Origin of the sequence: Sinorhizobium sp. BJ1, assembly GCF_002531555.1 — a bacterium.
Taxonomy (GTDB): domain Bacteria; phylum Pseudomonadota; class Alphaproteobacteria; order Rhizobiales; family Rhizobiaceae; genus Sinorhizobium; species Sinorhizobium fredii_B.
The window spans coordinates 168,362-224,438 of record NZ_NWTH01000009.1; the positions used below are offsets into that span (position 1 = coordinate 168,362).

The 56,077-nt window shown below is 61.4% G+C and carries 58 protein-coding genes and 1 pseudogene (2 of these 59 cut by a window edge); 33 read left to right on the top strand and 26 right to left on the bottom strand.

Annotated features, from left to right (window positions below; all coding sequences use genetic code 11):
* Positions 1-28 carry the beginning of a hypothetical protein gene (locus CO676_RS15335; RefSeq protein ID WP_097521688.1) on the bottom strand. It extends 302 nt beyond the left edge of the window, so only the first 28 of its 330 coding nucleotides appear in the window; it begins with the start codon at positions 26-28; its stop codon lies off the left edge, out of view.
* 131 nt (positions 29-159) lie between these two features.
* Here CO676_RS15335 and CO676_RS15340 point away from each other — a divergent pair, with 131 nt between their 5' ends.
* From CO676_RS15340 to CO676_RS15375, 7 genes are all read left to right on the top strand, one after another.
* The gene (locus CO676_RS15340) at positions 160-912 is read left to right on the top strand and encodes a hypothetical protein (protein WP_097521689.1); all 753 of its coding nucleotides are present in this window, start codon (positions 160-162) and stop codon (positions 910-912) included.
* A 1-nt stretch (position 913) separates the two neighbouring features.
* Positions 914-1,114 carry a hypothetical protein gene (locus CO676_RS15345; RefSeq protein ID WP_097521690.1) on the top strand — a complete coding sequence of 67 codons (201 nt, stop codon included), beginning with the start codon at positions 914-916 and terminating at the stop codon, positions 1,112-1,114.
* The gene (locus tag CO676_RS15350) at positions 1,114-1,395 is read left to right on the top strand and encodes a hypothetical protein (RefSeq protein ID WP_245424323.1); all 282 of its coding nucleotides are present in this window, start codon (positions 1,114-1,116) and stop codon (positions 1,393-1,395) included. Before CO676_RS15345 ends, CO676_RS15350 begins: the two co-directional genes overlap by 1 nt.
* Positions 1,286-1,537, top strand: a complete 252-nt coding sequence (locus tag CO676_RS36055; RefSeq protein ID WP_097521691.1) for a hypothetical protein — start codon at positions 1,286-1,288, stop codon at positions 1,535-1,537. The genes CO676_RS15350 and CO676_RS36055 overlap by 110 nt, the downstream gene beginning before the upstream one ends.
* Positions 1,538-1,575: 38 nt before the next feature.
* Positions 1,576-2,019: a hypothetical protein gene (locus CO676_RS15360; protein ID WP_097521692.1), complete on the top strand. Its 444-nt coding sequence runs from the start codon at positions 1,576-1,578 to the stop codon at positions 2,017-2,019.
* A gap of 117 nt (positions 2,020-2,136) precedes the next feature.
* Positions 2,137-2,337 (top strand): DUF3606 domain-containing protein, encoded by a 201-nt coding sequence (locus CO676_RS15365; protein WP_097521693.1) that lies wholly within the window; start codon positions 2,137-2,139, stop codon positions 2,335-2,337.
* A gap of 1,476 nt (positions 2,338-3,813) precedes the next feature.
* On the top strand, positions 3,814-4,119 hold the full coding sequence (locus CO676_RS15375) for a hypothetical protein (RefSeq protein ID WP_097521694.1): 306 nt from the start codon (positions 3,814-3,816) through the stop codon (positions 4,117-4,119).
* A gap of 184 nt (positions 4,120-4,303) precedes the next feature.
* On the opposite strand, the gene CO676_RS15380 is transcribed toward CO676_RS15375, so the two are convergent.
* Both CO676_RS15380 and CO676_RS15385 read right to left on the bottom strand, forming a co-directional pair.
* Positions 4,304-4,519, bottom strand: a complete 216-nt coding sequence (locus tag CO676_RS15380; protein WP_245424324.1) for a hypothetical protein — start codon at positions 4,517-4,519, stop codon at positions 4,304-4,306.
* A 278-nt stretch (positions 4,520-4,797) separates the two neighbouring features.
* On the bottom strand, positions 4,798-5,088 hold the full coding sequence (locus CO676_RS15385; RefSeq protein WP_097521695.1) for a hypothetical protein: 291 nt from the start codon (positions 5,086-5,088) through the stop codon (positions 4,798-4,800).
* 212 nt (positions 5,089-5,300) lie between these two features.
* Between CO676_RS15385 and CO676_RS15390 the strand changes: the two genes are divergently transcribed.
* From CO676_RS15390 to CO676_RS15400, 3 genes are all read left to right on the top strand, one after another.
* Positions 5,301-6,155, top strand: a complete 855-nt coding sequence (locus CO676_RS15390; protein WP_097521696.1) for a hypothetical protein — start codon at positions 5,301-5,303, stop codon at positions 6,153-6,155.
* Between the two features lie 172 nt (positions 6,156-6,327).
* The gene (locus tag CO676_RS15395) at positions 6,328-7,074 is read left to right on the top strand and encodes a DUF433 domain-containing protein (RefSeq protein WP_097521697.1); all 747 of its coding nucleotides are present in this window, start codon (positions 6,328-6,330) and stop codon (positions 7,072-7,074) included.
* Positions 7,071-7,517, top strand: a complete 447-nt coding sequence (locus CO676_RS15400) for a hypothetical protein (protein ID WP_097521698.1) — start codon at positions 7,071-7,073, stop codon at positions 7,515-7,517. The genes CO676_RS15395 and CO676_RS15400 overlap by 4 nt, the downstream gene beginning before the upstream one ends.
* Positions 7,518-7,851: 334 nt before the next feature.
* Here CO676_RS15400 and CO676_RS15405 read toward each other — a convergent pair whose 3' ends face one another.
* Both CO676_RS15405 and CO676_RS15410 read right to left on the bottom strand, forming a co-directional pair.
* Positions 7,852-9,039: an IS481 family transposase gene (locus tag CO676_RS15405; RefSeq protein WP_097521699.1), complete on the bottom strand. Its 1,188-nt coding sequence runs from the start codon at positions 9,037-9,039 to the stop codon at positions 7,852-7,854.
* Positions 9,040-9,362: 323 nt separating this feature from the next.
* A complete protein-coding gene (locus CO676_RS15410) occupies positions 9,363-10,028 on the bottom strand; it encodes a DUF924 family protein (protein WP_097521700.1) in 666 nt (221 codons plus the stop codon).
* A gap of 95 nt (positions 10,029-10,123) precedes the next feature.
* Here CO676_RS15410 and CO676_RS15415 point away from each other — a divergent pair, with 95 nt between their 5' ends.
* Complete coding sequence (locus CO676_RS15415; protein ID WP_014765813.1) at positions 10,124-11,026, top strand: LysR family transcriptional regulator; 903 nt, start codon at positions 10,124-10,126, stop codon at positions 11,024-11,026.
* 31 nt (positions 11,027-11,057) lie between these two features.
* Here the strand turns inward: CO676_RS15415 and CO676_RS36995 are convergent, their stop codons facing one another.
* Complete coding sequence (locus tag CO676_RS36995; protein WP_144340139.1) at positions 11,058-11,363, bottom strand: HAD-IA family hydrolase; 306 nt, start codon at positions 11,361-11,363, stop codon at positions 11,058-11,060.
* Between the two features lie 182 nt (positions 11,364-11,545).
* Here CO676_RS36995 and CO676_RS15425 point away from each other — a divergent pair, with 182 nt between their 5' ends.
* From CO676_RS15425 to CO676_RS15440, 5 genes and pseudogenes are all read left to right on the top strand, one after another.
* A complete protein-coding gene (locus CO676_RS15425) occupies positions 11,546-12,769 on the top strand; it encodes an extracellular solute-binding protein (RefSeq protein WP_097521701.1) in 1,224 nt (407 codons plus the stop codon).
* A 26-nt stretch (positions 12,770-12,795) separates the two neighbouring features.
* Entirely contained in the window at positions 12,796-13,884 is a 1,089-nt protein-coding gene (locus CO676_RS15430; protein WP_014765811.1) for a sugar ABC transporter permease, read from the top strand.
* Positions 13,885-13,997: 113 nt separating this feature from the next.
* Positions 13,998-15,281: a carbohydrate ABC transporter permease gene (locus tag CO676_RS15435; protein WP_245424326.1), complete on the top strand. Its 1,284-nt coding sequence runs from the start codon at positions 13,998-14,000 to the stop codon at positions 15,279-15,281.
* A gap of 136 nt (positions 15,282-15,417) precedes the next feature.
* Positions 15,418-15,520, top strand: a pseudogene (locus CO676_RS37000) (type II toxin-antitoxin system RelE/ParE family toxin); the annotation flags it as partial.
* A 223-nt stretch (positions 15,521-15,743) separates the two neighbouring features.
* Positions 15,744-16,424 (top strand): DUF2161 domain-containing phosphodiesterase, encoded by a 681-nt coding sequence (locus tag CO676_RS15440; protein WP_097521703.1) that lies wholly within the window; start codon positions 15,744-15,746, stop codon positions 16,422-16,424.
* Positions 16,425-16,669: 245 nt separating this feature from the next.
* Here the strand turns inward: CO676_RS15440 and CO676_RS15445 are convergent, their stop codons facing one another.
* From CO676_RS15445 to CO676_RS15510, 13 genes are all read right to left on the bottom strand, one after another.
* Complete coding sequence (locus CO676_RS15445; RefSeq protein ID WP_097521704.1) at positions 16,670-17,116, bottom strand: TIGR02588 family protein; 447 nt, start codon at positions 17,114-17,116, stop codon at positions 16,670-16,672.
* Complete coding sequence (locus CO676_RS15450; protein WP_014765807.1) at positions 17,113-17,949, bottom strand: TIGR02587 family membrane protein; 837 nt, start codon at positions 17,947-17,949, stop codon at positions 17,113-17,115. Before CO676_RS15450 ends, CO676_RS15445 begins: the two co-directional genes overlap by 4 nt.
* 528 nt (positions 17,950-18,477) lie before the next feature.
* A complete protein-coding gene (paoC, locus tag CO676_RS15460; RefSeq protein WP_097521705.1) occupies positions 18,478-20,679 on the bottom strand; it encodes an aldehyde oxidoreductase molybdenum-binding subunit PaoC in 2,202 nt (733 codons plus the stop codon).
* Positions 20,680-20,683: 4 nt separating this feature from the next.
* Positions 20,684-21,634 (bottom strand): xanthine dehydrogenase family protein subunit M, encoded by a 951-nt coding sequence (locus CO676_RS15465; protein WP_097521706.1) that lies wholly within the window; start codon positions 21,632-21,634, stop codon positions 20,684-20,686.
* Positions 21,631-22,278, bottom strand: a complete 648-nt coding sequence (gene paoA / locus CO676_RS15470) for an aldehyde dehydrogenase iron-sulfur subunit PaoA (RefSeq protein WP_097521707.1) — start codon at positions 22,276-22,278, stop codon at positions 21,631-21,633. The genes CO676_RS15465 and paoA overlap by 4 nt, the downstream gene beginning before the upstream one ends.
* 196 nt (positions 22,279-22,474) lie before the next feature.
* Positions 22,475-24,703 carry a molybdopterin cofactor-binding domain-containing protein gene (locus tag CO676_RS15475; protein ID WP_097521708.1) on the bottom strand — a complete coding sequence of 743 codons (2,229 nt, stop codon included), beginning with the start codon at positions 24,701-24,703 and terminating at the stop codon, positions 22,475-22,477.
* Positions 24,703-25,200 carry a (2Fe-2S)-binding protein gene (locus CO676_RS15480; protein ID WP_097521709.1) on the bottom strand — a complete coding sequence of 166 codons (498 nt, stop codon included), beginning with the start codon at positions 25,198-25,200 and terminating at the stop codon, positions 24,703-24,705. Before CO676_RS15480 ends, CO676_RS15475 begins: the two co-directional genes overlap by 1 nt.
* A 2-nt stretch (positions 25,201-25,202) precedes the next feature.
* Entirely contained in the window at positions 25,203-26,591 is a 1,389-nt protein-coding gene (locus tag CO676_RS15485) for a cytochrome c (protein ID WP_097521710.1), read from the bottom strand.
* A gap of 83 nt (positions 26,592-26,674) precedes the next feature.
* Positions 26,675-27,058 (bottom strand): hypothetical protein, encoded by a 384-nt coding sequence (locus CO676_RS15490; protein WP_097521711.1) that lies wholly within the window; start codon positions 27,056-27,058, stop codon positions 26,675-26,677.
* A 6-nt stretch (positions 27,059-27,064) separates the two neighbouring features.
* Positions 27,065-29,581, bottom strand: a complete 2,517-nt coding sequence (gene ctaD, locus CO676_RS15495; protein ID WP_097521712.1) for a cytochrome c oxidase subunit I — start codon at positions 29,579-29,581, stop codon at positions 27,065-27,067.
* 85 nt (positions 29,582-29,666) lie between these two features.
* Complete coding sequence (locus tag CO676_RS15500; protein ID WP_097521713.1) at positions 29,667-30,653, bottom strand: c-type cytochrome; 987 nt, start codon at positions 30,651-30,653, stop codon at positions 29,667-29,669.
* Positions 30,650-31,777: a c-type cytochrome gene (locus CO676_RS15505; protein ID WP_097521714.1), complete on the bottom strand. Its 1,128-nt coding sequence runs from the start codon at positions 31,775-31,777 to the stop codon at positions 30,650-30,652. The genes CO676_RS15500 and CO676_RS15505 overlap by 4 nt, the downstream gene beginning before the upstream one ends.
* Positions 31,768-32,355, bottom strand: a complete 588-nt coding sequence (locus CO676_RS15510; protein WP_097521715.1) for a cytochrome c oxidase assembly protein — start codon at positions 32,353-32,355, stop codon at positions 31,768-31,770. Before CO676_RS15510 ends, CO676_RS15505 begins: the two co-directional genes overlap by 10 nt.
* A 273-nt stretch (positions 32,356-32,628) precedes the next feature.
* On the opposite strand from CO676_RS15510, the gene CO676_RS15515 reads away from it, so the two are divergent.
* The 5 genes from CO676_RS15515 (at position 32,629) to CO676_RS15535 (ending at position 36,516) form a co-directional block, all read left to right on the top strand.
* Complete coding sequence (locus CO676_RS15515) at positions 32,629-33,084, top strand: DUF2231 domain-containing protein (protein ID WP_014765795.1); 456 nt, start codon at positions 32,629-32,631, stop codon at positions 33,082-33,084.
* Positions 33,077-34,630 carry a sorbosone dehydrogenase family protein gene (locus tag CO676_RS15520; protein ID WP_097521716.1) on the top strand — a complete coding sequence of 518 codons (1,554 nt, stop codon included), beginning with the start codon at positions 33,077-33,079 and terminating at the stop codon, positions 34,628-34,630. The genes CO676_RS15515 and CO676_RS15520 overlap by 8 nt, the downstream gene beginning before the upstream one ends.
* A gap of 97 nt (positions 34,631-34,727) precedes the next feature.
* On the top strand, positions 34,728-35,507 hold the full coding sequence (locus tag CO676_RS15525; RefSeq protein ID WP_097521717.1) for a ZIP family metal transporter: 780 nt from the start codon (positions 34,728-34,730) through the stop codon (positions 35,505-35,507).
* A 147-nt stretch (positions 35,508-35,654) separates the two neighbouring features.
* A complete protein-coding gene (locus CO676_RS15530) occupies positions 35,655-36,095 on the top strand; it encodes a DUF2267 domain-containing protein (protein ID WP_097521718.1) in 441 nt (146 codons plus the stop codon).
* A gap of 85 nt (positions 36,096-36,180) precedes the next feature.
* Complete coding sequence (locus CO676_RS15535; protein ID WP_097521719.1) at positions 36,181-36,516, top strand: hypothetical protein; 336 nt, start codon at positions 36,181-36,183, stop codon at positions 36,514-36,516.
* A gap of 78 nt (positions 36,517-36,594) precedes the next feature.
* Here the strand turns inward: CO676_RS15535 and CO676_RS36780 are convergent, their stop codons facing one another.
* Together CO676_RS36780 and CO676_RS15540 are read right to left on the bottom strand one after the other, a co-directional pair.
* On the bottom strand, positions 36,595-36,717 hold the full coding sequence (locus CO676_RS36780) for a hypothetical protein (RefSeq protein ID WP_280952037.1): 123 nt from the start codon (positions 36,715-36,717) through the stop codon (positions 36,595-36,597).
* 21 nt (positions 36,718-36,738) lie between these two features.
* Positions 36,739-37,167: a peptidylprolyl isomerase gene (locus CO676_RS15540; RefSeq protein WP_097521720.1), complete on the bottom strand. Its 429-nt coding sequence runs from the start codon at positions 37,165-37,167 to the stop codon at positions 36,739-36,741.
* A gap of 317 nt (positions 37,168-37,484) precedes the next feature.
* Between CO676_RS15540 and CO676_RS15545 the strand changes: the two genes are divergently transcribed.
* Positions 37,485-38,012, top strand: a complete 528-nt coding sequence (locus tag CO676_RS15545; RefSeq protein ID WP_097521721.1) for a cytochrome c — start codon at positions 37,485-37,487, stop codon at positions 38,010-38,012.
* 92 nt (positions 38,013-38,104) lie between these two features.
* Here CO676_RS15545 and CO676_RS15550 read toward each other — a convergent pair whose 3' ends face one another.
* A complete protein-coding gene (locus tag CO676_RS15550) occupies positions 38,105-38,542 on the bottom strand; it encodes a VOC family protein (RefSeq protein ID WP_097521722.1) in 438 nt (145 codons plus the stop codon).
* Between the two features lie 72 nt (positions 38,543-38,614).
* Entirely contained in the window at positions 38,615-40,006 is a 1,392-nt protein-coding gene (locus CO676_RS15555; protein WP_097521723.1) for a S8 family serine peptidase, read from the bottom strand.
* A gap of 141 nt (positions 40,007-40,147) precedes the next feature.
* Between CO676_RS15555 and CO676_RS15560 the strand changes: the two genes are divergently transcribed.
* Both CO676_RS15560 and CO676_RS15565 read left to right on the top strand, forming a co-directional pair.
* Positions 40,148-40,690 (top strand): RNA polymerase sigma factor, encoded by a 543-nt coding sequence (locus CO676_RS15560; protein WP_097521724.1) that lies wholly within the window; start codon positions 40,148-40,150, stop codon positions 40,688-40,690.
* Positions 40,687-41,469, top strand: coding sequence for an anti-sigma factor (locus CO676_RS15565; RefSeq protein WP_097521725.1), 783 nt, complete (start codon positions 40,687-40,689; stop codon positions 41,467-41,469). Before CO676_RS15560 ends, CO676_RS15565 begins: the two co-directional genes overlap by 4 nt.
* 543 nt (positions 41,470-42,012) lie before the next feature.
* Here CO676_RS15565 and CO676_RS15575 read toward each other — a convergent pair.
* A complete protein-coding gene (locus CO676_RS15575) occupies positions 42,013-42,726 on the bottom strand; it encodes a DUF6065 family protein (RefSeq protein WP_097521726.1) in 714 nt (237 codons plus the stop codon).
* 294 nt (positions 42,727-43,020) lie between these two features.
* Positions 43,021-43,959, bottom strand: a complete 939-nt coding sequence (locus CO676_RS15580) for a sugar-binding transcriptional regulator (protein WP_097521727.1) — start codon at positions 43,957-43,959, stop codon at positions 43,021-43,023.
* A 325-nt stretch (positions 43,960-44,284) separates the two neighbouring features.
* On the opposite strand from CO676_RS15580, the gene CO676_RS15585 reads away from it, so the two are divergent.
* The 7 genes from CO676_RS15585 to CO676_RS15615 all read left to right on the top strand — a co-directional run bounded on the left by CO676_RS15585 (position 44,285) and on the right by CO676_RS15615 (position 51,544).
* Entirely contained in the window at positions 44,285-45,913 is a 1,629-nt protein-coding gene (locus CO676_RS15585) for an ABC transporter substrate-binding protein (RefSeq protein ID WP_097521728.1), read from the top strand.
* Between the two features lie 98 nt (positions 45,914-46,011).
* Positions 46,012-47,025 (top strand): ABC transporter ATP-binding protein, encoded by a 1,014-nt coding sequence (locus CO676_RS15590; protein WP_097521729.1) that lies wholly within the window; start codon positions 46,012-46,014, stop codon positions 47,023-47,025.
* Positions 47,022-48,020, top strand: coding sequence for an ABC transporter ATP-binding protein (locus CO676_RS15595; protein WP_097521730.1), 999 nt, complete (start codon positions 47,022-47,024; stop codon positions 48,018-48,020). The genes CO676_RS15590 and CO676_RS15595 overlap by 4 nt, the downstream gene beginning before the upstream one ends.
* Positions 48,017-48,943, top strand: coding sequence for an ABC transporter permease (locus tag CO676_RS15600; protein ID WP_097521731.1), 927 nt, complete (start codon positions 48,017-48,019; stop codon positions 48,941-48,943). The genes CO676_RS15595 and CO676_RS15600 overlap by 4 nt, the downstream gene beginning before the upstream one ends.
* Before the next feature lie 11 nt (positions 48,944-48,954).
* Positions 48,955-49,836 (top strand): ABC transporter permease, encoded by an 882-nt coding sequence (locus tag CO676_RS15605; protein ID WP_097521732.1) that lies wholly within the window; start codon positions 48,955-48,957, stop codon positions 49,834-49,836.
* 12 nt (positions 49,837-49,848) lie between these two features.
* On the top strand, positions 49,849-50,592 hold the full coding sequence (locus tag CO676_RS15610; RefSeq protein ID WP_097521733.1) for a glycerophosphodiester phosphodiesterase family protein: 744 nt from the start codon (positions 49,849-49,851) through the stop codon (positions 50,590-50,592).
* Positions 50,593-50,629: 37 nt separating this feature from the next.
* Entirely contained in the window at positions 50,630-51,544 is a 915-nt protein-coding gene (locus tag CO676_RS15615; RefSeq protein WP_097521734.1) for a TIM barrel protein, read from the top strand.
* A gap of 278 nt (positions 51,545-51,822) precedes the next feature.
* On the opposite strand, the gene CO676_RS15620 is transcribed toward CO676_RS15615, so the two are convergent.
* Entirely contained in the window at positions 51,823-53,826 is a 2,004-nt protein-coding gene (locus CO676_RS15620; protein ID WP_014765773.1) for an APC family permease, read from the bottom strand.
* Positions 53,827-53,979: 153 nt separating this feature from the next.
* On the opposite strand from CO676_RS15620, the gene CO676_RS15625 reads away from it, so the two are divergent.
* Together CO676_RS15625 and CO676_RS15630 are read left to right on the top strand one after the other, a co-directional pair.
* Entirely contained in the window at positions 53,980-55,053 is a 1,074-nt protein-coding gene (locus CO676_RS15625; RefSeq protein WP_179875496.1) for a polysaccharide pyruvyl transferase family protein, read from the top strand.
* On the top strand, positions 55,040-56,077 hold the 5' portion of the coding sequence (locus tag CO676_RS15630; protein WP_080605689.1) for a Coenzyme F420 hydrogenase/dehydrogenase, beta subunit C-terminal domain. The gene runs 393 nt beyond the window's last position; 1,038 of the gene's 1,431 nt are visible here — the first part of the coding sequence; its start codon is at positions 55,040-55,042; its stop codon lies beyond the right edge, outside the window. The genes CO676_RS15625 and CO676_RS15630 overlap by 14 nt, the downstream gene beginning before the upstream one ends.

A 56,077-nucleotide genomic window follows, 5' to 3' on the forward strand; every position in this document is an offset into this window, starting at 1 on the left:
GCTCACTGCCGGACTCTTCGTTAATCATGGCCTCTCATTCCCGAAAATTTGCGTTGGTCGAGTTTTAGCCCAGCGACGTACCGGCGCAATGGGCTGATCATGAAAGTCTCAATCCTTCGCTCCTTCCGATCGAGGGTATCTATCCAGAAAGGAAATCAGATGGACAAATCCGTGCCTCCTGGCGCGGCGCTTTTGCTCGACTTCGTCCGTGAAACGGAAGTAGGCCGGAGCGACCGCGCATCCTATGACGTGATCTATGCCAACAAGCAGGGGAAGCTGAAACAGCCACTCACGACGATGACCTATGGCGATATCGTCGACGCGCAGAAGTCATGGTCGAAGAACTTCGGCTCGAGCGCGGCAGGGGGCTATCAGTTCATGCGGGCGACGTTGATCGGGATGGCGAAGGAAATCCACTCGCTTCGCGGCGATATGCTCTTCGCGCCCGATCTGCAAGACCGGCTCGGCTATCACCTGTTGAAGCGCCGCGGGTATCAAGAGTTCGTCACCGGCAACATGACGCTGGACGAATATGCCAAGAAGCTTGCGATGGAATGGGCGTCCTTTCCGGTCCTGTCTGACACCAAGGGCTCGCACCGGTTCGTCAAGCGCGGTCAGAGCTTCTATGCGGGCGACGGGCTCAACAAGGCGCTGGTGAAGCCTGAGAAGGTTGAGGCGGTGCTGAAGCATGTCCTTGAGGTCGCTCGCCGGCCGACTGATGTTCTCCTTAACGATGCGGCGCCGACCGAATCTGGAAAGCAGCTGGGCCTTGGCCCGGAACAAACGATCCGCCCGGAAGCCAAGTCTGCGTCTCGCGGCATTGTCGCACTGATCGGGGCCGCACTCGTCGCCTTGGGGGCCTTCCTCTCCTCCATTCCTTGCAATCTCTTCGGCGTCTTCTGTGGGGGCTGACATGACCGTCTGGATTCGCATCGCGCTCTACATGGTCGCCGGGTGGCTCTACGGCTCCGGTCTCATCGGAGAAGAGGTCAAGGTTCTCATAACGACCGATCCGGCATTGGTGGCGAGCATTGAGGCGGTAATTTCCGCTCTGATCGCATCTGTCCCGCTTGTTTGGTGGCGGCTGGCGAAAAGGCTTGGGTGGTCGACATGATGTCCCGACTCAACCTCGCGGCCGGCGCCATTGCTGGCGGCCTCGTCGTTTTCCTCATCATGCAGGCGGCCAACGCGCTGTGGATCATCCCCGCGGCGAAGGACGAGGGCCGGAAGCTCGAACGCGCCGAGCTCGATTCCGCAACCAATAAAGCAATTGGAGAACTGCGAGATGAAGCTGATCGCGCTCGCTTTAACCGCCGCCTGTGCATTGAGCGCGGCCGGCTGTACGTCAACGCAACAGGTCAGTGCGTCGAAAGACCGTCTCAACCAGGCGGCTAGGGCCGTCGTCGGCACTTCCTTAATCGGCGCTCGAGGCAAAACGCCGGCCGATCAAGACAAGATCGATGAAACAGTCGCAGGGCTGTGCGGTGCCCGCGCCTGGACGCAAAGCGAATGCGCCCGCCATGATACGGCGCAGTGAACCATTTCAGGAATCGCAGGGCATACGAGGGGCAAGGAATGGGGCTTGAGGATGAAGCGATGGAACTCCCGAAGCGCGCTCAAAAGCTTGAGTGGAATCTTAATTCGATCCTAAACCTCATCACCCTCATTGGGATGATCGGAGGCGGCGGCTGGATCTGGGCGAACACCACGCGCGATATTGAAGAGCTTCAAACCTGGCGGACAAGCGTCGAGCAAACCCAGAAGGACCGCCTTGCCGAAAGCCGAGAGCGCGACGGCCGAACCGATGAGCGGTTCCGCGGGCTCGAGGCGGAGGTTCGCAAGATCGACAACCTGACCTATCGGGTGACCATCACGGAGCAGTCGACGGCGACGATCACGTCGGCCATCAAGGATCTTCAGACGTTGCTCAATCAGCAGTCCGGCGACTTGAAGGTCGTTCGCGAGATATTGCAGCGGATCGAGGCCAGCCAGCGCGACGGCAATCAGCTTCGGCGCTGATGCCCTGCCGCCCATCCCTCTTGCGGGCTCTTTTTCTTGTCTCCGTTTTCACTCAAAATACCACCTTGCCGGGTGATTAATCGTGCCTACCTTCTTTTAGGATGCAAGGAGGGAAGAATGGCAGACGACCTCAAGAAGAAGGGCCGCGACAGCGAGTTTGTCTCAACGCAAGAGCACGAGATTGCCTACCTCATGAAGGCCACGCATAAGACCAGGGAAGAGGTGCTCAAGGCGATCCGCGAAGTCGGACCCGACCGCCAGATGGTCATGGAGTATCTTTCTAAAGGCCCACTTGTGACTCGCTCAAGCGGCAATTGAGGGATAAACTATCCATGCTTTCCTTCACAAAGTCGGTACTCAGCGCCCGCCGGACAAGCGGGCGTTTTCTTTCGTTGCCGGGTTGCGTTCCACGAGCGTTGCACGCGCGTTTCATGCTGCTGTCGAAGTCTTCCGGCTTGCCGTACAGGTTCGCCTGCACCCAATCGCTATACCGCTGCAGAACGCGTCCTAGCGCAGCCGAGTGCGAAATACAGGTGAGTGCTGAATTGTCGCAGTGAAAAGAGCCTACCACTCTGCACGTGGCGCTTGCATGCGCAAACTGGACGGGCGAAGTGTGTTTCGCCTGTGAATTCGAACGCTCGGGCTTGAAAGCCTCCCTGCCCAAAACGGTGGTGGAGGCTTTCTTTTTTGACCGCTATCCCAGTATTTTGCCGCGTTGACGCACTAATCTTGCCAGGAAACTTGGCGACCACTTCAGATCATTCCCGAAAAGGACGCCTAAAGACGGGCCTGACGCTGCCGGTCTTGTGCGTTGAGGAGACCGACGAGGTCATCGGCATCTATTAGGTCCAGCAGGCAGAGCTGTTTGCCGCCGACTTCAGCCGGTTGCCCGGTGAAGATGTCTATCACCGAACAAGTGCCGTTAGGGTCAAGCCGAAGGTCGTACCGCCGGTGCAACATCACGGCATTATAACGGATCTACTTCGGATTAGCAGCGCGTCGTAAAGGTATATGGAAATGAGGCAATGCTCGCTTGGAAGAGCGTCTCCAAACTTTCGCTAATATCCCCGTTGCCGCACATCCGCGGTCAACAGCAGAAGCGCGTCTCGGGGGAACCCGGCTCGCTGAAGAGCGCGAAAAAGCCCCGCACTAATGGCGGGGCAAGTCGTGCATCCAGTTTGGCTTCAGCCTGGATGCGGGGAAGCATCCAATTGAAGGCGGCGTCCGGAGGGGATCTCGGACGCCGCCCTTAAGGAGGAATTCGCCGCACCTCCTGAGTGACACGACGGCACATAACGCAACTCTTCCGAGTTTTGTTCCCGCGTTTTATACGCGCAATATGACGAACAACAAAAAAGGCCGGTTAAACCCGACCTTCCGTCTCTCGCCTTCCGCCGCTGCCAGTACATCCGTGGTCAGCAGCGGGAGGCATATGAGTGAACCCAATATAAGCACCGGCTGGATTTTAATCAAACCAGAAATCAAAGATGAGCGGCACCCGCGAGGGGAGGCTTTTGGGCACCGCTCACCTGGCAGCAATCCCATCGCCCGCATTCTTGGGGCGACCGATTCCAACTCAGATCACAGCGGGTTGGTTCCGCCCCTACAGCGGAAAATCCCTCTAGCGCTTCATTCCGGGGTGGATGTACCGGCCGCTATGCGGGACGGCGGAAAGAGGCTCCCTGCACGGGGATTTTGAGCGGGGACGGCCTACTCGGCGGCTCCCTTGGGCAAGGACATCTATCTCGCCTGATCTCAGGCCCAGACCATCAAACACAATCCGGAGACAGACAAATGCTTGATCGCCCGATCCAGGCAGCCGCCGAAGGCTTGCCTAAGATTAGCCTGAAAACCCGCCGCGCGATCGAAGCTCATATCGAGCGATTGATTGCACTTCTAGACGAGATCGACGGCGACTCCGACCTCGAGCCGGCGCTCGGCTGGACCTTCCATGGTCCGAGTGTGCTGTCCGAAGCCTCCCACAACGATGATGACCGGGAATGGGACGACGAGCGGGAATGGGATCCTGCCGAGATGGGCATCGCAGACATGGATGGCGTGATGGAGCAGTGGCTAGGCTTCCAAATGGGGAGGGGGTAGCGTCCAATGACTGCGATCAACTTCCCGACGGAAATCCGGTTTGCGCCGCTCTCGTATCTCTGTATCTGTTGATGGTGACGCCCATCTTCTCCGCCAGCACCGACTGAGATAGTCCGGCCAGCGCACGAATGCGGCGGAGGTTGGAGGCGCGACAAGGTCGACGTCGGTCGGAGGCGGAGCTGACCTATTCGGTCGGGCCGTTCGGCCTCGTTAAGGCAGCGTGAAGCAAGGCGGCGTCACGCACGCCGCTTTGGTAGAGCAGAATCAGCCTCGCTGCGACCACTTCGGCCTCTTCACTCTCCCGAGGCAGCCGTAATTCCCAAAGAACGTCTTCGAGAACAACCTGAAGGTCACTGAGTTCCTCGGAAGAGATCGGGTGAAAGCGATAGTTGAAGCCCACCACGTTAACTCCTCTATTGGAGGGCGAAGCGTAACCACGTTCCGGTCACCGGCACGCCCCTAGCAACCAGCCGATGACAGAGGCAGTATACTCCCATTCGGCAACACCATGGGCCGAAAAGCGCTCGCGGGCACGGGCAAGACCCGGCAGTATGGAGGAGCCTGTGGCAGACGATACGCAGAAGAAGGGCCGCGATAGCGAACATGTTTCGACGCAGCCGCCCACTGACGATTGCCGGCTAAGACAGACAGGCCACCTCGTGGATTTCTGCCTAGCCTCTATTCCTTCCCATCAAGAACAATCTTCAACGTCCTGATCACATCGGCGGCATCGACGAGAGCGTCTCTGATCTCTGCTACGGTAAGGCTATCAGCGCGGGCCGCCGCCACCTGAAGGTCAATCACAACATCCTTCGCGCGATTGCTGCCGGGCACGCCGGTTTGCTCGCGCATGTCACGTATTGTGGCAATCGATCGATTGAGCAGACGCTTGACTTCGAACGGCGTTAGCCTGTCCGCTTCGTTCGCGGCTCTGATCAGCTCTGCAATGAATAGGGTGGTAAGGCTCATAACCCGGCAACCCCTTAGAAGCTTGGCTCACGTCGAACACAAAAGTGCAGAATACGCTAGCTAATTCAGCTAGCTGCCGGCGAGCTGCATCGAAATAGGGCGCATGCCTGTGGAGCTTAGCTATCCGGAAACTTTAAAACCGCCGGTTTGGTGGACCGGTCGGAGCTGCCGCGCATACAACCTCGCTCGTCAGAATGAGGGAGAAGGCCACCATGCAAGATAACATCCGTCCAATCGCACCGGTTAGCGTTGCCGGCCTGATACCGCAGGCGCCAGCCACCGGCATTCCGATTTGCGAGGTCGTTGACCCAAATACCTTGTATGTTGACCCGGCCTACCAGAGGAGCGTAGGCGAACGAGGGATGCGGCAGATTCGGCGCATTATTGAAGGCTTCGACTGGGCTAAATTCAAACCGCCGATTTGCGCTTACTCGGAATGTGACGGCAAGACGATTCTCAAAGTGCTTGATGGGCAGCATACAGCGATTGCTGCCGCATCCAATCCGCACATACGTTTGATTCCCGTCATGATCGTTGAAGCGGACGACACGATAGCGCAAGCGAAAGCGTTCATAGGACAGAACACTGATCGCCTCGGAATTACGACGCTGCAGCTCCACCAGGCCGCTCTGGCCGCCGCTGATGAAGACGCGCAGACGCTCGAGCTGGTTTGTTCGCGGGCCGGCATAAAGGTGCTCAAAACGACGAACGCTTACACGGGCACGGGATCGCGCCAGACTATCGCCGTCAAGCAGATCGAGGCCTTGATCAGCCGGCAAGGCGCAAAGAATGCTCGTGAAATTCTTGAGGTTCTGGCCAATGCCGAACGTGGCCCGCTGACAGCTCCACAGATCAAAGCTGTCGAGCTCCTCATGACTGATCCTGAGTATGCCGAAAAGTTTAACGCGGAGGACCTGACCGAGGCCATTGTCGATCTACTCCACACCGCGGAAGACGAAGCGAAGCTCCTCGGGGTGACGCACAAAATCACCTTCTGGAAGGCGCTCGCCATCACCTGGTTCAGGAAGTGCAAGAAGCGGCGACAAGTCCCTGTCAAGGCGGCATAGAAGCACTTCCGGCCGCCCGGCGAAGCGCGCACATGCGCCTGGCCAAAGAGGCAGACCAGCAGGTGCTATCGGCCACATGACGATCTGCCAAAACGGTGTTTTTTTTGCCCGGAAGCGCAGGTCCATACTCAGGCAAGCTTGATCCCGAATATAGGCACGTGACATTCGGTAGATGCTGCACTACCTTGCCGATAAAGTTCCCCAGAGAAAAAGCATGAGTATTGTCCAGCTTTCCGAGGCCAAAGCACTGACAGGCGGATTCTACACCGTCAGCGAGGTTGCGCGGCTCCTAAAGATCGACAGCGAACCGCGCATACGTGGTTGGCTTCGCGGCTATGGCAATAATGCAGGCCCTGTGATCGAGCGGCAATATCCGCGTAGGGGTGCTTTTGATGAGGTTGGCTTTTACGACCTCATGGAGATTCGATTTATCGAGTACTTCAGGCGCCAAAAGATAAGTCTTCAAAGCATCCGCAAAGCTGCTGAAGTGGCACGCAAGGAGCTTGGACATCGTCACCCGTTTGCGCTTTCTGACGTGAAATTCGTTACCGATCGGAAACGGATATTTCACCTCACCGCGGAGCAGACGAACGATGCCAAACTTCGCGATCTGGTGACCGGTCAGTACGCTATGTACGATGTCATAGAGCGCTATTTGGCCAAGGGTATAGAGTTTAATCCCGGAAGCGGGTTGGCAGAATATTGGCGGCCAGACGCGGCCAAGTTCCCCAACGTTGTGCTTGACCCAACCAAGGCTCACGGGCAACCAGTCCTAGACGACTACGAGGTGCCAACGTCTGTTCTATTTGGCCTGTGGCGGGCGGAGGACCAAGACTATGATGCCGTCGCCGACTGGTATGAAATACCGAGGGAGAAGGTAGAGCAGGCTGTCGAGTACGAGATCGACCTGGCCGCATGAATATCATTGGCGACGAACATGTCTCACCAAAGATAGTACGGGCGGTCCGTGAGATTGCCTTGCGAAGAACGTGGACTTTGGAACATGTCATCGGCAGCGCCTATCGCAGCCGACCAGATGAGGACTGGATTGCCGCATTCGCTCACGCGGGCGGTCACGTTTTCCTCTCGGCAGATCGGGACATGTTGCGCCGCCCGACCCTATTGGCAAAAATATCTCAGCTCGATTTGATAGGCATTTATCTCCCGGCTCAGTGGGCCGAAGCGAGGAAACAATATCAAGCTGCGCATATCCTTTATTGGTGGCCAGAGATAGAACGGGTGATTGAGACTTGCCAAAAAGGAACAGCCTGGATCGTCCCCAAGGGCCTCGGGTCTGGTGAATTGCGGTTGCACGTCGAGAGGCGAGGCAATAACGCTTGGCAACAAAAAAGGCAGGGTTAAACCCGACCTTTCCGTAATCACCTGCCGCCGCTCCCAGTACATCCGTGGTCAATGACGAGATGGCGATTTTTTAGGGCGGATCGTTTCGAACGCATGGCACCAGGCCGGCTGCTAAGGCTTACACGTCGCTGCCGAATTGCCTGACTGTATCGTGTTGGCGGCGCTTATCTCGTGACGCTTCATTAAGTACCGGTGAATCGCGCTCTTCAGTGCGATTTGCCACGTTCCGAGGTCGATCAACTCGGGGACGTCGAGTCGGTGATAGAGACCAGAACGGACCTCCGCTACCATTCAGTTCTTTGTGCATACCGGAGACATAGGTAACAGATCGTACCTAAGACATATGTGACAATCTCGTGCCGAACGGATTGTCGATGGTTTGCAAGGTTCTCTGCTCCAGATCGATATATCCGAGATCATAGTGCATGAAGCTGACGGGCCAAATGCCGTCGTCGACTTCCTTGATTCCGAGTTTCTGTCCTGCCAGTACGGTCGAGATGTTGATCTTCTTGCGATAGATGCAGATACGGCCGCAATTGGTGACGAGCACGTCTCTGTCGTGGAAAGGGTAGCTGATTTCCGGCAAGCCCTGGCAGGGTCTTGAGGACGAGACATAGAGACGAGCCGGCACCTTCATTTCCAGCGCCTCGTGCGGCCGCTCGGTATTGAATTCACTGATAAAAGCGTCGAAGCGTGCCTGTTGCTGGAGGATGTTTCTGCCAGGTGGTCGGGTCGCCTCTTTCTTGAGCGTCAGGTGCATGCGCTCATGCCGGCCGTTCTGTTGGGGACGGCCCGGCCTGATGCGCTCAAGCGTGATGCCGAGCCGCAGCCACCAAACGGAGAGCTTGGAGAGATTGTAGAGCCCGTTGGGACTGGCGAATGGCAAGCCATTGTCGCTTCTGATCGCGGCAGGCAGGCCACATTCGGCAAACAGCCGCCGGAAGGCGTCAAAGACGGCCGGTTGGCGGGTCGACTCGAAGGCTTCGCAGCACAGAAGATAACGTGACGCCTGGTCGGTGACCGTCAGCGGGTAACGGTATCGGCCATTGCCAAGCTTGAACTCGCCCTTGACGTCGGCACACCACAGGTCGTTCGGCATGAGCGCCTGCGACAGGGGTGTTCCCTCGGCGCGAAAGCGTTGTCTTTTGCGGGCATGAGCGACCAGTCCATGCCGGTCGAGAACGGCATGCACCGTGCTCTTGGACGGCACGCGCACATCGCCGGCCAGGCGCTTCACCAGCAGCTCCCTGATCTTCCTGGCGCCCCAATGCGGCTTCTCCTTCTTGAGGCGCACGAACATCGCCTCGAGCGGCTCGGGCAACTGATTGGCATGGCGCACCGGCCGCCGAGACCGATCCGTCAGCGCTTCCAGGCCGTCTTCCTTATAGCGGTTGAAGATCTTGTAGCCGGTCTTGCGCGAGATGCCGAACTCCCGGCACACATCGCTCATGCGTTCGCCCTCCGGCAGCCGGGCGACAAATCGCAGACGTTCCTCCATTACCGAAGTCTCTTTCCACGGCATCAACACCTCCGCCCAAAAAGCGAAAAGTGTTACCCATGTCTCCGGTACAAAACGTCACCTATCTCTCAGGTCGGGCACGCAGCCGCCAACTGGCTGGCACACGAACTTGCCGAACTGGGAGTGGCCTTCGTCGAGATCGGCGACGGCGTGGCGCCGCGGCAGGCCCCCTATGCGTTTTACGAGGGGAGAGTTGCAGGCATGAATCTGTAACGGTGTCGTTCAAACGCTTCAAGCGAATGTTGACCGCCAGTGAGCGGGAGCTGGCGGCGGCTACAGGGTTCGGCCGCGGATGGTGCAATGAATGGCGGAGATGCCCGTGAAACTCAGCCCGCAAACCCGCCCTCGTCCAGAAACCGCTGCTCCTCCTCCGATAATGCCCGCCCGAGAATCCGGTTCCGGTGCGGGAAGCGGCCGAAGCGGCGGATGATGTCACGATGGCCCTTGGCGTGCGAAAGGCTCGGCTCGCCGAGGCGACGGGCAAGCGCGACCGATCGCTCCTGGTCGGCGAGGTTTTCCGAATGGGCGAAGGGAAGATAGAAAAAGAGCCGCAGGTCGGCCGGTCCTTTGAGATCGTAAGCCGCGTCGACGGCGGCGCGCGCGACGCCGAGCGCCAGAGCGTCGGTGGCGTACATGCGCGGCGTGCCGCGAAAGGCGTTGCGCGGGAATTGATCGAGGAGAAGGAGGAGCGCCAGCGTCTTCTCCGGCGAAGCGGTCCAGTGCAAGAGTTCGCCGCACGCCGCCGCCTCGTGGGACCCGAGGAAGCCCTCGCGAAAGACCCGATCGAATTTGGGCTCCTTGGCAAACCAGCGCGCAGGCCCTGCCTTGCGCCAGAAGCCAATGATGGCCGCCGCCTCGTGCTCACCGGCAAGCGCCTCGCGCAGCCGCGTGTTGAAGGCCGGATCGGCAGGCGCCGGCGCGTGGCCTTGCCTCTCTGCAGGCTGCAAGCTGCGCAGCGCCAGGGCTTCGATGTAGCCGATGAAGTCGCTCATTTGATCCTCCGTTCGGTTGGGAGACCGCACGGCCTCGCCACCCGGAAGACCTACGCCTTTGCTCATGCTGAATGAAGTGATATGATTTCACTATTATGCTGAATGAAATCGATCTATCCCGCACCGATCTCAACCTGCTGGTGCTCTTTGAAACGGTGATTGACGAGGGGAACGTCGGCCGCGCTGCGGAAAGGATGAACCTCTCAGCGTCCGCCGTCAGCCACGGTCTGGGCCGCCTTCGGAGGCTGCTCAATGATCCGCTGTTCCTGAAGACGCCGAAGGGCGTGGTGCCGACCGAGCGCGCCAGGGAGCTGGCGGCGCCGATCGGCGAAATTCTCGCGCGGGTGCGAAGCGTGATCTCCACCGCCGAGCCCTTCGATCCGGCGCGCACCCGCCGTCGCTTCACCATCGGCACTGCCGATGGCTTCTCGGTCTTCCTGCCGCCGCTGCTTGACGAGATCGCCCGCACTGCGCCGGGTATCGATCTCGTCGTCCGGCACATGCAGATGGAGACGGCACTTTCCGATCTCGACGGGCGGCTGATCGATGTGGCGATCGCGCCCTTCTACGAGCTGCCGGCGCGCTTCGCGGCGCAAGCGCTTTACGACGAGGAGTTCGTGGTCGCCGCGCGGAGCCGCCATCCCTTCCTGAAAGAACCGACGATCGAGAACTACTGCCGCATGCAGCACCTGCTCGTCGCGCCTAGGGGCGACCCCGCGGGCATCGTCGACGAGCTGCTCGAAAGCCATGGTCTTTCCCGCCGTGTGAGCTTGGCTGTACCGAATTTCATGCTGGCGCTCGATCTCCTCACCAAGACGCAGCTCATCTGTGTCTTGCCGAAACGCTTCGTCGAGATGCACGCGGAGCGCTTCGCAGTTGCCACCGCAAAGCTGCCGTTGATACTTGGCGCGCCCGCCGTCCAGGCGGTTGTGCCGAAGGCGGCGCTGATGGACACAGGCCTCGTCTGGCTTCTCCATGCGCTTGGGCGGACCGACTAGATGCAGAGCAAAATTCCCAGATCGCCAATTTTTACCGGAGCCTACAGCAGTCCTCGACGAACACGCAGCGATCAGGAGCCAGTCCTGGGTTGCTCGCGGCATGGAGCACCAGATCAGGCGCCGGTTTACCGCGCGGGACGTCGTCGGCCCTGAAGGCCAGAGCGACAAGACGCCCCATCGACCGGAACGGCATCCTGAGCGTGACGCATGCGGCAGGGCCGCAGTTCGCTGGAAATTGACACGAGGAAAGCGGGCAATCGTTTAGCCGAAGATGAGATAAGAGGGCCAACTCGTAGATACGGCCCAGAAAGGAAGAACCCCAGCAGCGCCAGCGCATGCCCGCTGATCGAAGCTTCGTTCAAGGTGTGTGCAGAGCCAACGGGCTGCTGCTTCGGCGAGTAACGGAGTGCCGCTCGACGTTTTCACTTACGAAGCTATCTACCTCCTGATCAGCGGGACGCCTTTTGTCCCGTACTTGCCGCTCTCCTACGTGGCCATCTGATCGGAGGGAGGACCGATATGCTGTTCTGTCCTACGAGAGCCCTTGCCGCGGCGACCATGCTCCTTGGGTCGCCGGCGTTCGCCGACGATACCGTGCGGATGTCTGGTTGGGGCGGGTCCGAGGTGGCCATTGTCAATGGGTTATTGACCAACGTACTTGCCGACGATCTCGCGAAGGAGGGCATCACGGTCAAGTACGAGCCCGTTGATGGCGACTTTTCGCAATTCATTATCAACGGCCTGTCGGCGGGCACCGCTCCAGACCTTTTTTACGTCGATATCTTCTGGGCGCGCTCCATATTCGGAGCCGATCAAGCAGCACCGGTAACGCAGGACGTTTCCGGTTTTGCAGCCAATCTCCTCGAGGCCTTCACCTATGATGGGAAGCTCTACGCAGTCCCGAAGGACTTCAACACGCTGGCGGTACATTTCAACAAGGATATCTTCGATGATGCGGGGGTGGCCTATCCGAGCGACGACGATACGTGGACGACGCTGCAGGAGAAACTCGTGGCAGTGCACAAGGCTCTTCCGGAGGTCGATGGCCTCTGCATCGTTCCGGAATATGCCCGGTTCGGCGCCTTTGCACTGGCGACAGGCTGGTCCCCTTTCGATAGTCAGGGAAGGACCGTGCTCGATGAGCGGTTTCGTCGGGCTTTCGATTTCTATACCGGCCTCGTGGAATCCGGGGCCGCCGTCATGGCCGCCGACGCGGGTAAAAGCTGGAGTGGCGGTTGCCTAGCGTCCGAGCGGGCTGCCATAGCGCTCGAGGGCGCCTGGATCATCAGCGCCCTGCGCGATAGTGCTCCAAACATGAATCTTGGCACTGTCCGGATGCCGAAAGACCCTGAAAGCGGCAAACGAGGCAATATCGTCTTTACCGTCGGTTGGACCGTCAACGCCGCCTCGAAGGTCAGTAGGGCTGCTGCTAAAGTCGCCGAGCTCCTGACTACAGAGGAGGCCCAGCAGTGGGTCTTGGAGCAGGGGCTCGCCCTCCCGAGCCGGACCGGTCTGGCTGACAACCCTTGGCTGCGGGGCGGCCGGCCGGAACAGATGACAAGCCGAGTGGTTCTTGAGGGCCTCTCGGACGACCACGTCATGCCGTATTTCTTCGGAGACGTCGGAGGGAGTTGGATGCAGCCGATCAATGCTGCGCTCAATTCTGTCATCCTGGGGGAGGCGGATGCCGACACAGCTTTGGCATCGGCACAAAGCGCCTTTGATCGGATGCTCGCCAAGTAAAGCAGGGCACCCGCGGGAGGACATGCATGTCGCGAGGTAGTTCAGAAGAGAGGAGCGGCTGGCTTTTCATATTGCCCTTTGCAATCTCGATGACGCTGTTTTTCGTCTATGCGATCGTCCGGACAGCTTATTACAGCTTTACCGATTTCGACTTGTTCAAGGCTCCGAGCTTGGTTGGACTGTCCAATTACGCTGCACTCGTCTCCGACGAACTTTTCCTCATCGCCCTGCGCAACACGATCGGCTTCTCGCTCATCGTCACGACGGTCCAGACCGTGCTTGCGCTTGCCCTGGCGGTTCTCGTGAACCACGCCGTCCGGGCGAGGGGACTTATTCGGACGGTGTTTTACCTGCCATCCATCATGTCCAGTGCGGCCATGACGCTTATCTTTCTCTGGCTCTTCCAGAGAGATGGCTTCATGACCGCGATCATCAACGTCGTGCTTGCTTATCGCCCGCACATCCTTTTGTTCTTCGTGGGCTTCGCTGCGCTCCAGGGCGCACTCGTTCTCAACGCGCGGCGCAGCTATGAAGGTGTTTCGATCTTCGATCCCTTCTTCCTGCTCGCCGCCGCCGCCGGCGCGTTGGCGCTTGTCGTTGCTTGCGCCCTTGTGGGATTGCTGCCTGTTTTCGCTAACGATCTGCTGATTTCCTGGCTGAACACCCAGCAGCAATTCCTCTTCATGCCGGTCACGCTGTGGTCCGTAGCGCTGATGAATGTCTTTACCACGGTCCCGACGCTGATGCTGTTGTTCCTGGCGGGGCTACAGTCGATCCCGAGTGACCTGTACGACGCAGCCGAGATCGACGGGGCCAACGCTGTTCAGCGATTTCGCCACATAACCGTGCCGGCGCTCAGGCCGGTGACCTTTGCCGTCGTTACGATGGGCATCATCGGTACCCTACAGATGTTCGATCAGGTCGCGATTCTAGGAGATGCGGCGCCCCTCGCAAGCCGCGTGACGCTTGCCTACTACGTTTATGAGAACGCCTTTCCGGCAGGCGCCTCTTCGAGAATCGGCATGGCTAGTGCTGCGGCGCTCGTCCTTGGGATTCTCACAATCGCGGTCGTCTATGTTCAAAAGTCGGTCGGCGTGAAGGAAAGCGCCGAGTGATGGCGAGGAGGACCGCCGCGGCTGCCTCACCGTCGCGCCGCCGTCTGCCGGCCAGCGCGCTTCGCCGGCGGCAGCTTGCGGCAAGCGCCTGGTTGTATCTGATCTTTCTCGGTGTGGCGACCATCATGGCAGGGACATTCGTTCTAGCCTTTATGGCGAGCCTGAAGGTCGATCCATTAGAGAAACCGTTCCGCATCTATTTCGATCAGCTCAACCCGGCCGCATGGATCGCCGCCGCCCGTCTGGGGCAGGAGGGCGGGGGTGACGCTCTGTGGGGAGGGTTTTCTCCTGTCGCCAAAGTTGACTTCAGTGTGACGTACGCAGCGCCCGCCGACACTCCGATCGTTGAACCGAAGGCCGAGGTCCCTCGTCGCCGCCCGGGCTCGGGCATCGCCGCTGCGCTCATGCGCGATTATGCGGCGGACTATGCGTCAATTGCGCTGAAAAGTTCCAGTGCGGCAACGATGCAGGTGCGTAACGAGAGGGGAGTACGGGAAGAGTGGCAGACGCGGACATTCGCCTATGAGATCACCTACAGTACCGACCGCCCAAACGGACCCCGGATCGAACGCACGCCCTTCAATCTGACCGCTCCGCCCTCTCAAACACTTATCGACAGTCCGATTTCGCCATCGCGATCCGAACGTCGCGGACGTCTGCTGAGTTGGGACAACATCACACCAGGCGCTCTCGGGTTGATCTTCAACAACTACCGGCGGGTGATAAACGAGACGGCTGACCTGCAGACCGGGAAGAGTCTGTTCGGGAGCTGGCTGGTTAATAGTTTTGTCATCGCCATCGGGCGCCTGGTCCTGACGCTCGTCGTCGCCAGCCTTGCCGGATATGCGCTTGCACGGCTCAAGTTCAGGGGCAGCCGTCTGCTATTCGCTGCATTGCTCTTCTCGATGACGATTCCGGCACAAGTGACCTTCGTCTCGAACTATCTGATCTTCAGGGATCTGTCGCTTCTAAACACCCCGTGGAGCGTGGTCGTCGTTTTCGTCGCCTCAGCCAATGTCCTGTTGATGAAGCAGTTTTTCGAGGGGTTTCCAAGAGAGATAGAGGAAGCTGCAATCGTCGACGGCGCCAACCGTTTTCAAGTGTTCTGCAAGATCGTTCTGCCAAACGCCAAGCCGGCTTTGTTGGTCAACGCGATTCTCGCCTTCCAAGGCGCCTGGAACGACTTCTTCTGGCCCCTCGTTCTTATCACCAGCCCACCGGAAGCGCTGACGGTCCAGGTCGGCCTTCTCAGTCTGCGCCGTTCGTTCGGAGGCGCGCAGGGCGATTGGGGAGTCGTTCTGGCGGGCGCGTTCATCTCGATCGTGCCGGTCATTATCCTTTTCGTGCTCTTCCAGCGGCACATCGTCTCCACTCAGGCCGCCAAGGGCATCACATAGCACTAGCACCCAGAGCGGTCTTCTGTTGGTGTTCTCGTCTGTGCTGCGAGAGTCGCATAATCCACTGGAACCTGCGCCACTGCCATGCCGCGGGTTCGGTATTGCGACGTGTGACTCGTGGTTTGAAGGGGAGCGGCCGGTCTTTTTCTATCGCGACCAGCCAGGTCACGTCGACGTGTGGCGCTTGCTTCATGCCAAGCGGACATTCGCAGTGGATGCAGGAGCCGAACAGTCACTGACCGATCGGACATTCCCGCCGTTTGAATCGATTGGTAGCCGGCGCTTCGCATCCGCTCAAGAGCATCGTTCCAATGCCGCGGCGAAGTGGTCGATTGTCGCAGGATGCGTTGGCGGCTGCCTGCCAGCCAGCCGTGTAACCGCGTCGGCGGCGATAAATGCGGTGTCCATGCGGGCGGAACGATGTAGTTTATGGAACGATTCTTCGCTTAAACCTGCAGGCATATGGAAACGTCGCTTTATCTGCCTGTCAAAGGCTTTCTCGAAAAGGCAGGTTATGTCGTCAAAGGCGAAGTTGGCGGCTGCGATCTCGTCGGTTTGAGCGATGGCGATCCGCCTGTGGTCGTGATCTGCGAGTTAAAACTGACCTTCAATCTGGAGCTCATCCTGCAGGCCGTCGATCGCGCGGCTGTCGCGGACGAGGTCTGGATCGCGGCGCGAGTCTCGGCCAAGGGCAATGGTCGCGAGGCCGACAAACGCTACCGCGACCTCTGCCGCAGGCTCGGGATCGGCATGCTCGGCATTTCCGATGCCGGCGACATCAGCGTTATCGTCGGCTCCGTATCGCCGATGCCGCGAACCAATCCGAAACGGCGTTCGAAGCTCATGCGCGAACACCAGAGGCGACGCGGCGATCCGGCAGTAGGCGGGAGCACGCGCGCTCCTGTCATGACCGCGTACCGGCAGCAGGCGCTCGGCTGTGCTTCAGCGCTGGCATCAGGACCGCTGCGCGTGGGCGAAATCAGATCCGGCATACCGGATGCCGGGAAAATTTTGCTTGCGAATGTCTATGGCTGGTTTGAACGGCTTGACAGAGGCGTCTACGGCTTGACCGATGCCGGACGAGAAGCACTGCAGCGATGGCCGCAGCAGGACATGCCGGCAATAATGGCCGTCCCCACCTGATTTATCGTTCCACAATAGGGCTTTACGCCGCTCAATCGAAAACATGGCCTGTAGTTCGAGTCCGCTCAGGGCAAGCAGTCGAAACTCGTCTGTTTGATGGGTCTTCGTGACCGGAGCGACTGATCCTGATGCGGCGAGATGTCCGTTCCGGCTGGGGCGGTATCGGGGGCGGCCAGCATGTTGCGCCAGCGTGGTCGGCGGTCATCACGCAGCCGGGCCACTGCTCGTGGCCGGCAACCGGACGCTCAGGGCTCACTGTATCCACTCGCAAAAAGACGCAGTGCGTAAGCCTTGGGATCACTCCGAAAGATCAGTGCGCCCTTCCGCTCGGATTCCTGTGGAATATAGTCGAGCGTAGCACTGCTCTCTTCGACGACCTCATCGCCATTGCGGAGTTCACCCTTGATCTCGACCGATGCAACAGACTTTTCCGCACGATTCTCGGCGGCGAACTCAACCACGTAGCCGCCGTCGGTGGCCGTGACCTCAACCGGCAGCACGATGATCTGGGCAGTTCCGTTGCGCCCGCTAAAGCCGTCAAGGATGAGGTAGGCAAGTACCGTAAGAAGGGCGAGGCAGCTTATTCCTGCCACCACCCACTCCGTGATGGAGGTTCCCGGTTTTCGTGTGATTCCCTCGTCGTCGGACTGCTGCTTCTGTTGCTTGTGGTCCTTTGCGGCGTTCTTTGTCACAGGATGAGCCTCGCCACCGCCGCCCCCAACGCGCCTGGAAAGGAGAGAACCACGACTGCACTGAGCGTCTCAGAGAGGCCGGCGCCATCGGTTCTGCCGAAAGTCCAAAGGATATAGAGGTTCACCAGCATCACCAAGACGTAGCCGACGATCGCATACCGAAAGAAGATGCTAAAGAACCCGGCGCCTGGCTCGGGATTGTGCGTGCCGCGGAATTCGAGTTCATATACGAAAGCGTGCATGAGGCCGACGGTTCCTACTACAAGGGCGATTTCCTGCCAGGGATTCATCTTATAGGCGATCAGGACGACCTCTTCCGTTGGTGCGATGTTCACGGACAGAAACAGCGCTCCGACTACCATCAGGAACAATTCGCCGGTGTAACCGGGCTCCGGAATTTCGTCGTCCTCCAATGGACTTGGGCCCAATTGGGCCCGCGCCAACGATGCTCCCAGACTGCCCGGCACAACCTGGACGGCGATCTTCCCAACCACCTCCCGCAAAGGCATATCCCCGTTCACGATTCCGAATATCAGTAGAACTGCAGCCGCCGCGACAGCGGCAACCAAGAGGGCTACGAATGCATCCGCGATTCGGTCGCGAAGCACCATTGTCTGGCGAAACCCTCCATATTTGTGCAGCAACACGAGCATCGGCACGGTGACTGCCAGTAACAGGGCGAGCCGCAATGGGTGAAGGTGAAAGCCCAGCGCCCAAGCTTCCATCGTCATCAGCACAGGTACGGCGAAAATCAGTGCTCCGGCGAAGGCGCGGCCAAGACCGATCCAGAACTCACGCGGCGTTGGGCCGACGATCACTCCAATTGGCGCCACGTCGCTCCCCTTTGACGATGTTACCTACCCTCCACGGGCATGGGCATTTATGACCAAGTGGGGAGGAATGTTCGCTGCGCGATCTTGTTCCGGAGTATTGCATGTTTCTCGTGGTCATCTCTTTGCCCGGCCTCAAGCCGGTTGTCGCTGCGGGCTGGCTCATGTGAACGTTTCGGCTTGTGCTCTCTCAGGCTCCATTTCAAGTTTTATTGGTTCAGTCCTCAAAGCGCCGGTGGCACCTGCATGGGCGGCGCCTGTATTTCAGTGAACAGTTAGGAAAGCTTTAGGGAGCGGCCTGCCGTCCGCTGGTTCCACGGCTATGAGACGCTGGATGCAGCGAGCGCTCTCGTACGCTGGCACTTGGTCACCTTCAGCCGTGATGATCTGGGGCTGTTCGAAGGACCGGTGGTGAGCAGCGGCCAGCGTCTTGGCAAGATCGGTCGATCGACCGCTGGACGGTCGAGAGCGGGCAGACGCCGCAGGCCGTTGCCGAAGGCGCTGGCGTCTGCCCGCGGACGCCGCCCTCACTCATGCCACATCCGGCAGGCGGTCAATCAGCTTGTCGAGCGTGATCGGATAATCGCGCACCCTCACGCCGGTGGCATTGTAGATGGCATTCGCAACAGCCGCCGCGACGCCGCACAGGCCGAGTTCGGCGATGCCCTTGGCTTTCATCGGCGACGACATCGGATCGGTCTCGTCAAGGAAGATGACCTCCTGGTGCGGGATGTCGGCGTGGACCGGCACTTCGTAGGCGGCCAGATCATGGTTGACGAAGAAGCCGCGTTCCTTGTCGACGACGAGCTCCTCCGACAGGGCGCCGCCGACGCCCATCGTCATCGCGCCGATCACCTGGCTGCGTGCGGTTATCGGATTGAGGATGCGGCCAGCGGCGCAGACGGCCAGCATCCGCCGGATCCGCGTCTCGCCGGTCGCTACGTCGACGCCGACTTCAACGAAATGCGCGCCGAAGGTGGACTGCTGATGGGTTTCGGTGAGCTTTCCGAACTCGATGCGGTCCTCGGCCACGAGCCCTTCAGCGCCGGAGGCCTCCATAAGCGGCATGCGGCGGTCGCCGGACCGGACCTCGCCACCGGCGAACACCAGGTCGTCGGAGCTGTTGAATCCGAGCTTCTGCGCCACGGCCTCACGCAGCTTGGCGCAGGCGGCGTATACGCCAGCGGTGGAGCAGTTTCCTCCGAACTGGCCGCCCGAGCCTGAGGAAACCGGAAAGCGCGAGTCCCCCAGGCTGACCGCAACTTTTTCGACCGGAACACCAAGCATCTCCGCCGCGGTTTGGGCGATGATCGTGTAACTGCCCGTGCCGATGTCGGTCATGTCGGTCTCAACGGTGACGATGCCCTCGCGGTCGAGGCGCACGCGCGCCCCCGAGGGGAGCACAAGGTTGTTGCGGAATGCCGAGGCAACGCCCGTGCCGACGAGCCAGTTTCCCTCGCGGCGGCTTCCCGGCCGCTTGTTATGGTCCTGCCAGCCGAAGCGTTCGGCGCCGGTGCGCAGACAGCCGACGAGATCGCGGTGCGAGAACGGCCGTTCCGGCTTCTCGGGGTCGACCTGCGTGTCGTTGATGATCCGGAATTCGACCGGGTCGAGACCGAGCCTCTCGGCCATTTCGTCGATCGCAATCTCCAGCGCCATCATGCCCGGCGCCTCGCCCGGAGCCCGCATCGCGTTTCCCTCGGGAAGATCGAGTGTGGCAAGCCGCATGGCGGTCATCCGGTTCTCGCCGGCATAAAGCAGGCGCGTCTGCTGAACCGCGACCTCGACGCCGCCGCCCGGCAGATCCCCGGACCAGCTCTCATGCGCGATCGCGGTGATCTTGCCGTCGCGCCCCGCGCCGATGCGGATCCGCTGGATCGTTGCCGGGCGGTGCGTGGTGTTGTTCATCAGGAACGGACGAGGGAGGGCGACTTTTACGGGACGCTTCGCTTCGCGCGCGGCAAGCGCCGCCAGCACCGCGTCTGCGCGGAGGAACAGCTTGACCCCGAACCCGCCGCCAATGAAAGGCGACATGATGTGGACCTTCTCCTTGTCGATCCCGATGGTCGTCGCGAGGTCGGTCCTCCACCAGTCGATCATCTGGCTCGATGTCCAGACCGTCAGTTCGTCGCCATTCCAGGCGGCGATGGAGGCGTGAGGTTCCATCATCGCATGCGATTGGTCCGGCGTGGTGTAGGTCTGGTCGAACTTGACGGGTGCCGACTCGAAGGCGGCATCGAAGTCGCCCGCAGCTGAATCCGGTTCGCCATCCTTGGGCTTGACGGCATTGTCCTTGGCCGCCGCCAGATCGAAGGCGCCCGCCTCCTCGACATAATCGACCTTGACGAGTTGAGCCGCGGCGCGGGCCTGTTCGAATGTTTCGGCGACCACGACGGCAATTGCCTGGTGGTAGTGCTGGATCGCCGTGCCGCCGAAGAGCTTGGCGGTATTGTATTTGCCCTTCTTGAGATCCCCCACGCGGTCGGAGGTGACGACGGCGATCACGCCGGGAGCGTCCCGTGCAGCGGTGACGTCCATGGACCGGATCCGGCCCTTGGCGATCGCCGAGCCGACGACATATCCGTAGGCGTAGGGCGTATTGGGATCATGCCATTCATAGGCATAGACAGCCTTGCCAGTCGTCTTCAGCGGACCGTCGATGCGGTGGATCGGCTGGCCGACGACCTTGAGCTGGTCGATCGGGTTCGTCGTTGCTGGCGTGTCGAATTTCATTGTCTTACCCCCTTGCCTCGGCGAGTACCGCACTCAGCGTGCGTTCGACGAGCGTGAGCTTGAAGGCGTTCTGTTCCGTCGGACGGGCGTTGGCGAGAAGCTTGGCGGTGACCGCCTTCGCTCCGTTCGGAAGCTCTCCTTCGGCAGCTTCGTCGCGCCAGGGTTTGGGCGCGATGCCGCCGACCGCGACGCGGCCGGTCCCGTCCGGTTGCACGATGGCGCCGATGGAGACGAGCGCAAAGGCGTAGGAAGCGCGGTCGCGAACTTTGCGGTAGATCTGCTCGCCGCCCACGGGCTTTGGCAGGACGACAGCCGTGATCAGTTCCCCCCGGTCGAGGATATGCTCGATATGCGGTGTGTCTCCGGGAAGGCGATGGAGATCTGCAAGCGGGATGCTGCGCGTCGTCCCGTCGGGACGGGCGGTCTCCACGAGGGCGTCGAGTGCGCGCATGGCGACGGCCATGTCGCTTGGGTGACTGGCGATGCAGGCATCGCTGACGCCAACGACCGCAAGCTGGCGGCTGAAGCCGGCAAGCGCCGCGCAGCCGCTGCCGGGCTGCCGTTTGTTGCAGGGCTGGTTGGTATCGTAGAAGTACGGACAGCGGGTACGCTGAAGCAGGTTGCCCGCCGTCGTCGCCCGGTTGCGCAACTGGCCCGACGCCCCGGCGAGGAGAGCCCGTGACAGAAGCCCGTAGTCTTTGCGAATACGTTCGTCGGCCGCAAGATCCGTGTTGCGGACGAGGGCGCCAATGCGCAGGCCGCCATCCGGCGTCGGCTCGATCCTGTCCAATCCGAGCCCGTTGACGTCAATCAGATGGGTCGGCGTCTCGATTTCAAGCTTCATCAGGTCCAGGAGATTGGTGCCGCCGGCGATGAACTTCGCGCTGTCCTTCCTGGCCGCCACCTTTGCCGCCGTCTCGATCGACGAGGCGCGCTCGTAGCTGAAAGCTCTCATGCCTTCCTCCCCGCAACTTCGGTGATGGCTTCAACGATGTTCGAATAGGCGCCGCAACGACAGATATTGCCGCTCATCCGTTCGCGGATTTCGGCGGGCGTGATCTCGGCCGGCGCCGTCAGGTCGCTTGTTGCATGGCTTGGAATATTGGCCTTGATCTCCTCGAGCATGGCGATAGAGGAACAGATCTGGCCCGGCGTACAGTAGCCGCACTGAAAACCGTCATGCTTGACGAAGGCGGCCTGCATCGGATGGAGGTTGTCGGGCTGCCCGAGTCCTTCGATGGTGGTGATGGTATCGCCCTCATGCATGGCCGCGAGGGTCAGGCATGCATTGACACGGCGTCCGTCGATGAGAACGGTGCAGGCGCCGCATTGGCCGTGGTCGCACCCCTTCTTCGTGCCCGTCAGATGCAGATGTTCGCGCAACGCGTCGAGAAGCGTCGTCCGGTTGTCGAGCTCAAGCTCGCGCCGCTCGCCATTTACCGTGAAAGAGACTCTCGTGCTCTGTGATGCGGCGGGGGGATTCGTCTGCGCGTGGCTGAGCGAGGGTGCGCTCGCCACTGTGACGGTAGCGGCCGAGGCGACGAGCAGGTCGCGCCGCGAGATTTCGAGTGCGCCAGGACTTTGCATATCCAGCTCCATGTCTTGATGATGAAAGGTCTAGGACGGCGCGGCTGTCCAACAATCCGCGAACGCCAAACTGCGGAGCGGCGGGAACGTTCCACCATGCGTTTGGTTCAGCTAGGGCGCCGGATAGAGGTGACCAGTGGGCGCTGATCGATAAGCCTTATCTATGGAGCCGAACATCCAACAGTGCGCCCGGAGGCGCTTTCGAACCTCAGACGCCTCCGACGGCGTCTCGAATACGGTCTCTGGTAAACGGCAGATCATAAAAACGCTTGCCGGTGGCATTTCTGATCGCGTTGGCCACGGCCGCGGCTGCAGGCCCCTGGGCTGCCTCTCCCGTGCCGAGGAACGGTTCTCCGGGCCGCTCGACGATATGCACTTCGATACTGTCCGGCACACTTGCGAAACGCAAGATCGGATAGCTCGACCAATCGGTGCTGGTGATCCTTGTCCTGTCAAAGGTCACGGCCTCGTAGAGCGTCCAGCTGATCGATTGCAGGATGCCGCCTTCCGTCTGATTGCGAATTCCTTCCGGGTTGACGACCTCGCCGCTATCAATGGCGGAAACGGCGCGCATCACGCGAACACGGCCAGTTTCCGGCGCGACTTCCACCTCCATCGCAACCGCCAGGTAGGCGGCAAGATTCTTGTAACGAGCGAAGCCGAAGCCGCGGCCGTGATTCCGCGGCATTTGCGCATCGTTCCAGCCGAAGCGCTCGGCAGCCAGCTCAATGACAGCCCTGGCCCTCGGATCCTCCATGTGGCGCAGCCTGAATTCGACCGGATCGGCTTCGGCCATCAGAGCCAGTTCATCGATCGTGCTCTCGATCGCGAAGACGTTGGCGTAGGCCCCGAGCGCGCGCAGCGCTGAGACACGCAGCGGCATGTCGGGCAGGAAATGCCAGAGTACCCGCTTGTTCGGGGTCACGTAGAGCGGATTGGCATTCCGGTCGCCGTTGCCGGACGCGCTGATGCTGAGCCTGGCGGGTTTCGGCTGGAAGGCTTGAGCCTTGTGGCGCCCGGCCAGAAGCGCACCAGCTCCGCCCGGGCGGGTCGAGTGGGTATTGCTCCAAAGATCATAGGCCCAACTGGCGATCTTGCCTTGAGCGTCAAGGGTTGCGCTGACTTTAACGAGCATCGCGGGGCCGTATGGCTCCCAGCTGTGCTCCTGCTCGCGCATCCACTGAACGCGGACAGGCTTGCCCGGAAGCCTGGTGGCGATGAGGGCGGCGTCGGCAGCCGCATCGTCGGCACCATTGTGGCCATAACACCCCGATCCCTCCATGTGGACGACGTGCACCTTGTCCTCCGGCATTGCCAGCATCTCCGCGATCGCGGCGCGATCGGGAAAAACGCCTTGCGTATGCGACCAGACGTCCAACGTCCCGTCTTCCTTCATCAATGCGACGGCGCAGGATGGACCGATCGATCCATGGATCTGATAAGGGCGCGTGTAGGTCGCCTCGAAAACCTTGCCGCCGGACGAGAGCATGCCCGCCTCAGCCACCGTACCGACTTCGCGCTCCAGCTTTTGCAGCTCCGCCGGCAGATCTACCTGGTCGGGAAGCGTCTCCTGTTCCTGCCATTTCGCGGCCGCAGCCAGAGTCCGCATGGCATTGACCGCCTGAAATTCTTTCTCCGCGACCACGGCGAGGAAGCTGCCGTCGCGCACGACGGAGACGACGCCCGGCATCGCCTCGACGCCGCCACCATCAAATTCCGTAAGCTCGGCCGCCGGGCTCGGCGGGCGCACGACGCGCGCATGCAGCATGCCATCGAGGCGCAGATCATGGACATAGGCCGGCTGGCCCGTCACCTTGGCCGGGATATCGACGCGAGGTAGCGACTTGCCTATGACCCGGAAGGTGCCGGGCTGCTTGAAGGTCGATTGCGGCTGGGCCTCGACGTGCAGTATTTGTCCGGAAACAAGTTCGCCGTAGCTCACGCTTCTTCCGTCCCTCGCCAGGACGGATTTGTTTTCCGCCTTGAGCTCGGTCGCCGCCACGCCAAAGCGTTTGGCGGCTTCCGCCAGGAGAAGTGCCCTTACCTGTGCAGCAGCGTTTCGGATGGCAGTGCCGCTGTTCTGCATCGATTGACTGCCGGCGGTGAAGCCTTCGTTCGGCGTACGCCCGGTATCCGCCGTGACAAGCTGGATTTCCGCGGGATCGACCTCGAGTTCCTCGGCAGCAACCTGCAGCAGGGCCGTACGGATACCCTGACCTAGCTCGGCTTTGCCGGTGAAGACGGTGACCGAATTGGCGGCATCGATCCGGATCCAGGAATCGAGGAAGCGATCGTCGTCAAGACTGCCCGGCAGGGACACGGGCGGCGTCGCCGGCGGCTCCTGGGCAAAGGCTCGGCCAAGCGAAAAACTGACGACGAGGGCGCCGGTGCCGACGACGACGCTGCGGCGGGTGATCTCTTCCTGAAGAATGTCCATCAGCCGGCCCTCCCTTCATCGGCGCCAGGCAACGAGGCGGCTTGCATCAATTCGCCGGCCCGGCGGATCGCAGCCAGAATCCGCATATGCGTGCCGCAGCGACAGAGATTCGTCGCCAATGCCTCGCGAAGTTCCTCTTCGCTTGGCCGAGCGCTGCGGCGCAAAAGCGCATGTGCGCTCATCATCATGCCGGGAATGCAGTAGCCGCACTGCGCCGCCTGCAGTTCAATAAACGCCTGCTGCAACGGTCCTGGCTTTTCGATCGTGCCCAAACCCTCGATCGTGGTGATTTCGCGCCCCTCCAGAAGCATGACCGGCACCATGCACGAGAGCACCGCCTCGCCATCAACCACCACGGTGCAGGAACCGCACTGGCCGAGTCCGCAGCCGTATTTGGCGCCGTTCAAAGCGAGATCGTCGCGCAGGACGTAGAGCAGGGGCGTCGCCGGATCGACGTCGAGCTGATGCTGGTTGCCGTTGACTGTCAGCGATACCATCGTCATTCCTCCTCGGCGCCGACATTGTGCGGCGCCCTTTCAATGCCATCCGACGGCCGGACCGTGACCTTGTAGGCGCCGGAGCGGGTATTCGCGACCTGCTCTCCGAGCCCGCTCCATGGCGGCTCTTCGGAGAACCGCTCGCGCATGTAAGCGAGAACGTCGGTCACCTGTTGGTCATTCAGCAAGTGGCGGAAGGCCGGCATCACCGCGCTTGCCTCTCCGTCCGCCGGCGGAAGACCAAAAAGGACGACGTTGACGATGTTTTGCGGGTTCGGGGCATTGACGGCGGTGCTGAGCTCGAAGTTCAGGCCGCCGAAGGGTTGGCGCCGCCGTCCTTCGTGGCAGCTTGCACAGGCGGCAAGGTAGATCGCCTCGCCGGAACCACCGCCTGCGGTACTGACCGCAGAACTCTGGCTGTCAGCGATCTGCTCCAAGCGATCCCCTTCGAACTGCTCGCGCAACCGCGCCGCTCTCTCGCTACGCTCAGGCGTGGGATCACCGGTGATCGATGTGACATAAGTGGCGATCGCCGCGATGTCGCTATCGGGCAGGAGGGAGAGATTGCCGGTGACCTCCGCCATCGGCCCGCGCGAAACGCCGTGGAATTCATGCCAGCCATTGCGTAGATAGAAGGCGAGGCTCTGCTCGTCCCATGGGATCGGTGCCTTGGACTCCCGGTTGATGGCGTAAGCCTGCCAGCCCTCTGCCTCGCCGCCGCCGAAGTGCCGGTCGGGATCTTCGGCACCGAATGCATTGCGGGGCGTGTGGCAAGCACCGCAGTGGCCGAGCCCTTCGGCGAGATAGCGTCCGCGGTTCCAGGCCTCGCTCTGGGCGCTATCCGGTTCCAGTTCTCCCCTGTCGAAGAACAGCAGCTTCCACCCGGCAAGCAAGGGGCGGAACTTCAGAGGAAACGGAAGATCATTTTTCGGGGCTTCGGCCCTCACTGCGACACGCGTCATCAGGAAAGCGTAGAGGGCGTGCGTATCCTCCGCCGAGACCCGCGTGAAGTGGTCGTAGGGAAACGCTGGGTAGAGATGGTTGCCTTCCCGGTCGACGCCGTCCCTCATCGCGCGTTCAAAGGCTGCCTCGCTCCAGCCGCCGATGCCGGTCTCACGATCGGGGGTGATGTTGGTGGAATGGATCGTGCCGAAAGGCGTCGGCAACGCCAGTCCACCGGTGAAAGCGGGTGTACCGGGAACCGTGTGGCAGGCGATGCAGTTGCCAAGCGCCGCCAGCTGCGCGCCCTTGGCAACGAGCTCTGGAGAGAAGCTTGCCTCGGCGGCCACCTCCTCCTTCGGAATCTCGGAGCGCCATGCAAAGACGAAGAAAGCAACCGCGGCCACGAAGATGGCCGCCACGAAAAGGATCGCCGCCCTAAAAGCCCACATTGCACGTCTCCACGGGCGGAGCACAACGTCGTGAGCGGCGATCTGTTCCAAGTTGCAGGTCACAAATCAGAAGCCGATACCCGTCACCTGATTTGGCCGCATGGATCCAGAAAAAGCGCCGCGGCGCCCGTCCACACGACCCCGACCAGCGACAGAAGGATGAGCAGACGCCCAACCTGGGTGGAAAAGCGCTGGTTGCGAAAGTTATGCGTCTCATCGGGCAGAAGCCATGCGAAGGAGCGGAAACGCCAGAGCGCCAAAGCAAGGAAAGCCGCGACAGCAAGCGTCAGCAGGATCACCGGCGCCGCGACGGCGGCTCGTGACATTGTCGCGGTGACGCCGGTGATGGCGCATGTCGCCGATTGGAAGGCATAGACGAGGAAAAGATGACCCGCCCATAGGATTGGGCCGAACAGCAGGATCAGTATCGCGACGGCTACAGGCGGGTCTTTTGTCGAACGTTCCATCTCACCCTACCCGACAAGACGCGGAAAACCATGGATCAGTGCCAGTCCGAGCAACGACTGCATGACGGTGAACTGATACAACAATACGTAGTTGTCGAAGGTAACCCGACGCTCCTTGTCCAGCTTGCCGGCGAGATGCCGGGCGATAGTGAAAAGGCCCATGATCAGCAAGGCGAAGGCGAGTTGACCGAAGAGGACAGCGCCGAGATAGACCATTGCTCCATAGGCGTTGCCGCCGGGCCGCAGACCGCTCAGCAGATGCCCCAGCACTTCAAGCCCCAGGGCGCTCATCAGGCAACCGAGCGACAACAGCAGAACCGCTGCGGTTGTCAGGCGAGATACGGCAATCCTTTCGAATGTCCGGCTGGCAAGCCACAACGAGCCGCCCCCGATCATCAGGAGCGCGGCGGCGGTCAACGGCCAGGAGGCGGCCGGCAGTGCCGGAGATCCTGCCCAGACATCGGGTGAGACAAGCCAAAGGAACAGATAGGAGAAAACATAGGCAAAGTAGAGAGAGCCCCCGACGAACATCAGGATGACCATGGCCCACCAGGAGTGCGAGGACGGTCCGGTCATGTAGGTCGGCAGCTTCATTCCCTTCGCCACCTCTATCATGCCCTTGGACGGTCCGGGGTCGAGTCCCCAGGCCCAGACGAGACAGAAGGCGATGGCGATCACCCCGCAGAGGATGGCGATCATCACGAGCTTGACCGTCAGCAGCAGGAAGAAGGCTGCCGTGAAGACCGCGGCGAGAAATGGCGACCAGCCTGGTCCAGGCATCTGAATGACATATTGCGGGTGGGCATTGATCGGGGACGTCACGATCGTTTCCCGGCCGCCCGTGGGGGCATTGGGCAGGTAATGGTGCCCGGCGCGCACTTCCTCAGGCAGGCTCGGCCTGTCCCAGAGGGGCTCGCGACCGGTGACGTGGGGTATGCTGCGGGTGGAATAGACGTCGTTCGGCAACCATTCAAGCGTGCCCGCCTCCCAGGGATTTTCCACGGCACCTTTTCCGAGGCGGAAGTTGCTGACGAGATCGATCAAGAAAAGCACGACTCCGGCGGCCAGGACGTAGGTGCCGATTGTGGAAACGATGTTCAGCGTCTCCCAGCCGATATCCGCCGGATAGGTCCACACGCGCCGCGGCATGCCTTTGAGCCCGGTCAAGTGCATCGGCAGGAAGCCGATGTTGAAGCCGATGAACATCAGCCAGAACACCCAGCGGCCCAGCCGCTCGGAGAGCATTCGCCGGCTGAACAAGGGTGTCCAGTAGTAGAAGGCGGCAAAAAGAGGGAATACGAACCCGCCGATCAGGACGTAATGGAAATGCGCGACCACGAAATAGGTGTCGTGCACCTGATAGTCGAACGGCACCATGGCCACCATCACGCCCGTCAAGCCACCCAACGTGAAGATGAACAGGAAGCCGAGGATGAAGAGCGACGCGGTCGTGATGCGAAACCGCTCTCGACCGGCGGCAATTGTCGCGATCCAGGCGAACACCTGGATCCCTGACGGTATGGCGACCGTCATGCTGGCGGCGGAGAAGAAGGCGAGGCTCAGCGCCGGAATGCCAGTCGTGAACATATGGTGCACCCACAGCCCGAAGCTGAAAAAGCCGACGCCGATCAGTGCCACCACGATCAGGTGGTAACCGACGAGGGGCGTGCGCGCCATGGTCGGTACGATCATCGAGACGAGGCCGGCGGCCGGAAGGAAGATGATGTAGACTTCCGGATGCCCGAAGAACCAGAAGAGATGCTGCCAAAGGAGTGGATCGCCCCCGAGCGCTGCAGTGAAGAAAGGCCAGGCGAACGCCCGCTCAAGCTCCAGCATCATTGTTGCCAGGATCACCGCGGGAAAGGCGAACATGATCATGCTGGCGAAAATCAGCATCGTCCAGGCGAAGATCGGCATCTTGGCAAGCGACATTCCCGGTGGCCGGGTTCTGAGCACGCCGACGACGATTTCGATTGCCCCGGCAATGGCCGAGATCTCGATGAAGCCGATGCCAAGCAGCCAGAAGTCAGCGTTGTCGCCCGGAGAATATTCCGTCAGCGTCAGCGGCGGATACATGAACCAGCCGCCTTTCGGCGCCAGGTCGTAGAAGATCGTCGAGAAGAAGACCAGTCCGCCGACGACATAGGCCCAGATGGCGAAGGCACTGAGACGCGGAAACGGCAGGTCGCGAGCCGCGAGCATCTGTGGCAGCAGCATGACGCCGAGCGCCTCCACAGCCGGTACGGCAAACAGGAACATCATCGTCGTGCCGTGGACGGTAAACATCTGATTGTAGAGATCTTGACTGATGAGCCGATTGTCGCCGACGGCCAGTTGCGTGCGCATGAGGATGGCCAGCACACCCGCCAACAGGAAGAAGAGGAACGCCACACCGAGATAAAGAAGGCCGACGGTGGTGTTATTGACAGCCGTCACGAGCCGCCAGCCGCGCGGGCTTGCCCAAATACGCTCGAGATCGCGAACTTCTTCTTTCGGCCGGGGATCGGGATTGGGCAGTTTCATCAACCGCTACCACCGTTAGCGTCGCGAGAGTGGGCGACCAGGAGGGCGAGGCTTCGTTCAGGGCGAAGGAAATCGAGCATCGTCGTCACCTCAACTGGTCCAGATAGGAGGCAAGCTGCGACAGTTCGCTTTCGGTGAAGATGCCGTAAGATGGCATCAGATTCTCCGGCTTCACGTGCTGGCTGTCGCGGATCCAGCGGACGAAGGCTTCCGCATCGTTCTCGAGTGTTGCGGCGGCGAGCGAGCGGCGGCTGCCGACATGCGTCAAATCCGGGCCGATCGTGCCCCGTGCCTCTGTCCCGCGGACCGCGTGACATGCGCCGCACCCGGCGGAGAGGAAAAGCGCTTGCCCTGCCGCCGGATTAGCGCCGGTGGGAATACGGGCATCGTCTGCCTCCTCAACAAGCCAGGCGTCAAACTGATCTTGCGGCATTGCTATGACATAGAAGGACATGAAAGCATGCGCGCCGCCGCAATATTCGGCACACTGGCCACGGCTGATCCCGGCCTTTGTCGCTCGAAGCGTCAAGATGTTCGTGCGGCCGGGAATCATGTCGAGCTTGCCGGCCAGTCGGGGAATCCAGAAGCTATGAATGACGTTGGTCGATGTCAGCTCAACCTCTACCGGCCGCCCGACAGGCAGCCGGATCTCGTTGGCGCTCTCTGCACGTCGACCGCTGTCGTCGACATAGGTGACCCGCCACCACCAGCGTTCGCCTACGACCTCAATGCGCAATCTGCCGTCGCTCCGCGCGGCAGGTAAGCCGGATCCCATGAGGTAGAAGCCATAGCTGAGCAGGATGCTGAGGGTTAGGGTCGGAAAAACGAGGCCGCCTCCGATCACCAGCCTCTCGCGGGAAATGCGCGCCCGCCAGCGCTCGCCGCCCCAGAGCGCTCCAGCCGCGATAAGACAGACGAAAGCGAGAACTGCGGTAGACAATAGAATGAGCGTCCAGGCGAGGGTGTTGATGCGCTCGGCCTCGGCACCGGAGGGATCAAAGACGGACTGTACGCCGGTGCAGCCTTGCAGGAGGAGAAGCGTGAGCGGCGCGATCGATACGGCAGACCTCATCGGCCCACCTCTGCTAGAGGAGCGGTCTGTGCATATCCGGAAGGCAGCGACGCCAGATAGGCCGCGACGTCTTCGATCTGTCGCTCGTCGAGCGCCCGTGCGACCGCCGCCATGATCCTTCCATAGGCGGTCTGGCCACGTCCTCCTTTCTGCCACAGGCGCAGTTGCCCGGCGATATAGGCGGCATGCTGACCCGCGAGGAGAGGGAACTGGTGTGACTGGCGGCCCGAATGGCAGCTCATGCAGGCCGGCACCTGCTGTTGCGGAATGCCGCTGTTTGCAATCGCTTTGCCGCGCCGTATTTGCTCCGGGTCGTGCGCGGCGGACGACTTTTTCACTACCGGCCGAAGCTCCGCATAGTAAGCCGCCAGCCCCCGCATTCCGCTGTCGTCCAACAGATCGGCGACGGGCTCCATTGCGCCACTTGCCCGGGTTCGCCGCGCATATTCCTGGAGGCTGCGAAGCAGATAGTCCTCGGACAGTCCCGCCAGCCGCGGGATATGGTCGCCATTCGTGCCGATGCCTTCGTTTTCATGACAGCGTCCGCAGCGGGTAAAGGCGCGGCCGTTTGCCAGTCCCTCGCCATTGTCGACGGGGTCGCGTGTGAGCCTCGCAAGGTCCGAATAACCGCTTGGTGAGGAGGGCATGTTCGCCAGGAACGCCGTCATTGCCCAGATTTCGTCGTCACGTTGCGGGTTCGGCCATGCAGGCATGCCGGTGTATTTGATGCCATGCTTGACGATCCAGAATATCTCCTCCGGTGGACGCCGTTTGCTGACGTCCTCGAGGTTGGGCGGCGGGGGCAGCATGCCGGTGACGATCGGGTTTGTCTTTTCGTCGGGACGGCCATGACAAGGCACGCAGCCCCCTTCGTAGTGGGAAGCACCAAGCCGGATCATCCCCTCGTTCCCGAGTGGCGGGACCTCGATTGACAAACTCCGGACGGCGATCGAACGCTCGCGGACCACTTCGAAAATCCAGGTCGTAATTCCCAGGTGGTCCTTGGAGGCCGCAACATTGTAGATACCTGACCATGTGAACGCGGCGCCGGCGACCATCATGCCGCCGGCGACCAGGCCGACGACCTTCGCAATCGTTATCCAGTCCAGGTTCTTCAGGTCCACGCCTCTCCACCTGTTTTCGGCCTCTGATGGGCTTCACCTGTTTCCATTGCGAACAACCAACGCGCGCAAATCGCGATCCCAGCAATGACGTAGGTTGCCGGACAGACGGCCAACATGAGGAGGCCCGCGAGCTGTTGGTCGGCCAGTGTTGCGCTCAGGGCCTCAGCACTGTGACCCGAGTGGGCGCCGGCGACGTTCGGATAGAGCACGCGAGGCGCGAAAACGAAAAGCACCGCCAGCAAACAGTAGAACTTGCTGGTGATAAGGAGGGCAACGATTGGTCTCCAGCGAGCCTCGCCATTGGAGCGAAACACCAGCCGCCAGAACAGGAAGGCGGTAAGAAAGAGGCTGGCATACATCAGTATGTGGATTGCAGGAGATTCGTGGGCACGGTCGAGGAGGGGCGGAGCGTGCCAGCCCCACAGAGCGGCGAGTTGCGCAAGTGTTGCCAGCCCGAGCGCTCCTGGCGTCGTTTGCCGCCGTTCGCGGCCATAACGCAAGGTTGCGATTGCTGCCAACGGCGCGAGGAGGTTCATCAGCAAGATGTGCATCGTCATGTGCATTGCCAGCAGCCCCATCGGTCCTTCCCTTCTGCTCCGAAGCGGCCGAGCAATGCCGCGCTTTGACAATCCAGCTGACGAACTCGGTCCGCGCTACACCGGGTCCAGGTAGTCCATGCCGTGCTCGGACCACGGCACCGATCTGCTGCGCAGAATTGGGAAACTGCTACGGAACGCCATGGTTCCGGCCCGGCCAGTGCTTTGGGCCCATCTTGGATTTCGACACATTCGGCGCAGGAACAAAACGCGCGTGCCGCTGTTTCAGATCGCGACCCCAAACAGGAGGCGCCGATGAGCCTGGGACACTCCCCATCGACAGCCACGATCCCGCGCTATTCGATCCATTCGCTGTTCGCAGCGTTTCCGATCGCTTGTTTCACCCTGGCGCTTGTGACCGACATCGCCTTTTGGCAAACGGCGCATGTGATGTGGCAGAATTTTTCGGCCTGGCTGCTCTTTGCCGGAGTGGCTTTGGGGGCCATCGCGGCCTTGGCCGGCGCGGTCGAATTCGTGGTTCGCCGGGATACACGCGCACCTCGTGAGGTATTGCCTCATGCAATCTGTTACTTGGTCATTCTTGTGATTGCTTTCGTCAACAATCTTGTCCACGCGGCCGATGGCTGGACCGCCGTCGTTCCTTACGGCTTGATTCTCTCGGCTGTGACCGTGTTTGTGATAGTCGTCGCTGCCGTACTCGATCGCGCTCTGCTCTATCGAGCTCACACCGGGGTGAGCAAATATGGGTAGGCCTGCTTCCCCCCGCGTACTCGCACTTGCCGTTGGCTCGGTTGTTACTTTCGCGCTTGCAGGCTGCGGCGACGACGGCGCCGATTTCGACGTCTCCCAGCAGATCGGCCCCGATCCGGTCTTGCCGGAACCCACCTCGGAGCTTTTTCCCGATATGAGAATCGCCGAGGTCGTCGGGTGGCGAGAAGGGGAGGCGCCCAAGGTGCCGGAGGGCCTTTCCGTCTCCGCTTATGCGACGAAGCTTGTCAACCCCCGCACGCTCCACACCCTGCCAAATGGCGACGTGCTTGTCGTCCAATTGCGTGAACCGCCCGGCAAGCCCACCACCCGGCCCAAGGACTTGATCCGCGGCTGGATCATGTCGATGGCCCGAGGCGGCGGCGGCCCCAAAGGGGAAAGCAATCTGATTACGCTGCTGCGGGACACCAACCGCGACGGTCAGGTCGACGAACGCAACAATCTTTTGACTGGCCTCAATTCTCCCTTCGGCCTCGCGTGGCATGGCGGAACGCTTTACGTGGCGGCGGCCGATGCGATCCTCGCCTACCCCTATGAACTCGGCCAGACGGCGATCAGCGGGACGCCACGCGTGCTGACCCCGCTTCCCGGCGGGCCTATCAACCACCATTGGACCAAGGATTTGGCACTCAGCCCGGACGGGCGCTACCTTTACGCCTCGGTCGGCTCCAACTCCAATGTAGCGGAACACGGATTGGAATCCGAAAAGGGCCGTGCGGCCATCTGGCAAGTGGATCGGGAAACGGGCGCTGCCCGCGTTTTTGCATCGGGGTTGCGCAACCCAAACGGTCTGATTTTCCACCCCCAGACCGGCGTTCTCTGGACCGTGGTCAACGAGCGAGACGAGCTCGGACCAAACCTCGTGCCGGACTATATGACGTCGGTGCAGGAAGGCGGCTTCTACGGCTGGCCCTGGAGCTACTTCGGCGATCACGTGGATGAACGGGTCCACCCGCCGCGCCCGAACATGGTCGAGAAGGCGATCGCACCCGACTACGCCCTTTCCAGTCACGTCGCAGCGCTGGGGCTGGTGTTCTCCAACGGCTCCGCTTTGCCGGAGCCTTTTGCCAATGGCGCCTTCATCGGGGAGCACGGCAGCTGGAATCGCAGCGCCTTCAATGGCTACAAGGTTGTCTATGTTCCGTTCGAGGATGGTCGTCCGGCGGGAAAGGCTCAGGATGTCGTGACGGGCTTCATCGAGGGTGATGAGGCGCGTGGCCGACCGGTCGGCGTCGCTATCGATGGCACCGGTGCGCTCCTCGTCGCCGACGATGCCGGCAACACTGTCTGGCGGGTTGCGGCCGCAGACGGATCTGTAACGCCGAGGCCGATCGACACGGATCGACAAAGTGGTGACGCGACGACGAGCGGCGCCAGCCCCGACGCCGACGCCACGGAACAATCTATACAGGCGGGGCCACCCAACGATACGGAACCGGAGAAGCCTCAAACGGGCGATCCGCTTTCCCCTGGACCATCTCAGATGGAGATCGCCCCGGCCGTACTGCCGAGGGAGGCGGTGCAGTAGAAGGTTGCCAAAACGCTTACTCCGGAGCTTTTCGGACCGAGTTCATCCTGGCGATACATTAGATACATTAGGCTCTTCGACGGAAGGACTGACAGTCATGGACGGCCAGCTGGTGGTTGTTCTCGCGGTCGCTATCTGCGCCGCCGTGGCATCTCCGCTCGGCGGCCTCATAGCCATCCTGCTCAATCCGACGACACTGCTGCTCTCCATTTTCGTAGGCTATGCGGGTGGCGTTTTGATGGGCACCTTCGCGTTCGAGATGATGCCAAATGCCTTAGAGCAGTCATCACTCTTGATTGCTTCCGGCGGCTTCGCCCTCGGTTTCGGCCTAGTGTATGGCCTTGATTTCTATATCAATCGTGGCGCATTGGCAGGCCCGAAATCCTCGCAGAGACGCTGGGTGGAGGGATATCACAAGCGCCGGGCGCCGCGCGGCAGCCAGGTGACCGTGCTTGCCGGAGCCACGAGCGTTGAGGAGCTCATCGAAGGGCTGACGATCGGCGTTGGCTCTGTGATCGATCCGACGGTGGCAGTCATTGCCGGCTTGGCGGTCGGAATAGACAATATCGCGGAGGCGCTCAGCATTGGCGCCCTCCAGCGTGAGGAAAACCAGGAACGCTACGCCTGGCCCATCTTCAAGTGGACCGGCCTGATCGGGATTTCCCTATTTGGTTCCGCAATGCTGGGGTGGTTTCTTTTCCGGAATTTATCTGAGGTCATACTCGGCTTCCTGCTCGCCACTGGCGGTGGAGGGATGTTTTATCTCGCTGTGACGGATCTTATTCCAGAAGCCGAGGAACACCAGTACCAGGAATCCGCGGCGATCTCGATCGCCGCCGGATTTCTCACGGTCTTTGTGCTCTCCGAGGTGCTTTAGGTCGGGATTGGGCGCTGCTTGTAGAAAGCGGCGACGCTTATTCATCGAGGTGACGTTGCCCAGTTGCATGGTGAAGCAAGCTGCGCTGGAACATCTGCCCATCCATCTGGTTCGACCGGCATCGATCATCAACAACGGGAGAGCATCATGAGTGCTTCCGGTATCGCCGTCTTCGACAAGACGCTCCAGACCACGAATATCTGGCTCGATGAAATCATGGAACACCAGGGGCCGGATCGTCAGCGCGCATGGCATATTCTGAGCGCTGTTCTTCACACCCTGCGCGATCGCTTGTCCGCCGACCTGTCGGCTCATCTTTCCGCGCAACTGCCGCTGCTCGTGCGGGGGACCTATTACGATCAATACGAGCCCTCCAGACAGCCGGTACAGTCGCGGACCCTGGACGATTTCCTTGGCCGGGTGAAAGAGGAACTCGCGTTCACCCGCCCGGTCGATGCCAAGGAGGCGGTGCAAACGGTGTTTCATGTGCTGTCGCACCACCTTGATCCCGGCGAAGTCCGCAATATCCGCGAAAGTCTGCCCCAGGATGTACGGGCACTCTGGCCAGACCCGACTCAGCGTCAATAGACCGGCCAAAGGGTGGGTTAGGTCATGCAATTGCCATGCGCCGAGAAAGTTGCTGGGGGTATGTACACCTCGTCGGAGGAATCCCATGTCATCGTTCGAAATCCTGGCTGACCAGGAAACCACCGATAAGCTCGGCGCCGCCATGATCATTTTGGCCCGTGACGAAGACGGTGGCCGTCCCCGTAAAGGCGTTATACTCACGCACGAGCTCGTCGAGGATGCATTCGGTGGCGACCGCGACCGAGCAGCTGAAGTTATCAGGTCCGGCGTAATCGATCATGAGGCTATGCGCAGGATCGACAGTCCGGACAGGCTGAGCTATGAGACGCTGGATGCCGCGGGCGCTCTCGTCCGCTGGCACTTGGTGACCTTCAGCCGCGATGATCTGGGGCTCTTCGAAGGACCGGTGCGTTCCGGATGAGATTGCCAGGAATCACAAGGCCAGCTCCCATCATGAGTGGCTGTGGCATGGAATGCCCGGCAAATCGGCCGGTTCCTTTCAAATGGCGAGATCTTCCGCGCCCTCTATGGCGAGCGCTTGATCATCAACATCATGGGCAAGACGCTCGGCAACGGCAAGGCCGATCTGACCGGTTCCCCCGAGAATGATTGCAGTGGACATGGCGCACCGATCGCGAACCCGTTACGGACGAAGGATTTCCACGACGGTGACGTCGACAACCAGATCCTGGCCGGCAAGCGGGTGATTGGTGTCTACTGTCACTTGTTCGTTGTCGACTCTGGTAACGGTAACAGCCGTCTGCCGCCCATCCGAGGCGGTATGCTGAAGTCTCGTGCCGACCTCGACATCCTCGGGAACCGCTGAACGCGGGATTATCTGCACCTTGGTGTCATCGCGTGGGCCGTAAGCCTCATCTGCAGGGATGGTAACCGTGTTGGTTTCTCCGATTGCCATACCGGCTATCTGGCGATCGAGGTCGGCAATGACTTTGCCCGCTCCGACTTTAAATTCAAGCGGCTGGCGACCTTCGGAAGAATCAATGACGGAGCCATCCGCCAGCTTGGCAGTGTAGTGCATGCGAACGACGTCGCCGTTCTTGACTTCGGTCATGTCTTGCTCTCGATATTTGCTTGAGGAGCTTGCGGTCGCAGCCCTGATAGGCCTTGCGCCGCGCGACAGCCGGACCTGCCGGCATCAATGCTGGAGAATCTAGGGCGCTGGCGGCGGATGTAAACGACGGGTGTATACGTGTCTTGACCGGAACGGAGTGGAATGCACCGCGAGGCTACTCCATGAACACCGCGCCGCCGGCCCTAGGCGCCATCTTCCGTAATCTTCGATAATTCAAAATGGCTAATATATAGAACAAGTTTGTCGTGATATTCAGTTCGTTTGAAATTGCGAGCTTCTGTATCACGGAGGGTAAGATGTTTCGATTGAGCGCTCGGTATGCATTTTTAGCCGCCTCCGCATTGTGGCTACAACCGAGCATGGCAGCTGCCGATGACACGCAGATTGCGCGCGGCGAATACCTGGTCACGATCGGCGGCTGCAACGACTGCCACACACCGGGGTATTTCTTCGGAAAACCGGACACCTCGCGATTTCTGGGTGGATCGGACGTCGGTTTTGAAATCCCCGGGCAGGGTGTTTTCGTCGGCCGCAACATTACGCCTGACAAGGAGACCGGCATTGGCGGCTGGACCCGGGAAGAGATTGTGACTGCGCTTCAGACCGGGCAGCGGCCGGACGGTCGCGTCCTGGCACCAATCATGCCGTGGCATGCATTCGCGCAGCTCACGGAAGAAGACGTGACGTCAATCGCAGTATTCCTTCAAAGCCTGAAACCGGTATCCAATCACGTTCCCGGACCTTTCAAGCCGGGCGAGAAGGTTTCAACCTTTCTGTTCCGGATCTTGCCGCCCGGTGAAACCGCAGCCACCGCGCCGAACTAGCGACTGACAAGCCAGTGGCTCGGGTAACGCTGTGCCGTTCCACGGCAGTAATGAATTGCGAGCCGTGGTAGCGAGTTTGACGAGGCATGCGGTCACGTGACTGCATTGGCGAACGCTTCGGGCACTTGGACGGCCGCATCGGGACGCATCCACAGCGGCTCCCAAATATGGCCGTCGAGATCCTCGAAGCAGCGGCTGTACATGAGAGCCGTATCCTGCGACTTTTCGCGCGCCTCGCGTGCACCGGCGGCGACCGCCTTGTCGGTGATCGCATCCACCGCCTCGCGGCTTTCCTGCGAAATGACGAGCAGCATTTCGCTCGTCGAATGCGCATCCGCGATCCGCTTGGACGTGAACTGACCGAACTTGTCGTGCGTGAGCAGCATTATGAAGGTTGTGTCGGAGAACACCATGCAGGCGGCGGACTCGTCCGTGAACTTGGGCTGGTTCGCCGCGCCGATCGCCTCGTAAAAGGCCATAGACTTAGCAAGGTCGGCGACGGGTAGGTTGACGAAGATCATGCGGGGCATGGGTTCATCCTTATTCTGGCTTGGATCGAGCAGCGCCTTGCCGCTTTCCGCCGGACCCTTCTCGCCAGATGTTCATGGTGCCGCCGTGCAGATTCCCCGGGCGTCCAACAGGCCCCAACCGAAGACCGGATCCTTTCCCGGATCGCCGAGATCTTCCACATTTCCGGTGAGCCTGTCCCGGATCACCTCAGGCGCAAGTCCCGGTTCGGATGCCTTCATCAGCGCCACCGCGGCGGTGACGAATGGGGCGGCGAAGGAAGTACCCGTTTTGGGACGTGCGCCGCTGATCGACGCCGCGGTCCAGACCGCGACGCCCGGAGCGGCGAAGTCAATGTGCTCACCGCGACCGGCGCGCCTGTAAGGCCGCTTGCGCTTGTCCGTCGCGGTAACCGCGATGACCTCCTCATAGGCTGCGGGATGGGCCGGCTCCGCTCTCGGCCCGCCGTTGCCGGCAGCGGCAACCATAATGTGTCCGCGCGCCCCCAGCCTTTTCACGGCCTGTTCGAGCAGCAGATTGGGCGGGCCGGAAAGGCTCAGATTGATCACCTGTACCTGGCGGCCGGCCAGCAGATCGAGAGCACGCACGAGGTCAAAGGCACCCGAGCGGTCATCCTGCCGCCCGGCACGGTGAAATGCGTCCACGGCGATCAGCTTGCCGCCCGGTATCAGACCCGGCGTGCGGCTCATCGCCGAGCCGACGAGCAGGGCCGCGACAGCCGTCCCGTGCTGCTTGCCGGACTCTGGCAATTCGGCGTCGGCAAGGCGGATGATTTCAATGTTACTGCCTTCGAAGGCAGCGTGCTCAGGGTTGATCGCCGTGTCGATCAGACCGATCGTGGCTCCGCCCGTGCAAGCGCCGGGCCAGTCCTGCGCCGTGGGCCAGCCGATCACGGTGCGCGCCATGCAGTCGCCAGCAGCGCATCCCGCTTCGGCCCGTTGCTCCGGTCGGTAATAGTGGTTGAAGTCGACGACGGCCTTGGGCGCGAGACTTCGCGCCCGCTCTCTCGCGGCGTCCAGTGTTAGGCCCGAGGGGATGCGAAGCTTGGCGGCTTCAGCGTTGAATGTCGCCATCGTGCCTTGCTCCAGGACTTGAAAGCCTGCCTCCGTCAACTGCTCGAGCTGAGCCGGGCTGAAACCGAGCCCGACGATCTCATCGGGGGCTTGTGTCGGTGCAGGTGGAACGGAGGCCCTTGCGCGCCGTGAAGTGGTCCGACGAGGGAAGAGGTCACGGAATCGGAACAGGCTCCTGCCATCGCTCCATCCAGCGCCCGCACCGTAAGAGCCGGAGCGCCCGGAAGCCCCGCGGTCGTCATCGCCGCCGCCGTCATCGTCGTCGTCGGCCAGAGCTTGGCTGCTCCCGAGAATTTGAAGCACCATTGCATGAGGCGGAGCCAGGACATCGCCGGCGACAAGTGCGATTGCAGCAAGGAGAGCAATCAGAGCGAGTTTCAGCGTGGAGAGCATCTGAGAACCTCGGTGGGCTTTGTCGTGCTCCAAGCGGGCAGCGCATTTCTTGGAGGCACGGGCGAGTGCCTGTAGATTGGATGGAAACGGCTGAGTCGTCGATCTATTCCCTCTTCTAGTCCAAATTGCGGAGTCCGGGACATGAGCAATGCGGTGAAGGATGTCGGTGAACGCCTCACGGCGTTCCTGCCCAATCTTCGCCGCTTCGCCATCTCGCTCTGCGGTTCGCGAGATATCGCCGACGATCTCGTGCAGGCGGCTTGTGAACGGGCGCTCGCCAGTGCCGAGCGCTTCGAGCCCGGCACGCGCTTTGACGCGTGGATGTTCCGCATTCTCCGCAACCTGTGGATCGATCAGGTGCGCAGGCAGAAGACCGCGGGCGTCCAGGACGATATCTCCGAACGGCACGATCTCGCCGGCGCATCCGGCGAGCGCGAGGCCGAAGCGCGGCTGACCCTCAAGACTGTGGCTGAAGCGATCGGCGACTTGCCGGACGAGCAGCGGGAGGTGCTGCTTCTCGTGTGCGTCGAGGAGCTTTCCTATCGCGAGGCTGCCGACGTCCTCGACATTCCGATCGGAACTGTCATGAGCCGGTTGGCGCGGGCGCGCAAGGCTCTGGCCGAGGCCGCGGGAATAACGACGACGACTGCACGTTCTCGGGTGATGAAGGGCGTAAACGAATGACCAGGACGGATTTCTCCGACGAGATACTGATGCGCTTCGCCGACGGCGAGCTCGATGCCGAGACCTCCGCTGAGATCGAGCGGGAAATGGAAACGGACGACGCGCTTGTTTCGCGGGTGGCGCTCTTCATCGAAACGCGCCACGCGGCCAAGACAGCCATGAAGCCGCTTCTCGATGAGCCGCTGCCGGCCGAACTAACGGCCGCCGTCGAAAGGATGGTCGCGGAGAAGACCTCTGCGCAGAACGAATCCGGCGCCAGCGTTCTGCCTTTCCCGCGCCGGGCCGCAAACGATCGGCGCACAAGCCGCTGGCTCGCGCCCGTCGCCGCCTCTCTTGCGGCGGTCATCGCCGGCTTCGGCGGATACTGGCTAGGTCTTGGCGAACAAACCGTGGCCGAGGGCGTCCTGCCTCCGACGGTTCTCAGCAGTCCCGCGCTTGAAGAGGCGCTCGAGACCGTCGTCTCAGGCGAAGAAAGGCAATTGCCGGGTCCCAACCAGCGCTTCCGTGCGATCGCCACGTTCCGCGACAATGACCAGGCCCTGTGCCGGGAGTTCGAAGTGGACTCGCCCGACCGCTCGACGGTGGTTTCCGTCGCCTGCCGCGCCGACGCCGAATGGCGTGTGACCTTTGCCGTCGTCGCCCAGGGCGATAGCGGCGGCTATGCGCCGGCGTCATCCACCGAAACGCTGGACGCCTATCTGGCAGCGATTGACGCCGGGGTGCCGCTCGAGCCAGAGGAAGAGGCGAAAGTCCTCGACGGCCTGCGCCAACAAAAATAAGGGCGTGGCGAACGCCGATCATGGAATAGAGGGAAGTGTAGCCCGTTACTCCGCCGGACCGACTGATCGGTCCGCTTTTCTAAAGGAGTAAATGGCATGAAGAAGTACTGGAAAGTGAGTACGGCACTCCTCGCCAGCCTGGCGGCATTTGCGGGCCCTTCGGCCGAGGCAAGAGAGTATCCGCTAACTCTTCCTGACGTCGAGAACGCGTCCAGACAAAACGCGCAAACGACTGGCCGGTCCGACGGTGAAATCATCGTCGCCGGCAACAGTTCATCGAATTCGAGCTCGAACTCCTCGAGCAATTCGAGCTCCAATTCGTCGTCGAACAGCTCGTCGAACTCGAGCTCCAACTCATCCTCGAACTCGAGTTCCAATTCATCTTCGAACTCGTCCTCGAACAGATCGTCCAATTCGAGTTCGAACAGCTCCGGCCGTGACTATCGTCCAGGCAAGCCTTGGCGCGTATGGCGGTGAAACGGCGGGTAAAAAGAGCGGGGGCCGGATCGATCCGGCCCCCGTTCTCTATGCGCCTCATAAATTTCAGCGAGCAGCACGCGCCGTCTTGCGATACCAACCTTCGCCGGCAATGGTATTCCGGTAGATCGTATCGCGTTCCGCGGCCTCGTTGCGTGTCTCGGTGCGGATCTCTGCCGTGACGGCGGTATCGGTGCGGCGAAACGGTATCACCTGCACGAGCGGCGTGCCCTTCTCAACGACATGGAGACCGTCCGGTGCCGTCGCGAAGAAGGGAAAATGGATGTGAGCGGCATAGGTGTCGGTGTCGACGATGCCCGCCACGCATTCGAAAGGCTGTCCCGGCCGGTTGAGCGGCGGCAGAAACAGGCAACTCCAGCCCGGCGGCGTGCGGATCGACCAGTAGTTATGGAACTTGCAGGGCGGCGAGGGCTCTCTGGGATTACCCGCCACCTGATGGGCGCCGTGATTGCTGACCATCACCCGGTCGAACTCCCAGCCGGCCTCGACATCGCGGCCGCCATCCTTGATCTCGAGTCGCACGGTTGCAGCGATCGGCAGGATCCAGCCGGTGGTCATCGCGTCGAGGAATGGCATGCAGCGTTTGACGGTTAGACCGTTATTGGTCGTCGACAGGTGCTTTTTGTCGACCGGCGACAGCCTGCGGAACCAATCCGGCAGGGCCAGTTTGGCGGGTACCGGCGGTGCGATGACGTCGCGGTCCTCCGGACGGCAGAGAAAGCGGATCACCCGCGGTCCTTTCTGCAGAAAATGAAACATCCCGGTTCTCCAGTTGAGTGACCCGGGAGAAACGTAACGCCGCGACTTCTATTCCGTCGCCGATTGGCTTGTCGCACGGAGTAGGCGCCAGATAGGTTGGGCCAACGGTACTTGCTATGACCAGTCGGGCCAGCGGAGGATGCGGCACGGTTCGCCACGGTTCTCGAACTGGAGCGGGTGTACTTGGCGCGCAGCGCCGGGCCGCCGCCTCTTTCTCCTCGATCACCAGCTTGATCGAGGCTTACCTCGAGACGCGGTTCATTACCCGCAGGTCCTCGTGACGGTCGTTCGCCGCTAAGCTTGCTGCAGCATGGCTTTGGCGCTCTCGGCGTCGGTGATGATGATCGTCGCTAATCTTGCTCTTGCCAGCGCCAGGAGAATGGCGTGCTTGTGCAGGCCGCCTGAGGCAACGATGCGGCAAGGGATTTGGCGATATTCGTCCAGTTCCGGTGAAAGCACCTGGCTGTTGATTGGGTGGTCAACGGGGTTGCCTTCGGCATCGAGATAGCGCCCCAGCAGATCGCCGACTGCGCCGATGGCGATCAGATCGGTGCCATTTGTTCCTTGCGGTAGGCCAAAGCGCACCTGCAGCGACTGCTGCGACATGTCGCCAGCGCTGAGGTAGGACACGTCGACGTCACAGGTCTGGCGGAAGATCTTCCGGAACACAGACTGGGCGATGATGGCATCGCGTGACTGCGGACTTTCGGCATAGATCGGCGCCACGAAATAGTGGCACTGCGCCTTCAGGATCTGGGCGAAGCCACGGACGATCTCGAATGTATTGATCTCCGAGCCATGCGTCAGGCCGCCCATCATTGAGCGCACGTCGATTTGCGGCTCGCTGGCAGGGGTCATGTGCAGTACCGTTTCACGCAGCGTCGCTCCCCAGCCGACGCCGATCGAGGCCGGTTTTCTCGATTGGATCAAGCGATCCAGATAGCCGGCAGCGCCACGCCCGATCACGGAGTGAAGCTGGCGCGGATCGACCGGGGTCGGCACAACCACCGCGTCATCCAATCCGAAGCGGTTACGCAAGCGCGATTCGAGTTCGACATTCTCGGCCAGCGGCGAACTGAAGCTGATGCGGACGACTCCCTCTTCCAGCGCCGCCGCGAGAAGCTCATTTATCCGACGACGTGTGAGATTCATGCGCTCGCCGATCTCGGCCTGTGTCAGTCCCTCGACGTGATAGAGCCAGGCGGCCCTGATCATCAACTCCTGCTGCCCCATGCAGTTCTCTCTTGTTGTTACAAACGTCACATCAATGTAACATATGTAAACTAATTGGCTCTCAACGACAACCTTCCAGGCGCCGTACTCCATGACGACAGTTCCTCGGCTTTTCGATTGCGATGGTGCGCGGGCCGACACCGCACCGGTTGCAAGCGATACATTCGCCCAAGGAGCTACGACGCCCAGCTCGCAGCACCGCTGTCGACCCATGTCACGGAAGTTTCACCCGAACATCAGGAAAACGACACGCCGCCGGACATAAGAGTGTCGCCAAGCAGTGTCCCCCGAGTAATGCCTCGATCCAAGGCAAAAGGAGATTCCCATGCTTTCAATCAATCGGCGCAGCGCCCTCGGTCTCATAGGCGCGACTGCGGGCAGTATGATCCTGCCACGCTTCGCGTTGAGCCAGGGCACGCGACCCTCCGTGACGATTGCGGTGCAGAAGATCACCATCAACAATACGCTCGACGTCTGGAACGAAACGTCGAATGTCGGCGAGCGCGTGTTCTTCCCGAACCTCTGGGAAGGCCTGATCCTGCGTGACTGGATGGGCAATCAGGGTCCCGTTCCGGGCCTCGCGACGGAATGGAAGCGCATCGACGACAAGACGCTCGAGCTGAAGCTGCGTCAGGGTGTGAAGTTCCACAATGGCGATGAATTGACGGCCGAAGACGTTGTGTTCAGCTTCTCGGCCCAGCGCGTCTTCGGTGACACGCAGCCCGCAGGCGGCAAGACCATCTTCGAAGACGAGCACAAGCCGACGAATGCCAAGGAGCTGCCGGCAATCGTCCCGGGCACCGGCCGCCGCCTATGGCCGGCGCTCGCCGGCGTCGAGGCCATCGACAAATATACCGTCCGCTTCCACAATGCGACGCCGGACGTCACCATCGAAGGTCGCCTATACGCCTTCGGCAGTCAGATCGCCAATCGCCGTGCCTGGGACGAGGCTAAGACTTATATCGATTGGGCGCGCAAGCCGATCACCACCGGCCCCTATATGGTCGGCGAACACAAGCCCGATGTCTCTTTGACCCTCGTCGCCTTCGACGAATATTGGGGTGGTCGTCCGCCGCTGGAGGAGATCCGATTCGTCGAGGTTCCCGAGGTTTCCTCGCGCGTGAATGGGCTGCTTTCCGGTGAGTACGACTTCGCCTGCGACTTGCCGCCCGATCAAATCGCTGCCGTCCAGGGCGCGGCCGGGTACGAGGTACAGGGCTCCACCATCCACAATCACCGCATCTCGGTTTTCAATGTCCAGAACCCGATCCTTCAGGATCCGTTGGTCCGTCGCGCCATGACCCATTCGATCGATCGGCAGGCGATCGTCGAGGCACTCTGGGCGGGCCAGACAACCATTCCGGCCGGTCTCCAGTTCCCCTTCTACGGCGACATGTTCATCGAAGGCTGGACAGTTCCGGAATATAACCCGCAGCTCGCCAAGGATCTTTTGAAGCAGGCCAACTACAAGGGCGATGCGATCCCGTTCCGTCTTCTCAACAACTACTACACGAACCAGACCGCCAATGGTCAGATCATGGTGGAGATGTGGCGGCAGGTGGGGCTCAACGTCGAGATCCAGATGAAGGAGAACTGGGGACAGATCCATGATCCCTCGGGCGTGAAGGGCGTGCGCGACTGGTCGGCCGGTGCCGCATTCGGTGATCCCGTCTCCTCGATCGTCGCCGGGTTCGGCCCGAACGGCGAGGTCCAGCAGAAGAAGGACTGGACGAATGCGGAGGCCAACCAGATGGCCCAGATTCTCGAAACCAGCATCGACCACGCCAAGCGCAGGAAAGCCTTTGCCCGCATGCTCGAGATCTGCGAGCGCGAAGACCCGGTCTACCAGGTGCTTCACCAGAACGCGGTATTCACCGGCGTGAAGTCCTCATTGAAGTGGAAGGCGGCGCCCGCCTTTGCAATGGACTTCAGGGCCTCTAACTGGGCCGGGTGAAACGCTGATCCAAGGATTCCGGCAGCGCTGCGGCTGCCCCGAATCCTTGCTGGCACCGAAACAACAATGCGGCAGCCGGAACACGATCGGAGTGAGAAATGAGCGCAGCCAACACCAACCTGGTGGAATTGCGTGATCTGAAGGTCGTCTTCGATGGCGTGCAGGTGCTGCATGGCATCGACCTCAATGTCGCCAGCGGAGAGGCTCTCGGGCTTGTCGGCGAGTCGGGTTGCGGCAAGTCCGTGACCTGGCTCGCGGCGCTGGGGCTGCTGCCGGGAAAGGCAGCGGTCACAGGTTCTGTGAGGGTCGATGGCCGGGAACTGTGCGGAGCACGGCGTCCCGCCTTCGAAGAGATCCGCGGCGGGCGGATCGCAATGATTTTCCAGGACCCGTCGAGCTCGCTCAACCCGGTCCTGCGGGTCGGCCGGCAGATCGTCGAAGCGCTTCATATTCACCGCGGCCTTCGCGGTGCGGCTGCTCGAGCCGAATCCTTGCGGCTGATGGACATGGTCGGCATCCCAGATGCGTCTCGGCGCTTCGATCTTTTCCCGCACGAGTTCTCCGGTGGGCAGTGTCAGCGCCTGATGATCGCAATGGCGCTTGCAGGCCAACCGGACCTCTTGATCGCGGACGAACCGACGACGGCGCTCGATGCGACCATCCAGGCGCAGATCCTCGATCTTCTGAACAAGCTTCGGGCAGAGACCGGCATGGCGATCGTTTTCATCAGCCATGACCTCGGCGCCGTCTCGCAGGTGTGCGAGCGGGTCTGCGTCATGTATGCCGGCCGGATCGTCGAGGAGGGAACCGTCGCCCAACTCTTTGCAGAGCCGCGACATCCCTATACGCGCGGATTGTTCGACGCGATTCCGCGGATCGACGGGGCGCGCCAGCGGCTCATTCCGATTCCGGGCACGGTTCCGAACCCGAAACATCTGCCTGAGGGGTGCTCCTTCTCGCCGCGCTGCCCACGCGCCGTCAACGCCTGCTGGACCGCGCGTCCGCCTCTCGAGCCGCAGGATGACGGCCGCCGGCTTGCCTGCCCGCGTCCGGTTCCGGCGGTCACACGCAGCGAGGCAAAGAGAAGAATTACCGAGGGATTGGTACAGTGATGCCGCTTGTCGAAGCGGACAATCTCGTCCGCATCTATGAAGTCCGGCGCGGTCTCTTCGGGCGCCCGAGCCCGATACGCGCTGTCGACGGCATCTCGCTGGCGGTGATGCCGGGCGAGACGCTCGGGATTGTCGGCGAATCCGGTTCCGGCAAATCGACACTGGGTCGGATGCTGCTGGGCATCGACCCGGCGCAGACGGGCGCGGTGAATTTCGAGGGCCGCCCCTTGCCGCAATACGGCACGGCCGAATGGCGGGCGCTGCGCGCGAAGATGCAGCTCATCTACCAGGACCCGCTCGCGGCGCTCGACAGGCGCTTGACGATCGCCACGCAGATCGGCGAGCCGTTGGAGATCCACAGGATCATCCCGAAGGAACATCGTCCAGCCCGTGTCGCCGAGCTGATGGCGGCGGTCGGATTGCGTCCCGATCAGGCCGGCCGTTTCCCGCATGAGCTTTCGGGCGGCCAGCGGCAGCGGGCCGTCATTGCCCGCGCTCTTGCTTCCCGGCCGAAGCTTCTCGTCTGCGACGAGCCGGTCTCCGCGCTGGACGTCTCGATCCAGGCTCAGGTCGTCAATATGCTGCGTGACCTCCAGGAGCAAAAGGGCATCGCCATGGTCTTCATCAGCCATGATCTGAAGGTCGTTCGAAACATCGCCGATCGCGTCGCGGTGATGTATCTCGGCCGAATCGTCGAGGAGGCCTCGTCGGACGTGATTTTTCACTCTCCTCAGCACCCCTACACCAGGGCACTGGTTTCAAGCGTGCCCGTGCCTGGCAAGCTGCTCGAAGGCCGGGTCATCCTTCAGGGCGAACCTCCCAATCCGGCGGATCGCCCATCGGGTTGCGCTTTCCATCCCCGCTGCGCTCTCGCGCGCGACATCTGCCGCACGAGCGTGCCGCCTCTTCGCCGGATCGGCAGCGGGCGAACCGCAGCATGCCACGTCGTGGCCGGTGAGGGCGCGTCGGTCGAGACTTTGAGGAGACGGGCATGATCCGCTTCGTTCTCGTGCGACTGCTTCGGGCCGCGATCACGATTCTGGCCGTCGTGACCTTCGCCTTCGTCGTGCTGCGCATGTCCGGCGACCCGGCCCAGGTGATGCTCGGTCCGGACGTCCCGCAGGACGCTGTAGAGGCTTTCCGCAGGGCCTGGGGCCTGGACCAGCCGTTGTGGATCCAATACCTCGCCTACATCAAATCGATCCTCACCGGCGATTTCGGCGTCTCCATGCGCGACAAGGCTTCGGCGCTTCAGCTGGTAATGGAGCGGGTGCCGGCTACCCTGCAATTGACCGTGCCGGCGCTGATCTGCAAGCTTCTGATCGGTATCGCGGCCGGTGTCTATGCCGCCCTCCATCGCCAGAGCTTCGCCGACCGCGGCGTGATCATGCTGGCGATCATCGGGTTTACCATTCCCTCCTTCGTGATGGGCCTGGTCCTCGTGCTGATCTTCTCGGTTCTTCTCGGGGTGCTGCCGTCCGGCGGCCAGGACACATGGGCGCATGGCATTCTGCCGACGATCACCATGAGCATCGGTGGCATCGGCATTCTCGCCCGCTTTTCGCGCAGCGCCATGATCGAGGTGATGGGGCAGCCCTATATCCGCACCGCTTCTGCCAAGGGGCTGAAATGGCGCGACGTCATCTGGAGCCACGCGCTTCCGAACGCCGCGGTTCCGATCGTGACGATCGTCGGCTTCATGGTCGGCTCGTTGATCGCCGGCGCCGTCGTGGTGGAATCGATCTTTTCCTGGCCGGGCATCGGCCGGCTGCTGGTCGTTTCGGTGAGCAACCGCGATCTCGCCGTCGTGCAGTGCATTCTGTTGATCATCGCGGCGGCGATGGTGGTGTCGAATCTCGTCGTCGACCTGCTCTATGGCTGGCTCGATCCGCGGCTGCGGTCGCATGCAGCTCAGTGAGGAGATGCGAGATGGCTTCCGTTGATCTGCTCGAGAAAACGTCGCCTGCGGGGCGGCTTCGAGGCGCCGTTGCATCCCTGCGCCTGAGAATGCCGATTTCGGTGGCGTCCGGCGTCATCTGGTTAACGGCGATGGTCGCGATCGCCCTGTTTGCCGACTACCTGCGGCCGTATGAATTCACCGCCATGGATCTGACGAGCCGGCTTTCTTCGCCGGGCACGCTCAAGCACTGGCTCGGCACCGACGAACTTGGCAGGGACGTGCTGTCGCGGCTGATCCAGTCGATCCGCGTGTCGTTGATCATCGCCTTTGGCGCGACGCTTCTGTCTGCCGTGTTCGGTACGGCGCTCGGCTTCGCAGCGGCGCGCTTCCGCGGCGTGGTCGAGCATCTCGTGCTCGTGCTTGCGGACTTCCAGGCGGCCCTGCCGTTTCTCATCATGTCTCTCGCTGTCCTCGCATTCTTCGGTTCGTCCATGGAGTTGCTCGTCTGCCTGATGGGTTTTTATGGATGGGAGCGCTATGCCCGGATCGCCCGCGGACTGGCGATCTCGGCCGGGGCGCAGGGCTATGCGGCCGCGGTCGTGCAGCTCGGTGCAACCCCGGCGCGGGTCTATCTCCGCCATATCCTCCCCAATGTCGCGTCGACGCTGATCGTCTCGATGACACTGACATTTCCGGAGATCATCCTGATGGAGAGCGGACTGTCGTTCCTCGGTCTCGGCGTGCAGCCACCCGAGACCAGCCTGGGCAACATGGTGGGCTTCGGGCGGGAATATCTGACCCGCGCCCCCTGGATCATGCTCGCCCCGGCTGCCGTCATCATGTTTACGACCCTCTCCATCTCGCTTGTCGGAGACTGGCTCCGCGACAAGCTCGACCCGACGATACGCTAAGGAACCATCCCCATGACAAAGGTTATCGGTCATCGCGGTGCCCGCAATCTGTGGCCGGAAAATTCGCTGACCGGATTCCGCAACGCCCTTCAGCTCGGTGTCGATGCGATAGAGTTCGACGTGCACCAGACGGATTCGGGCGAGTTGCTCGTCATCCACGATGCGATGCTCGACAGGACGGCCGAAGCCGCCGGGCCGGTGCGCCGGCTGACGCCCGCAATGCGTGCAGCGACGAGATTGCGAGATACGGACGAGACGATCCCGACATTGGCCGAAGTGCTGGACGTCCTTGCATTGAGTGACGGGCCACACCTGCATGTCGAAATCAAGGTCGATGAATCCGGTACGCCCTATCCGGATATCGCCCGGCGCGTGGCGGAGGAGCTTCGGCGCTTCGGGGCGGACAAACGCGCCCATCTAACCTCTTTCGACACATCCGTGCTGACGGACTGCCGGCGCCATGCCCCGCATGTCGCGCGTCTCGTATCCGTCAACGAAGACTGGGCGCGACGGCAGGGCGGGCTCGGTGCATTTCTCGCCGCGGTCGATGACCTCGTCGACATCGTCGCGATCCACCACGAGTTGATGGCGGCCGAGTGGGAGCTGATCCGCAGCACCATGCCGCTGGAGCGGCTCTGCGTCTGGACCCTGAATGAGGATGGGGAAATCCGCCGCTGGCTCGATCGAGGCATCGGCCATCTGACATCCGACAGTCCCGATCTGGCGCTCCGCCTACGTGACACCATTGCCGCATAATGCCGGCCGCGGTCGGCCATCCAAATGGAGACGAGCTATGAGCAATATCATCGCAACCGGGTTTAGCGTGGAGTCCGTGGACGGCGAACTGGACAGCCTTGAAGTCGATCTCCGCCGCCTGAGCGCGCTCGGCGTCGATGCGGTCGAACTGGGCCTGACGAGCATCGACCTCATCGCGGGCGGACGCATCATCAAGGAAAGGGCGGAGCGGCTTGTGGCGCTCACCGGCGGGTTCCCCTTCCGCTACACGGTTCATGGCCTCGTTTCCTCGAACTTCATGGATCCGGCGACGGCGGGTTATCAGTTGCAGGCCGCCAAGGCGCTGGTGGAGATCTGCGATCGGATCGGCGCCCGAACACTGGTTCAGCATGGCGGGCACTTGCGCGCCGACCAGCCTTTCGAGCGGGCGGAAGCGGACCGGCGGGAGCGCGAGGCGCTGTTCGAGCTTGCCGAATATGCAAAACCCTACGGTGTGGTGATTGCCCTGGAGAACATCTTCACGACGGAGCCGGGGCAGTATCGCCAAACCCCGGCCGAGATTGCGGAAACGGTAAAGGCGGTCAGCCATTCCAACCTGGTGGCGCTGATCGACTTCAGCCACGCCTACATCGAATCTACCTATCGCGGGCTCAACTTCCGTGAACAGATACGCGCCATGGCGCGGGTAACGGGTCATCTCCACGTCCACGATTCCTTCGGCCGGCCGCAGGCCTTCTACAAGGGCTTCTACCCGCAGGAATTCACAGCGCTTGGCATCGGTGACCTGCATATGCCGCTCGGTTGGGGCGATATCGACTGGGAGGATATCTTCAGCGAGCTTAATTTCCTGCCCGACACGGTGCTGATGATGGAGGTCGGTGCGCGTTATCGCTACGAGCAGGCCGAATGTCTAGAAAGAGCGAAGCGGCTGATGATGCTGAACAACGGCCGCAGTTCACTAGCCGCGGAATGAGGAGGATGCGCTGTCTGCCGCAAAGACCAGCACGGCAAAAACGTTGATTACGTGCCTTATTCGCGGCTTTTCCCTCAGTTCAATAAGAAGGCGCTGAATTGCGGATGGACGGCATCGCATATCTTTTCGCGGCAAGGAATTGGGAGGGCGACCTAAAGGCAGCCAGTTTCACTTCGACGGCGTTTCTGATTGCGAGCGCGTGGCCGAGGCGTGCAAATCTCTCCTCTCTAGACGGGCCTCCACCGGTTCCTCGCCCGCGCCAGGAGCCGCGATTGTCCCTAGTCCCGCGGCCTTGCTCCGTCGGCGAGTTCCGCGGCAACCGCCGAAAGCTCGGGTTCCGGTTGCTGTTCTGAAACGATGCCCTCCTCGATCTCGGGCTCTTCGAGATACCAGGGCATCGAGATCACCACGAGGCTGGAGCCGCCGAAGCGCAGGAGCTTCGAGTGCAGGCGCCGGGCGCGATGGGTGTGCAAAAGCGTCTGCCACCAGCTCGTCTTGACGACTTCCGGCAGCAGCACGGCGATGCTTCGGCCCGCGAACTCCTCCTGCAGTTCCTTGACCAGCCGCAGCAGCGGATCGTGCATCAGCCGATAGTTGGATTTGAGGAGAAGAAGCCTTGGCGGCTTGATTCCGGCGGCCCGCGCCGGGCTGTCGACATCCCGGGCCCACAGCGCGCGGATTCTACGCTCGTCATCCTGATCATCGCCCTCAAGTGCCGTGACGTGAACGGCAAGCACATCGGGCGAAAGGCGGAATGCGAAGCTGAGCGCCTTGTCGGCAAGCTTGTTCCAGTGCTCCGTGACGACCAGCACGACCGGTGCTTCGATGCGGTCAAGGGTAATCGGTCCCGCCTTGCGCAGCGTACGGTCGAGCCGGACGTAATACCGCCGGATCGACCTGAGCAACAGGATCACGGCGGGAATGACGAGGACGGTGATCCAGGCTCCCTCGGTAAACTTCGCCGCAATGATCACCACCAGGGCCACGGCCGTAACTGCTGCGCCCAACCCGTTGACGAAAAGGTGGGCGCGATGGGCGGTGCGCGTTCCGGGGTCGTTCTCATTGCGCAGCGCCCTTATCCAGTGCACGACCATGCCTGTCTGCGAGATCGTGAAGGTGAGGAACGCGCCGACCGCGAAGAGCGGGATCAAATGCTCGGTAATGCCGCCGAAGGCGGACAGCAGCAATCCGGCGGTTGCCGCCAGGTAGAAGATGCCGATGGAGAAAACCAGCCGCCGGCCGACGACCGCAAAGGGGCGGGGCAGAAAACCGTCGGTGGCGACCGTCCGGCAGAGGCGGGGAAAGCCGACGAAGCTCGTATTGGCCGAGAGTGCCAGCACGCAGAGCAGACTGCCGATTGTCAGATAGTAGAGCAGCCCGTCGCCGACGACCGCCTGGGCGAGTTGGGAAAGCACGCTCCGGTAGCCCTCCTTCTCCTGATCCATGGCGACGATGCGGTAGTTGCCGGCGAGATAGGCGATACCCGCCAGCAGCAGTCCGAGGATGGCGCAGATCGCCGCGAGCGTCCGGCGGCCGTATTTGACCGGCGGGTCCTTGAAGGCGTTCATGCCGTTGCTGACCGCTTCGACACCCGTCATTGCCGTGCATCCGCTGGCGAATGCATGCATCAGCAGCCAGGCGCCAGCGGTTTCCGCGGCGCCGGGGAGGGCGGCAGGCGGAATAACCGGTTCGGGGTTGCCGTCCGAATTCAGCGCTTTCCATACGCCGATACCCAGAACGACAAAGAAGCTTGCGACGAAGATATAGGTCGGAAGCGCGAACAGGCGGCCGGCATCGAGCGTGCCGCGCAGGTTCACGATCGTGACCAGCCCGAGGATGCCGAGGCAGAGCGGCAAAATGTATGGGTGCAGGGCCGGCGCGGCGGAGACGAGCGCCGCGACCCCGGCCGAGATGCCGACAGCGACGTTCAGAACATAGTCGACCATCAACGCGGCGGCCGCAAGCAGGCTTGCATTCCGGCCGAGATTTTCCCTGGCGACGATATAGGCGCCGCCATTGCTCGGATAAGCGGCAATGGTCTGGCGATAGGAGAGATAGAGGATCATGAGCAGCGCGATGATCGCAGCCATGATTGGCCCTATGTAGACTAGTCCGGCCGCGCCGAAGGGTATCAGGATCGTGAGCGCCGCCTCCGGCCCGTAAGCCGAAGATCCCAGACCGTCGAGGCCCATTGCAGGCACGCCCTCGAAGGCGCCGATCTTCCGCCCCGGCTGCTCCCGATTCGCAAGACGCCGACCGACAATCCAACCAAGCAGCGACATGATTTCACCCCAAGACCGCAGTCGAATGCCCGGGGGCGCCCTTATGTTCCTCACCCAGTTCCGGAGCCCTGCATTTTTGAGTCGCTCGGCTGCGGCGAGGCTCGCGGGAACCTCCTTATGTCCGGCCGGTTAGAGGCGCAGAGGATCCGGCCATTGGCTAAACTGGGTGTCCTGACATTTCACCGCTGCATCAATTACGGCTCGTTCTGGCAGACGCGCTGTTTGATCGACGGGCTGCGTTCTCGCGGTAGAGACCCGATCGTTCTCAACCACAGCTCCGATCGCGTCAGTCGGGCCGAGTGGCGCTGCGCCTTGCAACCCCTGCTGCCGGTCAGAACTTCGCCTGCCGACTCTCCGCTCTACGCCTCAAAGATCAGGAAGTTCTTGAAGGCTGTTGAAGGGCTTCCCCTCAGCGATGCCTTCTCGCTGGATGATCCAACCGGCATCGAAGGCTGCGACCTTGTCATCGTCGGCAGCGACGAGGTCTGGAATCTGCGTCATCCCTGGTATGGAGGATGCCGATTGTTCTACGGCGATAGCCTCGCCGCGCGGCGGATCGTCTCCTATGCCGCGACCTTCGGGAACCATCCCGCTGCAAGCGGGATTGAGAACTTCTGGGCGGAGGGGCTGCGGAAGTTCGATAGCATTTCCGTGCGGGACGAGAACTCGAAGACGATTATCGAGCATGTGGTCGGACGCGAGGCAACGCTTGTCCTCGACCCGTGTCTCCAATTTCCCGAGGCAATCACGCCTTTCCAGGAGGTTTCGAGAAACAGACTCCCGCGCCCTTACGCTGCCGTTTATGGTCATTCCTTCCCCAACTGGTTCAAGGATTCGGTTCGACACTGGGCGCAAGCACGCGCGGTCAGGCTCGTCAGCGTCGGCTATCGGAATGATTGGGCAGACGAGCAGTGGATCGACGCCGGGCCGTTCGATTTCGCCGGGTTCATAGCCGGTGCTGCGGCGGTGGTGACGAATTTCTTCCATGGTTGCGTCTTCTCCTTGATCTACTCCAAGGCTTTTGCCTGCGTCATGTCGGACTACCGCTGGAACAAGATCCACGACCTAACGCAACTCGTCGGCGCAGAACGCCACGTCATTTCGGAAGGGGCGGGTGAAAGGGACTATGGAGCTGCTCTGGACGAAGCACCGCATCCGGCCATCGCAGCGCGGCTCGCGGAGCATCGCCTCCGCTCACAGGCCTACTTGGATCATGTCCTCGACTGATCCGCCGAAAATCCCGCCTGGCTCTTCCAGGCTCACTCCGAGACGGATCGCTCAGTCCGGCTTGTGCATCGGGTGCGGAGCCTGTGCGGCGAGCTCCAGCGGCAGCAATGCAACCATGCGCCTCGATCGCTATGGTCAATTCAAGCCAAGCATCCCAGGCCAGTCAGCGGCAAGAAGTTCGACAAACTTCGCTGCGCTCTGCCCCTTCTCCCCGCATGCCACCAACGAGGACGAAATCGCCGACGAGCGGTTCCCATCGGCCAAGTACCGCGATCCGCTGATCGGGCGGTTCGAGGCAGCCTATGTCGGCCATGTCCGCGAGGCGAACTATCGGGCGGAAGGCAGTTCCGGCGGCATGACGAGTTGGACGGCCGCCGAGCTTCTGGCAAGGAAGATGGTCGACGGCGTCGCTCATGTGGTACCCCGCTCCGACGGCGAGGGTGATCGCCAACCGCTCTTCCGTTACCGGATTTCGCGAGGGGTGGGAGACGTTCGAAGCGGTGCCAAGTCGCGCTACTATCCCGTCGAGATGTCGGCGGTTCTCGACGAAATCAGGCGCCGCCCCGGGCGTTACGCGGTGGTCGGCATTCCGTGCTTCGTCAAGGCCGTGCATCTGCTTTGCCGGCAGGATCCGGTCCTGCGCGAGCGCATCGCCTTCACGCTCGGTCTCTTTTGCGGGCACATGAAAAGCGCGCGCTTCGTCGAAAGCTTCGCCTGGCAGCTGCAGGCAAGAATGCGAGAGGTTGCGGGTGTCGACTTCCGGCTGAAGGACTTCAGCAGACCGGCGAACTGGTACACCGCCCACCTGCGGCTCAAGGACGGAAGTTCAAGGAGCAAGGACTGGTGGCATCTCGTCGATGGCGACTGGGGAGCCGGATATTTCCAGAACTCCGCCTGCAACTTCTGCGATGACGTGGTCGCCGAGACGGCGGACATTTCCTTCGGGGATGCCTGGGTCGAACCCTACTCCTCCGACGGTCGGGGCACGAATGTCGTTGTCGTTCGCTCTCCCTTGCTGCGGCGG

Coding starts and splice junctions, on each gene's coding strand:
- CO676_RS15485 (WP_097521710.1), bottom strand. CDS start 26,591: ATGTGGGCTTTTAGGGCGGCGATCCTTTTCGTGGCGGCCATCTTCGTG.
- CO676_RS15520 (WP_097521716.1), top strand. CDS start 33,077: ATGGGTAGGCCTGCTTCCCCCCGCGTACTCGCACTTGCCGTTGGCTCG.
- CO676_RS15440 (WP_097521703.1), top strand. CDS start 15,744: ATGGAAACGTCGCTTTATCTGCCTGTCAAAGGCTTTCTCGAAAAGGCA.
- CO676_RS15550 (WP_097521722.1), bottom strand. CDS start 38,542: ATGCCCCGCATGATCTTCGTCAACCTACCCGTCGCCGACCTTGCTAAG.
- CO676_RS15500 (WP_097521713.1), bottom strand. CDS start 30,653: ATGAGGTCTGCCGTATCGATCGCGCCGCTCACGCTTCTCCTCCTGCAA.
- CO676_RS15365 (WP_097521693.1), top strand. CDS start 2,137: ATGGCAGACGACCTCAAGAAGAAGGGCCGCGACAGCGAGTTTGTCTCA.
- CO676_RS15385 (WP_097521695.1), bottom strand. CDS start 5,088: ATGAGCCTTACCACCCTATTCATTGCAGAGCTGATCAGAGCCGCGAAC.
- paoA (WP_097521707.1), bottom strand. CDS start 22,278: ATGGAGCTGGATATGCAAAGTCCTGGCGCACTCGAAATCTCGCGGCGC.
- CO676_RS15605 (WP_097521732.1), top strand. CDS start 48,955: ATGGCTTCCGTTGATCTGCTCGAGAAAACGTCGCCTGCGGGGCGGCTT.
- CO676_RS15410 (WP_097521700.1), bottom strand. CDS start 10,028: ATGAGCGACTTCATCGGCTACATCGAAGCCCTGGCGCTGCGCAGCTTG.
- CO676_RS15350 (WP_245424323.1), top strand. CDS start 1,114: ATGTCCCGACTCAACCTCGCGGCCGGCGCCATTGCTGGCGGCCTCGTC.
- CO676_RS15480 (WP_097521709.1), bottom strand. CDS start 25,200: ATGGTATCGCTGACAGTCAACGGCAACCAGCATCAGCTCGACGTCGAT.
- CO676_RS15615 (WP_097521734.1), top strand. CDS start 50,630: ATGAGCAATATCATCGCAACCGGGTTTAGCGTGGAGTCCGTGGACGGC.
- CO676_RS15415 (WP_014765813.1), top strand. CDS start 10,124: ATGCTGAATGAAATCGATCTATCCCGCACCGATCTCAACCTGCTGGTG.
- CO676_RS15540 (WP_097521720.1), bottom strand. CDS start 37,167: ATGACCGAAGTCAAGAACGGCGACGTCGTTCGCATGCACTACACTGCC.
- CO676_RS15425 (WP_097521701.1), top strand. CDS start 11,546: ATGCTGTTCTGTCCTACGAGAGCCCTTGCCGCGGCGACCATGCTCCTT.
- ctaD (WP_097521712.1), bottom strand. CDS start 29,581: ATGAAACTGCCCAATCCCGATCCCCGGCCGAAAGAAGAAGTTCGCGAT.
- CO676_RS36055 (WP_097521691.1), top strand. CDS start 1,286: ATGAAGCTGATCGCGCTCGCTTTAACCGCCGCCTGTGCATTGAGCGCG.
- CO676_RS15560 (WP_097521724.1), top strand. CDS start 40,148: ATGAGCAATGCGGTGAAGGATGTCGGTGAACGCCTCACGGCGTTCCTG.
- CO676_RS15400 (WP_097521698.1), top strand. CDS start 7,071: ATGAATATCATTGGCGACGAACATGTCTCACCAAAGATAGTACGGGCG.
- CO676_RS15490 (WP_097521711.1), bottom strand. CDS start 27,058: ATGGAACGTTCGACAAAAGACCCGCCTGTAGCCGTCGCGATACTGATC.
- CO676_RS15530 (WP_097521718.1), top strand. CDS start 35,655: ATGAGTGCTTCCGGTATCGCCGTCTTCGACAAGACGCTCCAGACCACG.
- CO676_RS15345 (WP_097521690.1), top strand. CDS start 914: ATGACCGTCTGGATTCGCATCGCGCTCTACATGGTCGCCGGGTGGCTC.
- CO676_RS15515 (WP_014765795.1), top strand. CDS start 32,629: ATGAGCCTGGGACACTCCCCATCGACAGCCACGATCCCGCGCTATTCG.
- CO676_RS36995 (WP_144340139.1), bottom strand. CDS start 11,363: ATGCGCTGGCGCTGCTGGGGTTCTTCCTTTCTGGGCCGTATCTACGAG.
- CO676_RS36780 (WP_280952037.1), bottom strand. CDS start 36,717: ATGTCCACTGCAATCATTCTCGGGGGAACCGGTCAGATCGGCCTTGCC.
- CO676_RS15620 (WP_014765773.1), bottom strand. CDS start 53,826: ATGTCGCTGCTTGGTTGGATTGTCGGTCGGCGTCTTGCGAATCGGGAG.
- CO676_RS15610 (WP_097521733.1), top strand. CDS start 49,849: ATGACAAAGGTTATCGGTCATCGCGGTGCCCGCAATCTGTGGCCGGAA.
- CO676_RS15525 (WP_097521717.1), top strand. CDS start 34,728: ATGGACGGCCAGCTGGTGGTTGTTCTCGCGGTCGCTATCTGCGCCGCC.
- CO676_RS15395 (WP_097521697.1), top strand. CDS start 6,328: ATGCTGCACTACCTTGCCGATAAAGTTCCCCAGAGAAAAAGCATGAGT.
- paoC (WP_097521705.1), bottom strand. CDS start 20,679: ATGAAATTCGACACGCCAGCAACGACGAACCCGATCGACCAGCTCAAG.
- CO676_RS15600 (WP_097521731.1), top strand. CDS start 48,017: ATGATCCGCTTCGTTCTCGTGCGACTGCTTCGGGCCGCGATCACGATT.
- CO676_RS15510 (WP_097521715.1), bottom strand. CDS start 32,355: ATGGGGCTGCTGGCAATGCACATGACGATGCACATCTTGCTGATGAAC.
- CO676_RS15430 (WP_014765811.1), top strand. CDS start 12,796: ATGTCGCGAGGTAGTTCAGAAGAGAGGAGCGGCTGGCTTTTCATATTG.
- CO676_RS15375 (WP_097521694.1), top strand. CDS start 3,814: ATGCTTGATCGCCCGATCCAGGCAGCCGCCGAAGGCTTGCCTAAGATT.
- CO676_RS15545 (WP_097521721.1), top strand. CDS start 37,485: ATGTTTCGATTGAGCGCTCGGTATGCATTTTTAGCCGCCTCCGCATTG.
- CO676_RS15465 (WP_097521706.1), bottom strand. CDS start 21,634: ATGAGAGCTTTCAGCTACGAGCGCGCCTCGTCGATCGAGACGGCGGCA.
- CO676_RS15360 (WP_097521692.1), top strand. CDS start 1,576: ATGGGGCTTGAGGATGAAGCGATGGAACTCCCGAAGCGCGCTCAAAAG.
- CO676_RS15535 (WP_097521719.1), top strand. CDS start 36,181: ATGTCATCGTTCGAAATCCTGGCTGACCAGGAAACCACCGATAAGCTC.
- CO676_RS15580 (WP_097521727.1), bottom strand. CDS start 43,959: ATGGGGCAGCAGGAGTTGATGATCAGGGCCGCCTGGCTCTATCACGTC.
- CO676_RS15555 (WP_097521723.1), bottom strand. CDS start 40,006: ATGCTCTCCACGCTGAAACTCGCTCTGATTGCTCTCCTTGCTGCAATC.
- CO676_RS15390 (WP_097521696.1), top strand. CDS start 5,301: ATGCAAGATAACATCCGTCCAATCGCACCGGTTAGCGTTGCCGGCCTG.
- CO676_RS15340 (WP_097521689.1), top strand. CDS start 160: ATGGACAAATCCGTGCCTCCTGGCGCGGCGCTTTTGCTCGACTTCGTC.
- CO676_RS15585 (WP_097521728.1), top strand. CDS start 44,285: ATGCTTTCAATCAATCGGCGCAGCGCCCTCGGTCTCATAGGCGCGACT.
- CO676_RS15475 (WP_097521708.1), bottom strand. CDS start 24,703: ATGGACATTCTTCAGGAAGAGATCACCCGCCGCAGCGTCGTCGTCGGC.
- CO676_RS15590 (WP_097521729.1), top strand. CDS start 46,012: ATGAGCGCAGCCAACACCAACCTGGTGGAATTGCGTGATCTGAAGGTC.
- CO676_RS15405 (WP_097521699.1), bottom strand. CDS start 9,039: ATGCCGTGGAAAGAGACTTCGGTAATGGAGGAACGTCTGCGATTTGTC.
- CO676_RS15575 (WP_097521726.1), bottom strand. CDS start 42,726: ATGTTTCATTTTCTGCAGAAAGGACCGCGGGTGATCCGCTTTCTCTGC.
- CO676_RS15565 (WP_097521725.1), top strand. CDS start 40,687: ATGACCAGGACGGATTTCTCCGACGAGATACTGATGCGCTTCGCCGAC.